The 57,206-nt window shown below is 29.0% G+C and carries 62 protein-coding genes (2 of these 62 running past the window's edge); 24 read left to right on the top strand and 38 right to left on the bottom strand.

Annotated features, from left to right (window positions below; genetic code table 11):
- Positions 1-1,141, bottom strand: the 5' portion of a protein-coding gene (locus L8X24_RS00890; protein ID WP_263663207.1) for an ABC transporter permease. Its footprint begins 791 nt before the window's first position; the window shows 1,141 of its 1,932 coding nt (coding positions 1-1,141); the start codon lies at positions 1,139-1,141; its stop codon lies off the left edge, out of view.
- The gene (locus tag L8X24_RS00885) at positions 1,138-2,271 is read right to left on the bottom strand and encodes an efflux RND transporter periplasmic adaptor subunit (RefSeq protein WP_263663206.1); all 1,134 of its coding nucleotides are present in this window, start codon (positions 2,269-2,271) and stop codon (positions 1,138-1,140) included. The genes L8X24_RS00890 and L8X24_RS00885 overlap by 4 nt, the downstream gene beginning before the upstream one ends.
- 127 nt (positions 2,272-2,398) lie before the next feature.
- On the opposite strand from L8X24_RS00885, the gene L8X24_RS00880 reads away from it, so the two are divergent.
- Positions 2,399-3,007: an NAD(P)H-dependent oxidoreductase gene (locus L8X24_RS00880; protein ID WP_263663205.1), complete on the top strand. Its 609-nt coding sequence runs from the start codon at positions 2,399-2,401 to the stop codon at positions 3,005-3,007.
- 69 nt (positions 3,008-3,076) lie between these two features.
- Positions 3,077-6,589 (top strand): acyl-[ACP]--phospholipid O-acyltransferase, encoded by a 3,513-nt coding sequence (locus tag L8X24_RS00875; RefSeq protein ID WP_263663204.1) that lies wholly within the window; start codon positions 3,077-3,079, stop codon positions 6,587-6,589.
- Positions 6,590-6,618: 29 nt separating this feature from the next.
- Here L8X24_RS00875 and L8X24_RS00870 read toward each other — a convergent pair whose 3' ends face one another.
- Together L8X24_RS00870 and L8X24_RS00865 are read right to left on the bottom strand one after the other, a co-directional pair.
- Positions 6,619-8,628, bottom strand: a complete 2,010-nt coding sequence (locus L8X24_RS00870; protein WP_263663203.1) for a CocE/NonD family hydrolase — start codon at positions 8,626-8,628, stop codon at positions 6,619-6,621.
- A complete protein-coding gene (locus L8X24_RS00865) occupies positions 8,625-9,875 on the bottom strand; it encodes an MFS transporter (protein ID WP_263663202.1) in 1,251 nt (416 codons plus the stop codon). Before L8X24_RS00865 ends, L8X24_RS00870 begins: the two co-directional genes overlap by 4 nt.
- Positions 9,876-10,126: 251 nt before the next feature.
- On the opposite strand from L8X24_RS00865, the gene L8X24_RS00860 reads away from it, so the two are divergent.
- From L8X24_RS00860 to mnmH, 7 genes are read left to right on the top strand one after another with little or no spacing between them, the layout of a single operon-like run.
- Positions 10,127-11,071, top strand: a complete 945-nt coding sequence (locus tag L8X24_RS00860) for an NAD(P)-binding domain-containing protein (RefSeq protein ID WP_263663201.1) — start codon at positions 10,127-10,129, stop codon at positions 11,069-11,071.
- Entirely contained in the window at positions 11,065-11,757 is a 693-nt protein-coding gene (locus L8X24_RS00855) for a tRNA1(Val) (adenine(37)-N6)-methyltransferase (RefSeq protein WP_263663200.1), read from the top strand. Before L8X24_RS00860 ends, L8X24_RS00855 begins: the two co-directional genes overlap by 7 nt.
- Positions 11,747-12,118: a YkgJ family cysteine cluster protein gene (locus L8X24_RS00850; protein WP_263663199.1), complete on the top strand. Its 372-nt coding sequence runs from the start codon at positions 11,747-11,749 to the stop codon at positions 12,116-12,118. Before L8X24_RS00855 ends, L8X24_RS00850 begins: the two co-directional genes overlap by 11 nt.
- Positions 12,094-13,329 (top strand): tetratricopeptide repeat protein, encoded by a 1,236-nt coding sequence (locus L8X24_RS00845; RefSeq protein WP_263663198.1) that lies wholly within the window; start codon positions 12,094-12,096, stop codon positions 13,327-13,329. The genes L8X24_RS00850 and L8X24_RS00845 overlap by 25 nt, the downstream gene beginning before the upstream one ends.
- Positions 13,314-13,916, top strand: coding sequence for an indole-3-glycerol-phosphate synthase TrpC (locus L8X24_RS00840; protein ID WP_257937775.1), 603 nt, complete (start codon positions 13,314-13,316; stop codon positions 13,914-13,916). The genes L8X24_RS00845 and L8X24_RS00840 overlap by 16 nt, the downstream gene beginning before the upstream one ends.
- The gene (locus L8X24_RS00835; protein ID WP_263663196.1) at positions 13,916-14,404 is read left to right on the top strand and encodes an HIT family protein; all 489 of its coding nucleotides are present in this window, start codon (positions 13,916-13,918) and stop codon (positions 14,402-14,404) included. The genes L8X24_RS00840 and L8X24_RS00835 overlap by 1 nt, the downstream gene beginning before the upstream one ends.
- Entirely contained in the window at positions 14,397-15,380 is a 984-nt protein-coding gene (mnmH, locus tag L8X24_RS00830) for a tRNA 2-selenouridine(34) synthase MnmH (RefSeq protein ID WP_263663195.1), read from the top strand. The genes L8X24_RS00835 and mnmH overlap by 8 nt, the downstream gene beginning before the upstream one ends.
- Here mnmH and L8X24_RS00825 read toward each other — a convergent pair.
- From L8X24_RS00825 to L8X24_RS00815, 3 genes are read right to left on the bottom strand one after another with little or no spacing between them, the layout of a single operon-like run.
- Positions 15,375-16,895 carry an inorganic phosphate transporter gene (locus tag L8X24_RS00825; RefSeq protein ID WP_263663194.1) on the bottom strand — a complete coding sequence of 507 codons (1,521 nt, stop codon included), beginning with the start codon at positions 16,893-16,895 and terminating at the stop codon, positions 15,375-15,377. The two genes, mnmH and L8X24_RS00825, sit on opposite strands and share 6 nt — an antisense overlap.
- A 46-nt stretch (positions 16,896-16,941) precedes the next feature.
- Positions 16,942-18,042, bottom strand: coding sequence for a 4-hydroxythreonine-4-phosphate dehydrogenase (gene pdxA / locus L8X24_RS00820; RefSeq protein WP_263663193.1), 1,101 nt, complete (start codon positions 18,040-18,042; stop codon positions 16,942-16,944).
- Positions 18,039-18,806 carry a pyridoxine 5'-phosphate synthase gene (locus L8X24_RS00815; RefSeq protein ID WP_263663192.1) on the bottom strand — a complete coding sequence of 256 codons (768 nt, stop codon included), beginning with the start codon at positions 18,804-18,806 and terminating at the stop codon, positions 18,039-18,041. Before L8X24_RS00815 ends, pdxA begins: the two co-directional genes overlap by 4 nt.
- 55 nt (positions 18,807-18,861) lie before the next feature.
- Here L8X24_RS00815 and L8X24_RS00810 point away from each other — a divergent pair, with 55 nt between their 5' ends.
- From L8X24_RS00810 to L8X24_RS00800, 3 genes are read left to right on the top strand one after another with little or no spacing between them, the layout of a single operon-like run.
- Positions 18,862-19,821, top strand: coding sequence for a Ppx/GppA family phosphatase (locus L8X24_RS00810; RefSeq protein ID WP_263663191.1), 960 nt, complete (start codon positions 18,862-18,864; stop codon positions 19,819-19,821).
- Between the two features lie 10 nt (positions 19,822-19,831).
- On the top strand, positions 19,832-20,275 hold the full coding sequence (locus tag L8X24_RS00805; protein ID WP_263663190.1) for a GatB/YqeY domain-containing protein: 444 nt from the start codon (positions 19,832-19,834) through the stop codon (positions 20,273-20,275).
- Entirely contained in the window at positions 20,272-20,925 is a 654-nt protein-coding gene (locus L8X24_RS00800; protein WP_047208365.1) for a DNA/RNA non-specific endonuclease, read from the top strand. Before L8X24_RS00805 ends, L8X24_RS00800 begins: the two co-directional genes overlap by 4 nt.
- Positions 20,926-20,955: 30 nt before the next feature.
- On the opposite strand, the gene dnaK is transcribed toward L8X24_RS00800, so the two are convergent.
- From dnaK to L8X24_RS00785, 3 genes are read right to left on the bottom strand one after another with little or no spacing between them, the layout of a single operon-like run.
- Complete coding sequence (dnaK, locus tag L8X24_RS00795) at positions 20,956-22,818, bottom strand: molecular chaperone DnaK (protein WP_087700645.1); 1,863 nt, start codon at positions 22,816-22,818, stop codon at positions 20,956-20,958.
- Positions 22,819-22,840: 22 nt separating this feature from the next.
- The gene (grpE, locus tag L8X24_RS00790) at positions 22,841-23,350 is read right to left on the bottom strand and encodes a nucleotide exchange factor GrpE (RefSeq protein WP_087685043.1); all 510 of its coding nucleotides are present in this window, start codon (positions 23,348-23,350) and stop codon (positions 22,841-22,843) included.
- Complete coding sequence (locus tag L8X24_RS00785; RefSeq protein WP_263663189.1) at positions 23,347-24,129, bottom strand: HrcA family transcriptional regulator; 783 nt, start codon at positions 24,127-24,129, stop codon at positions 23,347-23,349. The genes grpE and L8X24_RS00785 overlap by 4 nt, the downstream gene beginning before the upstream one ends.
- Before the next feature lie 239 nt (positions 24,130-24,368).
- Between L8X24_RS00785 and L8X24_RS00780 the strand changes: the two genes are divergently transcribed.
- Positions 24,369-24,500, top strand: a complete 132-nt coding sequence (locus tag L8X24_RS00780; RefSeq protein ID WP_256374638.1) for a hypothetical protein — start codon at positions 24,369-24,371, stop codon at positions 24,498-24,500.
- On the opposite strand, the gene L8X24_RS00775 is transcribed toward L8X24_RS00780, so the two are convergent.
- Genes L8X24_RS00775 through L8X24_RS00755 form a run of 5 tightly spaced genes read right to left on the bottom strand, consistent with a single transcriptional unit; the run spans position 24,489 to position 28,953 of the window.
- Positions 24,489-25,118 (bottom strand): hypothetical protein, encoded by a 630-nt coding sequence (locus tag L8X24_RS00775; protein ID WP_263663188.1) that lies wholly within the window; start codon positions 25,116-25,118, stop codon positions 24,489-24,491. The two genes, L8X24_RS00780 and L8X24_RS00775, sit on opposite strands and share 12 nt — an antisense overlap.
- The gene (locus tag L8X24_RS00770; RefSeq protein ID WP_263663187.1) at positions 25,115-25,351 is read right to left on the bottom strand and encodes a hypothetical protein; all 237 of its coding nucleotides are present in this window, start codon (positions 25,349-25,351) and stop codon (positions 25,115-25,117) included. Before L8X24_RS00770 ends, L8X24_RS00775 begins: the two co-directional genes overlap by 4 nt.
- Entirely contained in the window at positions 25,335-26,387 is a 1,053-nt protein-coding gene (locus L8X24_RS00765) for a DHH family phosphoesterase (protein WP_263663186.1), read from the bottom strand. Before L8X24_RS00765 ends, L8X24_RS00770 begins: the two co-directional genes overlap by 17 nt.
- A 9-nt stretch (positions 26,388-26,396) precedes the next feature.
- On the bottom strand, positions 26,397-28,556 hold the full coding sequence (gene flhA, locus L8X24_RS00760; protein WP_263663185.1) for a flagellar biosynthesis protein FlhA: 2,160 nt from the start codon (positions 28,554-28,556) through the stop codon (positions 26,397-26,399).
- Positions 28,549-28,953, bottom strand: a complete 405-nt coding sequence (locus L8X24_RS00755; protein ID WP_263663184.1) for an Rrf2 family transcriptional regulator — start codon at positions 28,951-28,953, stop codon at positions 28,549-28,551. The genes flhA and L8X24_RS00755 overlap by 8 nt, the downstream gene beginning before the upstream one ends.
- 176 nt (positions 28,954-29,129) lie before the next feature.
- On the opposite strand from L8X24_RS00755, the gene rpsO reads away from it, so the two are divergent.
- Positions 29,130-29,402 carry a 30S ribosomal protein S15 gene (gene rpsO / locus L8X24_RS00750; RefSeq protein WP_012661650.1) on the top strand — a complete coding sequence of 91 codons (273 nt, stop codon included), beginning with the start codon at positions 29,130-29,132 and terminating at the stop codon, positions 29,400-29,402.
- 188 nt (positions 29,403-29,590) lie between these two features.
- On the opposite strand, the gene L8X24_RS00745 is transcribed toward rpsO, so the two are convergent.
- From L8X24_RS00745 to ilvC, 5 genes are read right to left on the bottom strand one after another with little or no spacing between them, the layout of a single operon-like run.
- Positions 29,591-30,484: an RsmB/NOP family class I SAM-dependent RNA methyltransferase gene (locus L8X24_RS00745; RefSeq protein ID WP_263663183.1), complete on the bottom strand. Its 894-nt coding sequence runs from the start codon at positions 30,482-30,484 to the stop codon at positions 29,591-29,593.
- Positions 30,471-30,857, bottom strand: a complete 387-nt coding sequence (ruvX, locus tag L8X24_RS00740; protein WP_263663182.1) for a Holliday junction resolvase RuvX — start codon at positions 30,855-30,857, stop codon at positions 30,471-30,473. The genes L8X24_RS00745 and ruvX overlap by 14 nt, the downstream gene beginning before the upstream one ends.
- Complete coding sequence (locus L8X24_RS00735) at positions 30,854-31,621, bottom strand: DNA-protecting protein DprA (protein ID WP_263663181.1); 768 nt, start codon at positions 31,619-31,621, stop codon at positions 30,854-30,856. Before L8X24_RS00735 ends, ruvX begins: the two co-directional genes overlap by 4 nt.
- A complete protein-coding gene (locus L8X24_RS00730; protein ID WP_412175319.1) occupies positions 31,608-32,666 on the bottom strand; it encodes a divergent polysaccharide deacetylase family protein in 1,059 nt (352 codons plus the stop codon). Before L8X24_RS00730 ends, L8X24_RS00735 begins: the two co-directional genes overlap by 14 nt.
- 10 nt (positions 32,667-32,676) lie before the next feature.
- The gene (gene ilvC / locus L8X24_RS00725; protein WP_263663178.1) at positions 32,677-33,699 is read right to left on the bottom strand and encodes a ketol-acid reductoisomerase; all 1,023 of its coding nucleotides are present in this window, start codon (positions 33,697-33,699) and stop codon (positions 32,677-32,679) included.
- Between the two features lie 107 nt (positions 33,700-33,806).
- Here ilvC and L8X24_RS00720 point away from each other — a divergent pair, with 107 nt between their 5' ends.
- The 6 genes from L8X24_RS00720 to L8X24_RS00695 all read left to right on the top strand — a co-directional run bounded on the left by L8X24_RS00720 (position 33,807) and on the right by L8X24_RS00695 (position 38,666).
- Positions 33,807-35,747 carry a VacB/RNase II family 3'-5' exoribonuclease gene (locus L8X24_RS00720; RefSeq protein ID WP_263663177.1) on the top strand — a complete coding sequence of 647 codons (1,941 nt, stop codon included), beginning with the start codon at positions 33,807-33,809 and terminating at the stop codon, positions 35,745-35,747.
- Complete coding sequence (gene holA / locus L8X24_RS00715) at positions 35,740-36,705, top strand: DNA polymerase III subunit delta (protein WP_263663176.1); 966 nt, start codon at positions 35,740-35,742, stop codon at positions 36,703-36,705. The genes L8X24_RS00720 and holA overlap by 8 nt, the downstream gene beginning before the upstream one ends.
- A 91-nt stretch (positions 36,706-36,796) precedes the next feature.
- Positions 36,797-37,171: a 30S ribosomal protein S6 gene (gene rpsF / locus L8X24_RS00710; RefSeq protein ID WP_263663175.1), complete on the top strand. Its 375-nt coding sequence runs from the start codon at positions 36,797-36,799 to the stop codon at positions 37,169-37,171.
- 3 nt (positions 37,172-37,174) lie between these two features.
- Positions 37,175-37,702 carry a single-stranded DNA-binding protein gene (locus tag L8X24_RS00705; protein WP_263663174.1) on the top strand — a complete coding sequence of 176 codons (528 nt, stop codon included), beginning with the start codon at positions 37,175-37,177 and terminating at the stop codon, positions 37,700-37,702.
- A gap of 10 nt (positions 37,703-37,712) precedes the next feature.
- A complete protein-coding gene (rpsR, locus tag L8X24_RS00700) occupies positions 37,713-37,973 on the top strand; it encodes a 30S ribosomal protein S18 (protein ID WP_039618521.1) in 261 nt (86 codons plus the stop codon).
- Positions 37,974-38,024: 51 nt separating this feature from the next.
- Positions 38,025-38,666 carry a MarC family protein gene (locus L8X24_RS00695; protein ID WP_257396648.1) on the top strand — a complete coding sequence of 214 codons (642 nt, stop codon included), beginning with the start codon at positions 38,025-38,027 and terminating at the stop codon, positions 38,664-38,666.
- Here the strand turns inward: L8X24_RS00695 and L8X24_RS00690 are convergent.
- Genes L8X24_RS00690 through fliW form a run of 5 tightly spaced genes read right to left on the bottom strand, consistent with a single transcriptional unit; the run spans position 38,648 to position 41,195 of the window.
- A complete protein-coding gene (locus tag L8X24_RS00690; RefSeq protein ID WP_263663173.1) occupies positions 38,648-39,070 on the bottom strand; it encodes a hypothetical protein in 423 nt (140 codons plus the stop codon). The two genes, L8X24_RS00695 and L8X24_RS00690, sit on opposite strands and share 19 nt — an antisense overlap.
- Positions 39,067-39,795, bottom strand: a complete 729-nt coding sequence (locus L8X24_RS00685; RefSeq protein ID WP_263663171.1) for a prepilin-type N-terminal cleavage/methylation domain-containing protein — start codon at positions 39,793-39,795, stop codon at positions 39,067-39,069. The genes L8X24_RS00690 and L8X24_RS00685 overlap by 4 nt, the downstream gene beginning before the upstream one ends.
- Positions 39,779-40,075, bottom strand: coding sequence for a hypothetical protein (locus L8X24_RS00680; protein ID WP_039618527.1), 297 nt, complete (start codon positions 40,073-40,075; stop codon positions 39,779-39,781). The genes L8X24_RS00685 and L8X24_RS00680 overlap by 17 nt, the downstream gene beginning before the upstream one ends.
- Entirely contained in the window at positions 40,072-40,800 is a 729-nt protein-coding gene (locus L8X24_RS00675) for a pyrroline-5-carboxylate reductase (protein WP_263663169.1), read from the bottom strand. Before L8X24_RS00675 ends, L8X24_RS00680 begins: the two co-directional genes overlap by 4 nt.
- Entirely contained in the window at positions 40,800-41,195 is a 396-nt protein-coding gene (gene fliW / locus L8X24_RS00670; protein WP_263663168.1) for a flagellar assembly protein FliW, read from the bottom strand. The genes L8X24_RS00675 and fliW overlap by 1 nt, the downstream gene beginning before the upstream one ends.
- Positions 41,196-41,371: 176 nt before the next feature.
- On the opposite strand from fliW, the gene bamD reads away from it, so the two are divergent.
- Positions 41,372-42,028: an outer membrane protein assembly factor BamD gene (bamD, locus tag L8X24_RS00665; RefSeq protein WP_263663167.1), complete on the top strand. Its 657-nt coding sequence runs from the start codon at positions 41,372-41,374 to the stop codon at positions 42,026-42,028.
- Positions 42,028-44,406, top strand: a complete 2,379-nt coding sequence (lon, locus tag L8X24_RS00660) for an endopeptidase La (RefSeq protein ID WP_263663166.1) — start codon at positions 42,028-42,030, stop codon at positions 44,404-44,406. The genes bamD and lon overlap by 1 nt, the downstream gene beginning before the upstream one ends.
- A 14-nt stretch (positions 44,407-44,420) precedes the next feature.
- Here lon and L8X24_RS07965 read toward each other — a convergent pair whose 3' ends face one another.
- From L8X24_RS07965 to L8X24_RS00605, 11 genes are all read right to left on the bottom strand, one after another.
- Positions 44,421-45,155, bottom strand: a complete 735-nt coding sequence (locus L8X24_RS07965) for a methyl-accepting chemotaxis protein (RefSeq protein WP_412175318.1) — start codon at positions 45,153-45,155, stop codon at positions 44,421-44,423.
- A gap of 649 nt (positions 45,156-45,804) precedes the next feature.
- Complete coding sequence (locus L8X24_RS00650; protein WP_263663165.1) at positions 45,805-46,296, bottom strand: PAS domain-containing protein; 492 nt, start codon at positions 46,294-46,296, stop codon at positions 45,805-45,807.
- Between the two features lie 80 nt (positions 46,297-46,376).
- Complete coding sequence (locus L8X24_RS00645) at positions 46,377-46,868, bottom strand: PAS domain-containing protein (RefSeq protein ID WP_263663164.1); 492 nt, start codon at positions 46,866-46,868, stop codon at positions 46,377-46,379.
- Positions 46,869-46,914: 46 nt separating this feature from the next.
- On the bottom strand, positions 46,915-48,126 hold the full coding sequence (gene ilvA, locus L8X24_RS00640) for a threonine ammonia-lyase (RefSeq protein ID WP_263663163.1): 1,212 nt from the start codon (positions 48,124-48,126) through the stop codon (positions 46,915-46,917).
- 2 nt (positions 48,127-48,128) lie between these two features.
- Positions 48,129-48,488, bottom strand: a complete 360-nt coding sequence (locus tag L8X24_RS00635) for a CoA-binding protein (protein WP_263663248.1) — start codon at positions 48,486-48,488, stop codon at positions 48,129-48,131.
- A 68-nt stretch (positions 48,489-48,556) separates the two neighbouring features.
- Positions 48,557-49,729, bottom strand: coding sequence for an MFS transporter (locus L8X24_RS00630; RefSeq protein WP_263663161.1), 1,173 nt, complete (start codon positions 49,727-49,729; stop codon positions 48,557-48,559).
- Positions 49,730-49,740: 11 nt separating this feature from the next.
- A complete protein-coding gene (locus L8X24_RS00625; protein WP_257905847.1) occupies positions 49,741-50,082 on the bottom strand; it encodes a MarR family winged helix-turn-helix transcriptional regulator in 342 nt (113 codons plus the stop codon).
- A 135-nt stretch (positions 50,083-50,217) separates the two neighbouring features.
- Positions 50,218-51,258, bottom strand: a complete 1,041-nt coding sequence (gene trmA / locus L8X24_RS00620; protein ID WP_263663160.1) for a tRNA (uridine(54)-C5)-methyltransferase TrmA — start codon at positions 51,256-51,258, stop codon at positions 50,218-50,220.
- On the bottom strand, positions 51,259-52,971 hold the full coding sequence (locus L8X24_RS00615; RefSeq protein ID WP_263663159.1) for a Na+/H+ antiporter NhaC family protein: 1,713 nt from the start codon (positions 52,969-52,971) through the stop codon (positions 51,259-51,261).
- 16 nt (positions 52,972-52,987) lie between these two features.
- Positions 52,988-53,734: an SDR family NAD(P)-dependent oxidoreductase gene (locus tag L8X24_RS00610; protein ID WP_263663158.1), complete on the bottom strand. Its 747-nt coding sequence runs from the start codon at positions 53,732-53,734 to the stop codon at positions 52,988-52,990.
- Complete coding sequence (locus L8X24_RS00605) at positions 53,731-54,978, bottom strand: ankyrin repeat domain-containing protein (RefSeq protein ID WP_263663157.1); 1,248 nt, start codon at positions 54,976-54,978, stop codon at positions 53,731-53,733. Before L8X24_RS00605 ends, L8X24_RS00610 begins: the two co-directional genes overlap by 4 nt.
- A 109-nt stretch (positions 54,979-55,087) precedes the next feature.
- On the opposite strand from L8X24_RS00605, the gene L8X24_RS00600 reads away from it, so the two are divergent.
- Together L8X24_RS00600 and L8X24_RS00595 are read left to right on the top strand one after the other, a co-directional pair.
- Positions 55,088-55,540: a methylated-DNA--[protein]-cysteine S-methyltransferase gene (locus tag L8X24_RS00600; RefSeq protein WP_263663155.1), complete on the top strand. Its 453-nt coding sequence runs from the start codon at positions 55,088-55,090 to the stop codon at positions 55,538-55,540.
- Between the two features lies 1 nt (position 55,541).
- Positions 55,542-56,420: an EamA family transporter gene (locus L8X24_RS00595; RefSeq protein ID WP_263663154.1), complete on the top strand. Its 879-nt coding sequence runs from the start codon at positions 55,542-55,544 to the stop codon at positions 56,418-56,420.
- On the opposite strand, the gene truA is transcribed toward L8X24_RS00595, so the two are convergent.
- Together truA and L8X24_RS00585 are read right to left on the bottom strand one after the other, a co-directional pair.
- Positions 56,374-57,108 carry a tRNA pseudouridine(38-40) synthase TruA gene (truA, locus tag L8X24_RS00590; RefSeq protein WP_263663153.1) on the bottom strand — a complete coding sequence of 245 codons (735 nt, stop codon included), beginning with the start codon at positions 57,106-57,108 and terminating at the stop codon, positions 56,374-56,376. The genes L8X24_RS00595 and truA overlap by 47 nt on opposite strands.
- Positions 57,108-57,206 carry the final stretch of an LptF/LptG family permease gene (locus L8X24_RS00585; RefSeq protein ID WP_115645724.1) on the bottom strand. It continues 927 nt past the right edge of the window, so 99 of the gene's 1,026 nt are visible here — the last part of the coding sequence; its start codon lies off the right edge, out of view — the gene reads right to left on this strand; the stop codon is at positions 57,108-57,110. The genes truA and L8X24_RS00585 overlap by 1 nt, the downstream gene beginning before the upstream one ends.

Genomic DNA, 57,206 nt, shown 5'->3' with positions numbered 1-57,206 from the left:
TAATAAACCTACCATCTACCATCACAAAACCTCTAAGCCTTAGATGATTTGGCCCTACTCCATAAATTCTAGCTTGCAAAGAATTATTCTTATAAGTTACAACCCCTACTTTACCCACATCTGCTTCTACTGCTTCTAAATAAGGCAAAGAACTTAAGGTTTTTAAATCACTTAAATTTAGCCTTGTTTTACCTGATCGAATATCTCCCAAGCCTCGTCCTGAAACAACTTCTATGGTATTAGTCCCGATAGAACTAATAGAAGCAAGTATATTTTGTTGAGCTCCAAGCCCTAAAGCAACCACGCAAACTACTGAAGCTATGCCTATGATAATACCAAGCATAGTAAGCAAAGAACGTAGCTTGTGTGCTACAATGGAAGCTATGGACATTTTCAAACTTTCAAAAAGCTGATTTTTAAGCAAATTAAAGCTTTTTTTCTCTTTTGGCATTAACTTAGCTTTTATTTCGTCTGCTTTTTTTGCACCATTATCACTTATAATCTTACCATCTTTAATTTCTATAACTCTTTTTGCTCTAGCAGCTATTTCTCTATCATGAGTGACTAAAACTACGGTGTGTCCTTGCTCATTTAGTTTATTTAAAATTTCTAAAACTATCTTACCGCTTTTAGAATCAAGCGCACCCGTTGGCTCATCTGCTAAAATAAGCTCACCGCCATTCATCAAAGCTCTTGCTATGGAAACTCTTTGCTGTTGTCCCCCGCTTAACTCATTTGGCTTTGATAATTCTTTATGATCAAGCTCTAAAAAAGAAAGTAATTCTCTAGCCTTTTGTGATCTTTCATTTTTGTTTTTACCTGCATAAACAGCAGGTAAGGCTACATTATCTTTAGCATTTAAAAGACTAAGCAAATTATATCTTTGGAAAATAAAACCTATTTTTTCACGTCTAATCCTTGCTTTTTCATCCTTGCTTAAATTTGTAACTTCATATGCATCTAAAAAGTATTTTCCACTACTTGGCTCATCAAGTGTGCCTATAATATTTAAAAGAGAGGTTTTTCCACTGCCTGATTGCCCTATAATAGCTACAAATTCCCCTTTTTGAATATAAAGATTAATATTTTCTAAAATAGTTGTATTATTAATCTTTTTTTGTATATTTTCTAAGCGTATCATTTTTTATTTTTACCTATGATAACTAAATCACCCTCATTAATACCATCTAAAATTTGAGTATTTAAACTATCTTTGATACCTAATTTAACAGGTGTTTTTACACTTATATTATTTGCTTTTAAAATTTCTACATAATAACCACTTGTATCGCTTTTTATAGCTAAAGTTGGTATAACTAAAGTATTATTTTCTGTTTTAATAGCAATTTCATTTTCTGTACTCATACCTATGCGTAAAAAATTATTATCATTTTTTACAAAAACCCTTGCATAATAATACACAGCACTAGCGCTAGTACTTGAGTTTGAGTTTAAATTTGTATTACTTGTTGCATCGCTTATAGTAGTATTTGCTGGATCTATACTTGAAATAATTGCTTCGTATTTTTTATCAGGCTCATTTAAAATGCTAAATTTAACCTTTTTTCCCACACTAATTTTATTAATATCAGCTTCAGCTATTTGCATACGAATTTCCATTTCACTTAAATCAGCCAAACGCACTATACTTGGTGTATTTTGGTTTGCATTTACAGTTTGTCCTTCTTCAACTGCTACATTGATAATCTCACCCTTACTAGGTGCGGTTATAGTAGTATAAGCTAAATCTTTTTGAGCATTTTTTAAAGAAATTTCAAGTTGAGTAGTTTGAGCTTTTAAATCAGTCACATTTGCCCTTAGGGCATAAAAAGTATTTTTAAGATTTTCAAGATTTTCTAAAGAGGTAGCCTTTTTAGTATAAAGCTTTTGTTCTCTTTGGTATTGTTTAGTAGCTATATCAAGAGCGATTTTTTTACTTTCTAAATTTGCCTTTGCACTTTCAAGCTGAGCTTTGGTAATATCTAAATCATTTTGTTGCTTATCTTTATCAATTTGTGCGATTAAATCACCCTCATTAACATGATCACCTAATTTTACATAAAGTTTAGTAATTTGCCCACTAACTTGCGCACCAACATCAACTTGGGTTTTCGCATAAACTTCGCCTATTGCTTCTATGCTTTGAGTGATGTCTTGTTTTTTAACTTCATAAGTTAGATAATTATATTCTTCCTTATTTGCAAAAAAGAAAAAATACACCCCTATAATGAGTATAATCAAAAATATGCTTAAATAAATTATTTTTTTCATTTTAATCCTTTAAAAATCATATAATAAAACATTTGTATGAAGTAAAAATAAAATTGTAACAATAAAATATAATTTTAACAATTTTAAAGCTTATAAGATATAAGATAAATCAAAAAAAGGAAAAATAATGCAAGATTATTTAAATTTAATGCAAAATCGCTCTTCTATTAGAGCTTACACCCAAGAAAAAATTTCTAAAGAGAATTTAGAATATATCTTAGAATGTGCTAGATTATCTCCTAGCTCCTTAGGACTTGAACCTTGGAAATTCTTAGTTTTTCAAAAAGATGAACATAAAAAAGAAATTGCTAAAATAGCTAATAACCAAAGCCATGTAGCAAATTGTGCTGCTATTATAGTTGTAATTTCAAGGGCTGATTTTAAAGATTATTTTGAAGAAAAACTAAAAAAGAGAGGTTTAAGCCAAGAAGAATTAAACAAACGCTTGCAAACTTATAAGCCATTTTTAGACGCAATGGATTTAGAACAAAGTTTTATTTATGCTAAAGAACAAAGCTATCTTGCTATTGCAAATATTATCAATGCTGCTTATAGTTTAAATTTGGGCTCATGTATCATCGGTGGCTTTGATAAAGATAAAATCAATCAATATTTAAATTTAGACACTACCAAGCAAAGAGTATCCATGCTCATTACTCTAGGACATACCCAAGAAAATATTAGCACAGAAAAAGTTCGTTTTGCATTTAATGAAGTGGTAGAATTTAAAGATTAATCAAATATCAAAACTCCATTTAAATTTTATATAATAGAATAATATTTTTAAAATAAAATGGAGTTTTTAATGCAAAGAAATTTCTTAAAGATTTTTGGCGTATCGCCATTTTTAGCAGTGGCTTTTATTAATGCTTTTGTGGATTTAGGACACAAAATCATTATACAAAACACTATCTATAAATTTTATGAAGATAGCACCCAACTTTTTCTAACTGCTATTGTCAATGCTTTAATGCTTTTGCCTTTTATTCTTATGCTTTCGCCTTCTGGATTTTTAGCAGATAAATTTCCTAAAAATAAAATCATGAAAATATCTGCATTATTTTCGGTAATATTAACTTGTATTATTTGTTTGTGTTATTATCTTGGAGCATTTTGGCTTGCTTTTGTAATGACTTTTATCATGGGAGTGCAATCTGCTTTATACTCTCCTGCAAAATATGGTTTTATAAAAGAATTAGTAGGAAAAGAGCTTTTAGCTATGGGAAATGGAGCTGTCAATGCAGTAAGTATTGTGGCTATTTTAGCGGGTATGGCGGTATTTTCTCTAAGCTTTGAAATGCTTTTTGAGCCAAATTTTAACACCCCTTCAGACATTTTAACACAAATTGCACCTTTGGGTTTTGTATTAATAGCTTTTGCTGTATTAGAACTTTTTTTAGCTTATAAACTTCCTAGCTTAAAAGAAGAAGATAAAAGTTTAAGTTTTGATAAAAAACAATATTTCCAAGGAAAGCTTTTAGCCTCTAATTTAAAAACAATATTTTCTCATAAAATCATTTGGCTTTGTATTGTAGGAATTTCACTTTTTTGGGCCATATCACAACTTTATTTAGTGAGTTTTCCTGTATATGCAAAAAACGATCTTTTCATAGAAAATACCTTTTATGTACAATGCTCTTTAGCTTTTTCTGGTATAGGAGTGATTATAGGATCGCTTATTAGTGGTAAGTTTTCTAAAAATTACATCGAATTAGGTCTTATACCACTAGGTGCTTCAGGGGTTTTTCTAATGAGCATTTTAATGCCATTTTTAGAAAACCTACTAAGCTATAGTGTGGTGTTTTTTATTTTTGGTTTAAGCGGAGCATTTTTTATCATACCTTTAAACTCTCTAATACAATTTCATGCAAAAGAAAATGAACTAGGAAAAGTCTTAGCAGGAAATAATTTTATACAAAATATTTTTATGTTAGGCTTTTTGGCACTAGCTACTTTTGCTGCATATGCTAAAATTGAAGTGATAAATTTGTTTTATTTTATCATCGCTGTGGCATTTTTTGGAAGCATTTATGTGTTAAGTAAATTGCCTTTTTCTTTAGTGCGTTTATTAATGAGTATAGCGTTTTTTCAACGCTATCGTTTATTAGTAGAAGGTTTTGAAAATATTCCTGAAAAAGGTGGAGCATTATTACTTGGTAATCATATATCTTTTATAGATTGGGCTATTGTGCAAATGGCTATACCAAGAAAAATTTATTTTGTTATGGAAAAAAGCATTTATTCTAAGTGGTATATTAGAATTTTTCTTGATAAATTTGGAGTTATTCCTGTTTCAAGTGCTTCTAGTAAATCAAGCTTAGAGCTTATTGCTATGCATATTAAAAACGGAAATTTAGTTTGCCTTTTCCCAGAAGGAGTGCTTTCACGCCATGGACAGCTTAATGAATTTAAAGGTGGGTTTGAGTTAGTTTGCTCAAAATTAGAAGAGCAAGATGGAGTGATTTTACCTTTTTATATTAGAGGACTTTGGGGAAGTGCTTTTTCAAGAAGTGATGAAGAATTTTCAGCAAGAAACCGCAAAATAAGCAAAAGAAAAATCGCTATTGCTTTTGGAAAAAGCTTGCCAATACACACTAAAAAAGAAGTGGTTAAAGCAAAGGTTTTTGAACTTTCATTTATTGCTTGGAAATCTCAATGTGAAAGTATGCATACTATAGCTAGAGCTTGGATAGATAGCGCTAAAAGAAATTTAAGTCAAATAGCTATTGTTGATCCTTTAATAGGTGGTATTACCTATAGAAAAATGCTTGCTTTAAGTTTGGTTTTCAGCTCTTTCATAAAAAATAGATCGCATGAGCTAAATATACAACCTACCCAAGGAAGCTATGCTCCAAAAGAAGAATGTGTGGGAATTTTACTCCCTGCTTCTATGGCTAGTTCTCTTTGCAATCTAGCTGTATTGCTTGCAAATAAAATCGTAGTAAATTTAAACTTCACAGCAGGTATAAAAGCAATTAATCAAGCCATTCAAAGTTCTCAAATTCAACAAATTTATACCTCTAGAAAATTTATGGAAAAATTAGAAAATAAAGGTATAAAACTAGAATTTGAAGAGCATGTTAGAATCATTTTTATGGAAGATATTATCGCAAGCTTTAAAAAACAAAAACTCAAAATCTTTTCTATGCTTGCTTTAGTAAGTATCTTACCTACTTGTTTAATAAAAGCATTATTTGCGCCTAATAAACAAAACCTTGCCATAGCTGCTATATTATTTAGTAGTGGTAGCGAGGGAACACCTAAAGGAGTAATGCTAAATAATCGTAATATTTTAAGCAATATAGCTCAAATTTCAGATGTATTATGTGCAAAAAATGAAGATGTTGTCTTATCTTCTTTACCGCCTTTTCATGCTTTTGGATTAACTGTAACTACTTTTATGCCTTTATTAGAAGGGATTAAAAGCATAACACATGCTGATCCAACAGATGCGCTAGGTGTAGCAAAAGCTATAGTAAAAAATAATGTTAGTATTATGTGTGCTACTTCAACTTTTCTAGGTATTTATGCAAGAAATAAAAAACTTGATGCGATTATGTTTGAAAGCTTAAGGATTATCGTTTCAGGTGCTGAAAAACTCAAAAGCGAAGTAAGAACTGCCTTTGAAATGAAATTTAAAAAACCTATTTTTGAAGGCTATGGAGCCACTGAAACCACTCCAGTTGCAAGTGTAAATTTACCGAATAAATTTGATCCTGACTATTGGATTTTACACCGTGCAAATAAAGAAGGTAGTGTAGGTATGCCTTTACCAGGAAGCGCTATACGCATAGTAGATCCATCTACTTATGAAAGTTTAAATCATGGAGAAGATGGATTAATACTCATTGGTGGCCATCAGGTTATGGTGGGTTATTTAAACAATAAAGAAAAAACCGATGAAGTTATCAAAGAAATCGATGGTATACGTTGGTACAATACCGGCGATAAAGGCCATGTAGATGAGGATGGCTTTTTATATATAGTAGATCGTTATTCTCGTTTTGCAAAAATTGGTGGCGAGATGATATCTTTAGGGGCTTTAGAAGAGGAAATTGCTAAATTTATCAATACAGATATAGTAAAATTTTGCGCAGTTGCGCTAGATGATGATAAAAAAGGTGAAATGGTATGCTTATTAGTAGAATGTCAAGAGCAAGACTTTGATGGAATTTGCGAAGCGATTAAAAACTCTACTATGCCTGCTATTTTTAAACCAAGTAGATATTTTAAAGTAGAACAAATTCCACTTTTAGGTTCTGGCAAAGTGGATTTAAAAGGTGCTAAAGATTTAGCTAAAATCTTGCAAGAAAATTAATTCCCAAAGTAATTTTACTTTGGGAAATTTTACAAACTATTTCTTTTAGTTTTATAATCATATTTTTTATCAAAAACAAGTTTATCGTTTTCTTTGACTGCTATTTTTCCCTTAATATAAAAATACTCCAAATCACTAGTTTGTGTTAAGATTATATCAGCCTCCATCATACAACCCTCACGTCCTATTTGCATTGTTTGAGTAATGGTATATTGCGCGCTTAATGGGTTTTCATTTTGAAGTTTTAATTCTCTTTTTAAATTATGCTTTACTAAAACATCAACCTCATCAAATCTATAAACACCTTCTCCAAAAACTCCGCCAACACCATCTGTAATACAAGTCCAAGTATCATTTAAAATATCATAAGAAATGCTTCTATCTACCCTACCTTCTTCTAAAAGTGTTATTGGAGTTAAAGGAGCACTTTGTGCTTGCATATTGATTTTATTACTATTTTGTCCATTAAAACATGGCAAATTAAATTCACACTCATTTAAATCCAAAGTCAAGGTTGAAATTTTTGGCATAGGCCAAAACATAGGCCAAAAAGAATTTGCTAATGATAATCTTATCTTAGAACCCTTGGTAAATCTATATCCACAAGCATCAAGTTTGATTTGCTTTTGGATAAATTCATCTTTTTTTAAAGGTATAAATTGCTCTTTATCATCACTTAATGCAAGATTGATCACTCCATAACTTACTCTTTTTACAAAACCATCAGCTCTAACTTCACTAAGCTGAGCAAAGAGCATAGCTTTTCCTTGATCACTTGCAATTTTTACATTTAAAACCGGAAAACCCAAAATATCTAAATCTTGTTCTAAAAAATCACTTTCAAAAACAACTGCCATCCCATCATCCAACCTTTGATCACTAGGACTTTCTCCTAAAACACCAGCCCCCATCCACTCTCCGGATAAAAGCCCATGATTTAATGGAGTGTTAATTTTGATAAATTCACTTGATTTTTTGCATGTTAGTTTATACGGATTTAAATAGTATTTTTTATAGCTAATATCATTTTTAAAATCATTTAAAGCAACAAAACGACCTTCTACTTTCTCTGTTTTTGAATTTGGCTTAGAGCTATTTTCAATATATGCTTGTATCATAGGAGCTTCAAGCACATCGTTTTCTTCATTTTTAAGCCATTTATCCCACCATTTAAGTGCTTCTTGTAAAAAACCCATTGCAGGCAAAGGAGATCCATTATGAGGATAAACATGAGCCCAAGGACCAACGATAGCTTTTTTTGGAACTTTCAAAGCATTCATTAGAGTAAAAACAGGATTAGTATAAGAATCAGCCCACCCATCTAATGCAAAAACAGGAACTTGTATATCATCATAATTTTCTCCAACAGATCCATGCTTCCAATAGTCATCTTTTAAAGTATGCTCAAGCCACAATGCGGGCCATAAAGGCATATTCTCAAGCCTATTGAGCCATTTATTTCTACCATTTGAATCAATTTTTGGATCAACAAAACGTGATTGATATGCAAGCATAATATTACCCCACCAAAAATTATCATTAAGTAAACATCCACCTTTATAATGAATATCTTCATTAAATCTATCATCGGTAAAACCTACCACTATAATAGCTTTTAAATTTTTGGGTCTTCTTGCTGCAACTTGTAAAGAATTAAATCCACCCCAAGATTTACCCATCATACCAATATTTCCATCACACCATTCTTGCTTTGCTATCCATTCAATGACTTCTAAGGCATCATCTTGCTCTTGCTTTAAATATTCATCTTCTAATAAACCATCAGATTCCCCACTTCCTCTAATATCAACTCTAACAACCGCATAACCATTACCACTAAAATATCCATGCATAGGCTCATCTCTGCCCCTTGTTCCATCATTTTTTCTATAAGGAATGTATTCTAATATAGCAGGAACTTTTTCTTTTACTTGAGGAAGCCAAATTCGTGATGAAAGCTTAGTGCCATCTTTTAAAACTATCCATTCATTTTCTATTACTCTAACCTTGTTTTTAAAGTTAAAAACAATTTCCTTCATTTCATCTCCTTTTTATTGTATTTTTTAATCCAAATCAAACAAAACATTACACCCAAAATAGCCATAGCTATCATAATAGTAAAATATATATGAAAACCTTTTACACCTGGATATCTATCCAATAAATCTCCAGCAAGCAAAGGTGCAAAAACCTCAGGTAAATATCCAAAAGTAGATACAATACCTATGGCCATACCTGCCAAATGAATAGGAATTTTTCCCTCACTAAGTAAAGAATAATAAATTCCAAAATTAGAATACATAGCTACATAAATTACCACACAAGCAGAAGTTAAAACGCTCATTTGCAAAAATCCATTTAATTTTGAACTAAGCATTAAAAAAATAACACCAATTCCCATTAAAATAAAGCCTATCATCATTATTTTAGCCTTTCCATATCCATCTGCTATAAACCCACCTACCACAGAAGAAACAGGACGAATGTATTGAGCTAATACTGTTAAAATAGCTGCAAAAACAGCAGAAGCTCCTATCACATTACTTGCATAAGGAGTAAAATAATAAAAGCTCATATTAAAAAAATAGGTACAAAAAGTAATAGCAACCACAAGCCAAAGAGCAGAATTTTTCAAAAGAAAAACTAAATCTTTGATTTTAATCTTCTCGCTTTGTTCATTAACCTCATCTTTTAAAAGAAAAAATAATAAAACAGCGCTTGCAATAGGAGCTATAGAATAAAAAATAATAACCATTTCTATACCTTGTGCGGCTAAAGCTTTTGTTTGAAAATATCCAAAAATACTTGTAGCTATAGCCAAATGTGCAGCACCAACAACACCTCTACCACCTTCAAAAATTCCATAAGCTTTTGCTTGCTCTTTAGAATTTGCCAAACTTCTTACTATTTTCATCAAAGAAGGCCAAAAAGTTAATAATGAAGTAATCCCCCAAATTCCATAAATAATCAAAAGTGCATTTAAAGAAGTAAAATATAAATGCAACAAACCACCAAGTCCTGTAGCAATTAAAGAAAAAATCAATAATTTTTTTGGCGCAAAACGATCTGCTAAATATCCTCCTAAGGCATAAGAAAACAAACCAAGTAAGCCATAAGCACTACCCAAAAGGCCCATTTCAAAATTATTTAAATGATAAAGACTCATATAATCATCATAATAATATTTTCTAAAATAAGGCAAACCATAAATAATAGATCCACAAAAAGATAATAACAATAATGTAAAAAAATTATTTTTTAAACTTTGTTCTTTATTTTCATACATTAAAAACCTCCTTTTTTATACTATATATGATTTTTTTATTTTTTAATCTAAATATAGATAATTTTGCATAAAAATTTTAAATTGATATATTTTTTTACACACTTAAGATAATTTTTAAAAAATTTTTTTAATTAAATGAGTTGCAATAAAAACAAAAACTCTACAAAAAATTAAAATTATCTATAAATTTTTATATTTCATTATCATTTTTTTGATACATTTACACATTAAAATACTAAAAAAGGGAAATAATGAAAATTTTTGATATGGTAGTTATTGGTGCTGGCCCTGCAGGTATTGCAGCGGGAGTAGAAGCTAAAATAAAAAATAAAGAAGTTATTGTTTTAGAAAAAGCTGATGCGATTTGTCAAACCTTAGTAAAATTTTACAAAGAAGGCAAAAGAGTAGATAAAGCTTATAAAGGTTGTGATAGCACAAATCACGGGCATATAAATTTTGAAGATGGAACTAGAGAAAGTACGATAGAAACTTTCCAAAATGCCATCAAAGAGTATAATCTTGAAGTAAAGCTTTCTAGTGAAGTTGAAAGTGTTAAAAAAGATGGAGAAAATTTCATCGTTAGCACTGCAAATGAAAATTATATTTGCAAAAATGCAGTTATTGCCATAGGTAGAATGGGTAAACCAAATAAACCAAGCTATACTTTACCTATAACTTTAACAAAAATCATCAATTTTAATGCAAATTCAGCAAGCCAAGGTGAAAAAATCTTAGTTGTAGGTGGTGGAAATTCAGCAGCAGAATACGCTATAGATTTAGCTAAAAAAAACGATGTTACACTTTGCTATAGAAGAGAAACTTTCTCAAGATTAAACGATATTAATCTAGAAGATATTCAAAAAGCTTTTAAACAAGGCAGTGTAAAAGCAAAACTTGGCATAGATATAACTAGTATTGAAGATGAAAGTGGTAAAGCTAAAGTAAATTTCACTAATGACACAAATGAAATTTATGATCGTATTATTTATGCTATTGGCGGTTCAACTCCACTTGATTTCTTACAAAAATGCTCTATAGAAGTTGATGAAAAAGGCGTGCCAAGCTTTGATGAAAATAAAGAAAGTAATGTAAAAGGATTATTCGTAGCAGGTGATATAGCGAGTAAAAACGGAGCTTCTATTGTAGTGGGTTTAAATGATTCATTTAAAATCTGCGATCATCTTTATAAATGCTAAAACTCTTTCAATATTCAAAAGGCTATCGCTATAATAACGATAGTCTTTTACTTTTTGACTTTTTATCTAAAAATAATTTTAAAGGTAATATCCTTGATATAGGATGTGGTTGTGGAATTTTAGGACTTTTGATAAAGCAAAAATTTCCAAATTCAAAAGTTTATCTACTAGATATCCAAGAGCAAAATATCAAACTAAGTTATAAAAATGCTAAAGAAAATAAACTTGAAATTCAAGGCATTTGTGAAGACTTTTTAAACTATAAAAGTGATATAAAATTTGATTTTTTGATCTCTAATCCTCCATTTTATAAAAAAAATACACAAAAAAGCCAAGATTTACATTTATGTATATCAAGATATCAAGAATTTATGCCACTTGAGAAGATGTTTGCTAAAATAAATACTTTAATCAAACCAAATGGTAGTTTTTTTATGTGTTATGAGGCAAGTTTTATAGATGAAATTTGCGCTTATTTAAAACAATTTAAATTAAAACTAGTTTCACTTCAATGTGTTCATAGTAATGCACAAACTAACGCAAGACTTGTTTTAATGCATATTAAAAAAAATAGCAAAAGTCCTTGCGCGATAATGCCTACACTTTTTATGTATGAAAATGATGTTTTAAATCCAAAAATTAGTGAAATTTATAAAAATACAGGAACTATAAGCTATGATGCGTGAAAAAGGTTTTGATTATTCTTTTGATGAAAGTGCTTGTGAAAAATGTGGTGGGAAGTGTTGCACTGGAGAAAGTGGGTATATCTATGCTAGCAAAGAAGAACTAGAAGCTATTGCTAGTTTTTTAAATTTAAACTTTGAAGCCTTTAAAGAACAATACCTCATCAAAGTTGGATTTAAATATAGCTTTAAAGAAGCAAAGTATGAAAATGGCTACCGTTGTATTTTTTTTGATACAATGTATAAAAAATGTTTAATTTATAAGCATAGACCAAAACAATGTAGAACTTTTCCATTTTGGGAGTATTTTAAAACACACAAAGAGGAGTTAAAAAAAGAATGTATAGGGGTTTGCTTTCACTAATTATAGTTTTTATCCTAACAAGCCTTGCTTTAGCTAAAGGTGAAGATAAAATCCTACAAGCACTTATTTATGAAGAGCATGGGCAATTTCAAAAAGCATGTGATATTTATACAAATTTATTTCATGAAAATAATGAAAGTATATATTTGCAAAAGGCTTTACTTTTAGCTTTAAGTGCTAATTTAAAACAAAAAGATGAGCTTTTAAAAGCTTCTAAAGACTTTTTAGAACACACAGCTATTGCAAGATTAAATGCTTTATATTTTTTTGAAATAGGAGATTATAAACAAGCTGAAGCTATACTTTATAAACTCATTAAAGAGGAACAAGATTATAGAAATTATGAAATATTAGGCGATATTTTTGCCAAAAAAGCTTTATATACTAAAGCTTTAGAACAATACAATCTTGCTTATAAGCTTTTTGAGCATGAAAATTTATTACTTAAAATAGTTGAAATTAATATCAAAAATAAAAATATCAACCAAGCTAAAAAGGCCTTAGAAGAATTTGTAAAAAGTTCACAATGCACCCTTAAAACATGCACCCTACTTTTAAAAATTTATCAAGAGCAAAAAGATCACAAAGCAAGTATCCAAACCCTTGAAAAGCTATATAAACTCAACAATGATATTAAATACATCTACGCTATGATAGAATTACTAGTACAAGAAAAAAATTATACTCAGGCTCTAAATTTAACCCAAAAATATAACATAGATCCTGATACCAAAATTTTCTTATACACACAAACAAAAGATTATAAAAAGGCCTATGAAATAGCTTTAAAACATTATGAACTTAGTAAAGATAAAAAATATCTTTCTATGGCAGGTGTTTTAGAATTTGAAATTCATATGGATCCTAAAAGTAAAAAAGTCACGGATCCAAAAATTCTAGCCTCTATCATGAAAAAATTTGAACAAAGCGTAGATGTGCGCAGTGATGCTTTATATCAAAACTACTATGGCTATGCTTTAATTGAATATGATATTGATATAGCCAAAGGTATAGAGCTAGTAGGCTGGGCACTTGAACAAGAACCACAAAATCTTTACTATCTAGACTCTTTAGCTTGGGGATATTATAAACTTAAAAATTGCAAAAAGGCTTATGAAATTTTGCAAAAAACACTGCATGATAAAGAATTTTCAAGCTCAGATGAAAGCAAAGAGCATTTAAAGGCTATCGAAAAATGTTTAAAACAATAGATTTAAAAAATCATTTTTCGAAAACACAAAAAATTCTTGAAAGCAAAAAAGAAATTTTTCCTTATGATATGTTAGGTAGAAGTCTAGCTTCTAATGCCTTTTATCCTAAAGATATTTATACACTTTTACTTGAAGGAAAACTTTCGCATTTTTTATATTCTAAAGATTTAAATTTTAATCATGAAAATTTCGATGCCATCATCTTACCAACAAGCCCTTTGCTTAATCAAGACATACAAAATTTAAGTCTTTTTAGACGCTATCATGAAAAACCTATTGTGCAATTTGATTTTATTTTTGATGAATATCAAATTTTAGAAAGCTTAGTATATGGGGCTGATGCATTTATTGTATTTCCTAAAATGCTAAAAACCATGCAACTAAAAAAACTCTATAATTTTGCAATACATCTTGGTTTAGAGGCTATTTTTTACCTTGAAAGCAAAAGCGATCTTAATAATGCTATTTTAGCTGGAGCTAGAATTTTTTTGCTAGAAGATGAAAAGCTATTACCTTTGATACCAAAAAATAAAGCTCTTATAAGTAAAAATATTAAAAATCTACATGCTTGCATAAAGGAGAGTTGATGGAGTATTTATACGCACCTTGGAGGGATGTTTATTTTAGCAATAAAGATAAAAATTTTTGCCCTTTTTGTCATTGTAAGCATGAACTTAATGAAGATGAAAAACTTGGGGTGATTTTTAGAGCTAAAGAATGTTTTGGCATTATGAATAAATACCCTTATAGTCCGGGTCATTTTATGATTATCCCTTATGAGCATTTAGAAAATATAGAAGATTTAAGTGATGATACATGGCTAGAAATTAGCCATTTTGTACGTATTGGAGTTAAAATTTTAAAAGAAAACTTTCACGCTAAGGGTGTTAATATAGGTATGAATTTAGGCAGTGCAGCAGGAGCTGGCATAGCACCACATTGTCATTATCATTTAATCCCAAGATGGCAAGGCGATACAAATTTTATCACTACCATAGGACAAACTAGAGTTTGCGGGAGCGATTTGGAAAAAGTTTATACCACCTTATGTAAAGCTTTTAAAGACTATGTATAAAGAAGTTGATTTTGAAAATTTTTTAAAATTTAATTTTGATCTTTTAATTGATGCAAGAAGCCCTAAAGAATACAAACTTGCTCATATAAAATCTGCGCAAAATTACTACGCACTCAATGATAATGAATTTGAAGAAATAGGCACGCTTTATAAGAAAAACAAAGGCTTAGCTAAAGCAAAAGGTGCAAGTTATATTTGTAAAAATATGAGCGAGCATATTAATAAAATTTATCAAAATTATAAAATAGGCTCTTTGGTGGGAATTTATTGCGCAAGAGGTGGTAAAAGATCAAAAGCCATTGCTTTAATCTTAGCCGAACTTGGTTATAGGGTTGCAAGATTAGAAGGTGGATATAAAGCTTATAGAAGTTATGTGAGTGAGTTTTTTAGAAAAGATTTAAATATTGAGTTTTTATGTCTTTGCGGTAATACAGCAAGTGGCAAAAGTGATTTAATCCAAACTTTAGACAATGCTTTAAATTTAGAAAAATTAGCCAACCATCAAGGATCAAGTTTTGGTAAAATTTATGGAGAACAACCAAGCCAAAAAGCTTTTGAAGATGAATTGTTTTATTTTTTAAAAGATTATACTTATAAAACTTGTTTTATAGAAGCTGAAAGCAGACAAATTGGAAATTTAACTATCCCGCTAAATTTATACAATAGCATGCAAAAAGCTAAGAAAATTTGGTGTGAGTGTGACACGAATTTACGTGTTCAAAGAGTTTTAAAAAACTATACTCCAATGGATAAAAAAGTATTTTATCAATGTGTTGAAAAAATATCACCTTATATCAGCAAGGATTTTAAATTAAGACTTTGTCAAAATTATGAAGAAAACAATTTAGAACTTTGTGTAAAAATGCTTTTTGAATATTATGATAAAGTATATAAAAAACCTTCAAAAATTGATTATTTTATCAATAGTTCTAATTTAGATGAAGCTAAAAAACATCTTATGAGTTTAAACTCATAAGATTGTATTTACAAAGATAACAAAAATAATACTTGAAAGAATTCCAGCAACTGGTAAGGTAATCACCCATGCTAAACCAATAGGTTTCATCATAGCCCATTTAGCATCTTTATTAAATACCCCTATACCTAAAATAGCACCGATTAAAATATGGGTTGAGCTAACTGGAATTCCAAGTTGGGTAGCTAAAAGTATAACAATACTTGCGCCAAGTTCAGCACTAAAGCCTGTTGTTGGTTTAATTTCAGCAAGTTTTGAACCCACAGTTTGAATAACTTCTTTACCCAAAAACCAAAGTCCAATAACCAAAGCTATACCAAACATAAGCATTACAGCAAAAGGTACTGGTGAGCTAGGATTAATGGTGTTATTTTTAAGTACATCTAAAATAGCAGCAAATGGTCCAAGAGCGTTAGCTATATCATTAGCTCCATGTGAAAAAGCAAAACTTGAAGCAGTAAAAATTTGAAACCATGAAAAAATCTTTTCTATGGTCTTATTAACCTGAGTTTTTTTCATCAATCTCACGACTGCTAAAGTAACAATATAAGCAAAAATAGAAATAATTGAAACTATCCATAAATTTTGCATTACATCTAAAGTAGAAACATTATTTAAACCCTTAAATAAAAACATAGAAGCAATAGTCAATGCACCTACACCTGCTATTAAAGGAACGTGAAATTTCATTCTTGAGAAAACATCTATGTTTTTTTCTTTTTCTTTTAATTCTTTGATTTTTAACTTATATTCACTTCTTTTTTCATCATCATCTAAAACAATAGCACTAAGTTCTTTGATTTGCTCTTCTTGGCTTTTGTTTTTTAAATTTTTAAAATATTCTTCTTTAAAAGCCTTTTTTTCTTTTTTGATTTCTTTTACTACAAGAGTTATTTCTTCTGATGGCTTTAGGATTTTTTTATAAATATAAGCATAAATTAAATACGCCACAAGCCCACCAAACAAAGGTGAAATAACCCAACTCATAGCTATTTTATAAATACCATTCCAATTTACCATAGATAATGCTTGATCTTGATCAAAAAATACAAAGCCCATAGCAATACTTGAACCTACAATACCTCCTATAATACTATGAGTAGTAGAAACTGGAAGTCCTTTTTTAGTCGCCACAAAAAGCCAAATTCCTGAACTTAACAAAGCTGAGAGCATTACACATACAAACACCATAGGATTAATTCCATCAGGTAAAACTACTATACCACTTCTTATAGTATTTGTTACTTCTCCTCCTGCAAATACAGCCCCGCTTAATTCAAATACCGCTGCAATAATCAAAGCTTGTTTTATAGTAACTGTTTTAGCACCAACGCTAGTGCCAAATGAATTTGCAACATCATTACCACCGACATTAAAGGCCATGAAAATACCAAATACACTAGCAAGGATAAATAATATCATGGAATTATTAGGAATATAATTATATCCCCAAACAAAAAAGCATAAAACACTCACAATAAAAATAAAAAATGCAATAGCATTATCTTTACTCAAGTATTCTCCTTAAGAATTTATTTTAATGAATTAATTTTAGTAACTTTTACTTAGTTTTTTCTTTGATCTTTAAAAATTGCAAAGCAGATTTCACTGCTTGCATATAACTTTGTAAATTAATTTTTTCATTTTTATAAGCCCTATCATAAGCTGTGCCATGATCAACGCTAGTACGAATTATAGGTAAATTTAAACTCACATTAATACTTTTTTCAAAATACAAAGCCTTTAAAGGTGCTAAGCCTACATCATGATACATACTCACTAAATACTTGCATTTACTTAGTGCAAAAGGAGTAAAAGCACTATCAGCCACCAAAGGCTCACTTAAATAAATATTTTCCTTATAAGAAAGTTCTTTTTCTTTTTGACTTAAAAAATCTTCATTTTCTAAATTTTGCAAATTTAACGCACAATCTTTTAAAAATACATTTGCCATTCTTATAGCTTTTTTTATTTCCTGCTCTTCTTCTCCACCTATTACGCCATTATCACTTGCATGAGGATTAAAACTTAAAACTCCAATTTTTTCAAATAAAGTGCATTGATAAAAATTAATTAAAAATTGCGCAAGTTTGAAAGCCTTAATCTCTTTAAAAACATCTCTTAAAGCCATATGCTCAGTATATAAAGCCACAAAAAGCTCATCACACCCTAACATCATAATAGCATCTTGTTTGAAAAAATCTCTTAGTGCCTCAGTATGACCTTTATAACTCACTCCCCCCATTTGCCAAGTCTTTTTATTAATCGGTAAAGTAACCAAAGCATCTAAAAACAAATGCGTGCAATAACTAGCTCCTTCAAAACTTAAAAAAGAATAAACCCCACTTTTAGCGTCTAAATTCGCAGGATTTAACTCAAAATCAAAATCAATAATTTTGCTAGCTTGATATGAAAACTCATAAATTAAAAAATTTTCTTTTTCTTCTTTAAAGATAAAATGTGGTTTTGAAGCATTAGAAATTTCAACTAAATTGATTTTAGATTTAGGATTTATTTTCAAAAGTTTATTTGCTTTTTGAAATAATTCATAATGCACAAAATAATAAGGCTCGCAAATTTTTACTAGCTCATCATGACAAGCTAATAAAATTTGCATACCTATGCCATTTAAATCCCCTATGCTAATAGCAATTTTTTTCATCTTTTAATCAAAGCTTTCATTTGCAATATAGCTTTTTCTAAGCCTACAAAAACCGATCTTGCTACTATACTTTGTCCTATATTTAACTCTTCTATTTCTAAAATATCTACAATATTTTTTACATTTTTATAATTAAGCCCATGACCAGCTGCCACTCTTAAATTTAAACCCTTAGCCAAACTTGCACTTTGTCTTAATCTTTGGAGTTCATTTTCTAAAAGCTTTTTGAGTTCATTTTTACTTAAAATTAATTCAGGCAATGCATAAGAAGTTTGATTGATATTAGTATATAGCGCATTATAAATATTAGCATACAAGCCTGTATGAAGCTCTATAAAATCAGCTTTTAAAGAAGATGATTTTTTGATATCTTCTAAATTAGGATCAATAAATAAAGAAACTTCGATTTGCTCTTGCTTTAAAACATTAATAGCTTCTTGTAGTTTTTCATTATCTAAATTTAAACCACCTTCTGTTGTAAGTTCTTGTCTTTTTTCAGGCACTAAAGTAACGCGTGAGGGTTTGTATTTTAAAGCATATTCTATCATATCAATAGAGCATTCTAAATTCACTACACATTTGCAATATTTTAAGATATTTTCTAAATCAAACTCATTAGCATGGCGACGATCTTCTCTCACATGGATAGTGATTTGATCAGCTAAATTTGCACTCAAAAACGCAGCCTCAAGCAAATCAGGATCATTTACTTTTCTAGCTTCTCTTAAAACTGCTATATGATCGATATTAACCCCTAAAAGCATAAGTTTTCCTTATAAGTTTTTTGCTATTATACTTTAAATTTTTTAAGGAGAGCTAGTGCTAGGTATTGATATGGGTTCAAATACATTAAGAGCTGTTTTAATGGATGAGAATTTTAATAAATTAAAAAGCGAAGAATTTATCATAGGGACAGCTAAAAATATGCAAAATGACACCATTAGTGATGAAGCTATAGAAAGAATTTTTAGCGCTTTGAAAATCTTAAAAGAAAAAAATTATAACTTAAGTCAAGCTAAAGCAGTCGCCACAGCTGCTTTTAGAAAAGCAAAAAATACTGAGTTTATTTTTGAAAAAATTCAAAAAGAATTTAAACTTGATATAAAATTAATCGATGCAAAAACCGAAGCAAAACTAAGCATTTTAGGTATGCAAGAGCGTCTTAAAGCTCTTAAGCTTTTTAGAAAAGACCTAAACTATTGTGATTTAGGCGGTGCTTCTTGTGAAATTTCAAATGAAAAGTTTAGTAAAAGTTATGATTTTGGAATTATTAGTTTTTATGAAAGAATGCATTTTAAAGCTATAAAATCAAGTGCTTATGTAAGATTTTTTAAAAAATATCCACAAAATCTTGCACATATTAAAGATGAAAAATTAAAAATTCATCTAAGCCCCTACCCTGCACATTTAAAACAACTTGCCCTAAAAGCTTTTAATCTTAGTAAAGATATAAAATTAAAAGGAAATTTTTTCATACTAAATTCAGGAGTACCCACCACACTTTGTGCTTATAAACAAAACATAAAATACAAAGATTACTTAGAAGAAAGTGTAAATGGTAAAATACTCAAACGCAAAGATTTTTTTGATTTTGCTTTAAAAATTTGGAATTTAGAACAAGAAAAAGCTAAAATTTATCTTGGAGAAAATAGAAAAAAATACCTCATAGCAGGCTCAATGATACTTTTTGCTTTATTTAATAAGCAAAAGCTCATTGTGATTGATGATGGTGTTAGAGAAGGTGTGTGTATAGCGCATTTTAAAAATATCAAATTTTAAAGGAGAAAAAATGAGTTTAAAAGATCAAATTTTAGAAGATATTAAAGAAGCTATGCGTAATAAAGATAATTTTAAAAGAAACACTTTAAGAACGCTTAATGCTAGCTTTAAACAAATAGAAGTTGATGAGAGAATTACGCTTAATGATGAAAGAATATATAAAATCATTGCAAGCGAGATTAAAAAACGAAATGAAGCAGCTTTGGCTTTTTCTAAAGGCTCTAGAGAAGATTTAGCACAAAAGGAACTCCAAGAAGTAGCTATTTTAAGTGCTTATTTACCAAAACAACTTAGCGATGAGGAATTAGAAAGTGAGCTAAAAAAACTTATAGAAAAATTACAAATTAACTCTTTAAAAGAACAAGGTATTTTGATGAAAGAAGCTAAAGCAGCTTTTGGCGCAAGCGTTGATGGTAAAAGACTTAATGAAATGGTAAGAAAGCTTTTAGCATGAAAAAAGTTTTAACACTTTGCGCCTTAGCTTTAAGCTCTTTTGCTTATACTCAATATGAATTGCATCCTAGCTTTAAAGCTTATTTTAAAGACTGCTCTTTATTGATGGATAAATATTATTATATTAATTGTTATGATTATAATTATAAAGGCACTAAGGCTATTGCCTATAAACTAGAAGCTAAAATTTTAAATCAAGGACACATCAAAAAACGCCCAAGATTTCAAGAAGATACAAATATACCTAAAAAATATAGAACTTATTGGGAGGATTATCTAAGAAGTGGTTATACAAGAGGACATGTCGTGCCAAATCAATCCATGAATGCAACCCCACAAGCTCAACTTAGTACTTTTTTAATGAGCAACATAACTCCGCAAAAAAAAGATATTAATGCAGAAATTTGGAATGAAATCGAACAAAGAGAAAGATATTTAGCAAAGAAAAACAAAGAATTAGAAGTCTTAAATTTAGTACTTTATGATGATAAGCCAAAACGCATTAAAAACAACATAGCCATTCCTAGTTTTTATGTCAAAATTCTTAAGGCTAAAAATTTCAGTGAATGTTATAAAGTGCCAAATAATGATAATTTTGCAAGATTTGATAGAAATTATTTTAAGGAAGATTGCAAAAAATATATTGATTAAACTAGAAGCACAAGGCTTCTAGTTTAGTTTTTACTCAACTTCAGCATCGATTACATCATCGTCTTTTTTCTTTTGAGCGTTTGGTTCTTCTTTTTTATACATATTTTCTGCTAATTTATGAGAAACTTCACTTAAGGCTTTCATTTTGCCTTCGATTTCTTCTTTAGAAGCATTAGCATTTTTCAATGTCTCTTTTAACTCATCTAAAGCTTTTTGAATATTTGCTTTATCATCATCACCTACTTTATCTCCAAGTTCACTTAAAGATTTTTCTACTTGATGCACTAAGCTATCAGCAGCATTTCTAGCTTCTACTGCTTCTTTGCGTTTTCTATCTTCTTCTTTGTGAAGCTCTGCATCTTTTACCATATTATTGATCTCTTCTTCACTTAGTCCACTTGAACCTGTGATTTTAATCTCTTGAGCTTTACCTGTAGCTTTATCTTTTGCACTAACTGTTAAAATACCATTTGCATCAATATCAAAAGTTACTTCAATTTGTGGCATACCGCGAGGTGCTGGTGGAATTCCTTCAAGATTGAAATTTCCCAAAGATTTATTATCACGGCTAAATTCTCTCTCACCTTGTAAAACATTGATAGTAACTGCGCTTTGATTATCTTCAGCAGTTGAGAAAACTTGCTCTTTTTTAGTTGGTATAGTTGTACCTTTTTCGATGATTTTAGTCATCACACCACCTAAAGTTTCAATGCCTAAAGAAAGCGGAGTAACATCAAGCAATAATACATCTTTAACATCACCTTTAATAACCGCACCTTGAATCGCCGCACCTATTGCAACAACTTCATCAGGATTTACTGATTTATTAAGCTCTTTTCCAAAAGCTTTTTTAACTTCTTCTTGTACCAGTGGAACACGGGTAGAACCACCCACCATAACGATTTCTTTTACTTCATTTTTGTCAAGCCCTGCATCTTTTACTACTTCGTTAATCTTACTAATAGTTTCAGCAACTAAGCCATCAATCATACTTTCAAATTTAGCTCTTGTTAGAGTTTTAGTTAAGTGTTTTGGACCACTTGCATCAGCTGTGATAAATGGTAAATTAATATTAGTTTCATTAGCTGAACTTAATTCTTTTTTAGCATTTTCAGCTGCTTCTTTTAATCTTTGTAAAGCCATTACATCGTTTTTAAGATCAATACCTGTTTCATCTTTAAACTCATTTGCTAAAAAGTCGATTAATTTATTATCAAAATCATCACCGCCTAAAAATGCATTACCACCGGTTGCTAAAACTTCTACAACATTATCACCTGTTTCAAGCACAGTAACATCAAATGTACCACCACCTAAATCATAAACTACAATTTTTTCACTTTCTTTTTTATCAAGTCCGTAAGCCAAAGCTGCTGCAGTTGGTTCATTAATAATTCTTAATACATTCAATCCTGCAATTTGTCCTGCTTCTTTTGTAGCTTTTCTTTGTGCATCATTAAAATACGCTGGAACAGTAATAACCGCATCTTCTACTTTTTCACCCAAGAAAGCCTCTGCATCTTCTTTTAATTTCATTAAAACTTTTGCTGAAATTTCTTGTGGAGTATAAATTTTACCTGCTATTTCAATCGCACAAGCTCCATTTCTTTCTGTGATATGATAAGGTAAGCGATTTTTAGCTTCTTTTGCCGCTTCTTCATTAATCATCAAACCCATGATTCTTTTTATAGAATAAATAGTTTTTTCAGGATTAGTAACCGCTTGACGCTTAGCGCTATCTCCAACTAAAACTTCACCTTTATCTGTAAAAGCAACTACTGAAGGAGTAGTATTTTTACCTTCTTTATTTGGGATAACTTTACTCTCACCTCTTTCATACACACTCACACAAGAATTTGTTGTACCTAAATCTATACCTATAACTTTTGCCATTTTTTATCCTTTTTATTAAATTTTATTTTGCAACACTAACTTTTGCTGATCTAATCACTCTATCATTCATCATATAGCCCTTTTGTAAAAGCTGAACGATATGATTGCTTTCATGATCAGCACTTTCAACATGAAACATCGCCTCATGTAAATTTGGATCAAACTCACCATTTGCTTCTATTACCTTAACCATATGTTTTTCAAGTTTTTTCAAAAGCAAATCTAAAGTGTTTTGAACCCCTTCTTTGATTTTTAAACTTAATTCATCATTGGCTTCTACATTAATAGCCGCCTCTAATGCATCAACTACATCAAGCAAATCTTTAGCAAAACTTTCATTTGCATAAATTGTTGCTGAAATTTTTTCTTTTTCCATTCTTTTTTTGATATTTTCAAATTCAGCATTTGCTCTTAAATAAGTATCTTTTAACTCATTATACTCTGCTTGAAGTTTTTCTAATTCATTGTTTTGATTTTCTGAATTTTCCACTGCTTCTTCTTGCATTTGCTCATTTTGCTTTTCTTCGCTCACGCAGCCTCCTTTATAATATTTAACATTGTTTTAAAATCAGAATACACACTACCGGCAAAAACCATATTAGATTCTTTGCCTAAAAATGTACTCTTAAGCTTTAATCCCATAAAACCCTCTTCAAATAAAGGATCAAATTGCAATTTATCGTTAAAATAAAATCCAATTTGAGGAGATAAAAGCTTAGCAAATTCATCATTTTGATAAATTTGATAAGCTTTACTCTCATTATATCTATAATAAACCATAGCATCTTTTAACATAGCAATTTTTTCTAACAACTCTTTAAACTCAACTCTAAAAGCTAAATTTTCAATACTTTTTAGATCAAGTCCTATAAGTCTTTGTAAGAAAATTAAACTATCTTGACTAAATCTTAAAACCAACTCATTTTGTCCAAAATCAAGTATGATAAATTTATCATTAACCTTAGTAATATCTTGCAAAATAAGCTCATCACCACCATAAACTAAGGTATAAATTTCAAACTTATCAAGCAAAAACTCTAGCAAAGCAAGATCGTTAATCACAATCTCATCTTCGCAAAGTTGCTCATACCAATAAGCCTTCATAGCAGTAAAAGTTGGTATGCGACCACTGCTAATATGAAGTTGTGTTAATACACCCTCATCGCTTAATTTTTTAAAATAAACTCTTATAGTAGAAGCAGGTATGCTAACTTTATGATTTAACTCATTAGAACCCACAGGATTATTACCATCTAAATAGGTCTCAATGATGGTTTTTAAAATTAAATCTTTTTTACTATAAGACTTCACTATAAAACCTTAGTTTTTTATTTTAGCACTCAATGTTTTTAAGTGACAAGATAATTATACAACTTTAGTATAATAATGTCAAGTTATTTTTAAATAAAAATATTTAAAATTATTTAGTCTATATAACTAAAGTTTATTTAGCCATTTATATATAATATATAAAAACTTATTTTTCAGTTTTTTTAAAAGAAAAGATAATATAATTGCATCTAGCAATATTTTTTAAAAGGTTTACAATAATGAAAAATCTTACTTTAAGAGAAAAGCAAGATCTTGAAGCTTATGTGTTTTCTAATATAGAAAGAAAAAAAATGGCTTTAAGTAGAATTTTAAAATTATATTATTTAAGATTTTTTAGATTAGTTTTTTAATTTATATTTTTTCATACCCTCTTTTGTGAAAGATAAGTCTTTAAAATCAGGAGATGAGATTAACTCCATACAAGTTTTATCTAAATTTTCCATTCCGCTTATTTGCATACTAGATTGCAAATTTTCATCTAAATATAAATCAAAAACTACACAAGCTTGATTATTAACCTTGTAAAGAATTTTTCCACCTTTTTTCTCATCTAGTTTATACGCTTGTAATTTATCATTTTTACTCATTTTTTTAATTTCATTTGCAAAAGATTGATGTAAGGTATAATAAATCATAAAATCACGCATTATGTTTTTAATATCAGTAATTTCTTTTCTTAGTTTTGATAAATCTTTAGCGTATAAACTTATAAATTGCGTATTTAAGTACTCATTTAGACTTTTTTCGTTTAAATTTTCACATAATGGATAAATTTTAACCACAAAAACCTTATCTTTAGCAAGTACTATATCCACACAAGCTTGTTTGTTTTGTTTGTATTCTAAAAATAAAGCTTGACTTGAGCTTAAATTTAGCGTGTTTTGTTTATTGTAAGCAAAATCACTTAAATCTTCATAGATATTTGCATAAGAAAAAATTCCCGCAAAAAACAATAATAAAATTTTCATTCAAATAAATCTTTATGATGATTTTTTAAGTACTCTACTACTTCTAAGATCTCATCAACTCCTTCTTTTTGAGTATTTTGACAAACCTCATCAATACAATCAATATAAGCCTCAATTGCTTTTTCTAATTTTGCTCTTTTTACCCCAGCAAACAAGAGCATTGCCTCTAAAACTATGCTTAATTCATATTGTAAATTTTCTATTTCTTCTTTAAAATCATGATTTGTTTTCATTATTTTCCTTTAATTCTTTGCTTTTAATCAAATCCGCAAATTGTGCTTTTATAAAATCATAGTTAGAGCTATCTTTATACGCAGCGAACAATCCACCGCTAGCATTTTTATGCCCTCCTCCATTGACCAAACTCTTAGCCATCAAACTCACATCGATTTTATTATTTGCTCTAAAACTTAAGGTTTTTCTTGAACTAAGATCAACGAAAAAATCAAAATCAGGATTTTGCATTAAAAAATCATTTCCAATTACGGAAGTATTGCCTATATTTGAAGTTAATAAACCTTTACTTCCTTTATAAAATACACTAAATTTTTCTTTATTTGCACTTAGTTTTTCTACTACGAATTTAGAAATTAAATTACTTAAAGTATCATCATTTTCTTTTTTGAAAAAAGATTTTTTTAAGCCATGCAAATCATCATCTAAATTAATATGAGCATTTTTTTGATGAATGTATTTTCTACAAACATCAAAAAGATAAAAAAGATATTTGATATTTTCTTGTGCAAACATTACTCTATTGATTTCTTTTGCTCCAGAAACCATACCAAGCAGTACTTTTCCAAGTTCAAAATTCTCATCTTCACTCAACCAAATATCCACCGCATTTACCACATCTACAAATTCTGACAAAGCCTTATTTTCGCCATAACATTTACTAAAAAAATCATAAACAATCTTAGTAGCACATCTTTTATCATCTAAAAAATACCAAGGATATTTTTGCATACATTCTAAGCCACTTTGATGATGATCTAAAAGTAACAGTTTGATTTTTTTGCCTTCTATAGCTTTTTGAAAATCTTCACATTGACTTAAAGTCAAATTTAAATCCGTGATTAAAATCACAAATTCTTCATTAGGATTTTGCTTTAAATCTTCCTCTATATTTTTAAAAATCACATTAAAATTTTCATTAATCTCTTTACCATAATTAGAATTATAAAAATAACAATTCTTAAAATAAAAATCTAGCACATACTGACAAGCATAGCCATCTAAATCTGTATGTGAAAGATGATAAATTTTCATATTTTTCCTTTATAAATTATCAACTTTTATGATACCTTCTGTTTCAAATTTGGTATTTTCTGCAATCTCAGCAAAACTCAAAACCGTAATATTAATACCAAAATTAGAACAAATATCAGCAATAAATTTTCTAAGTTGTGGCTCAACACAAAGCAAGAAAGGTTTAATTCTTGTATTTGCTACACTTGAAAGTTCAGCTTTTAAAGCTTCTACTAAAGCGCCAGTTTGAGCTACATTTATCATTAAATGATACGAACCATCTTTAAACTGCACATGCTCCATTAATTTTGCAGCCGCAGCTGCATCAAAAATATAAAAGCTAATTTGCCCTTTTTCATCCACATATAAATTTGTAATTGCTCTTGCTAAAGAAGCTCTTACATGCTCAATAATCATATCCAAACTCTTACTTACTTCAGCTATATCACTAATTGATTCTAAAATTGTAAGCATATCTTTAATAGGAATATGCTCTTTAAGTAAAGCTTTTAAAACTTTTTGGATTAAACCTATACTAGCAACTCTTAAACAATCATCTACTACGATAGGATAATCATTTTTGATTTTATCTAATAAATTTTGAACCTCTTGTTTAGTTAAAAGTTCTGAAGCATTGGCTTTTATAAGCTCGCTCATATGGGTTGAAATCACACTTGCTGGATCAATTACAATATAACCATTTAGCGTTGCCTCATCTTTTAAAGATGATTCTATCCATAAAGCATCAGAATTAAAAGCAGGTTCTTTAGTAGCTATACCTTCGATAGGTTCAGTTATAAAACCACTATCCATAGCTAGATATTTATCAGGATAAATTTCAGCACTAGCTATGCCCACACCTTTGAGTTTAAAAGTATATTCATTAGGCTTTAATTGTAAATTATCTCTAATTCTAATTTTTGGCATCAAAAAGCCTAAACTTTGAGCTATATTGCGTCTTGTTGATCTAATACGCTCTGTTAATTCACTTTCTGCTAATTTAATAAGTCCATAGCCTAATTCTAATTCTAAAATTTCTAATTTTAAAATATCTGTGATTTTGTTTTCTTCTTCTTTTAAAATTTCTTCCTCACTGCGTTTTTGAGGTTTAGCTTGCTCTTGCTCATCAGCTTCTTGGGATTTTTTAGCCGAAATTGTATTGATTTGAATTTTACCTTCTTGTACTTGTTTTATCATATAACCAAGACCCAAAAACACCAAAGCCATAAAACCCAAAGAAAAATGTGGTAAACCAGGCACTAAAGCAAAAATAAATAAAACAAAACCTACAATTAATAGTGTTTTGTATTCTCCTAAAAGCTGATTAATAGAACCTTCAGCAAAATTATCCTCATCTTTACTAGCACGCGTGATGATAATTGCAGTTGCTGTTGAAGTGATAAGCCCAGGAATTTGAGAAACAAGTCCATCACCTATTGTTAATATAGTATAAGTTGAAGCACATTCTCCAAGCTCCATATCATGCTGAAAATAACCTATCATAAACCCGCCAATTAAATTTACAATGGTGATAATAATCCCAGCAACAGCGTCCCCTTTTATAAATTTAGAAGAACCATCCATTGCTCCATAAAAATTTGCTTCGGCTATAATTTCTTGGCGTCTTGCGCGTGCAGTTTTTTCATCAATCAAACCTGCATTTAAATCCGCATCAATAGCCATCTGCTTACCTGGCATTGCATCAAGGGTAAATCTTGCTTGAACCTCAGAAACCCTTGTACTACCTTTGGTTACAACCATAAAATTAATCAAAACCAAAATACAAAAAACAACCATACCTATAACATAATTGCCACCAACAACAAATTCACCAAAACTTGCCACTATATCACTAACAGCTGCTGGACCTTGATGACCCTCACTCAAAATCATACGCGTTGTAGCAATATTAAGTGAAAGTCTAAAAAGTGTGATGATCAAAATCAACGTTGGAAAAGTTGTTAAATCCGTAGGCTTTGGTATATACAAAGAAATTAAAATAATTAAAACCGAAATGGCAATACTTAAAGCAAGAAAAAAGTCTAAAACTATACTTGGTAAAGGCACTATAATAATTGCTAAAATTGCAATAATTACGGCTACTATAGTTAAACTTTTTGCCTTTAAAATAGGTGCAACAAGCGGAGCAACCCAAGGCAATACTAAGCTAAAAATATCTCTTTTAGCCATTATTTTGAATAATATCCTCTAAGGTAATAGAAACTAAAAAATCATCGATTTTATTTTGAAGTTTCACTAAAACTGGCATAATTTTGCAATTATCCTCTTTTTGAGAAGGACAAATTCCATTACTACATTCAAAAACATTAATAGATTTTTTCTCTACGCTATTAATAATTTCTTTTAAAGTGTATTCACTTGGCTGCTTAATAAGCGCAAAACCACCCTTAGCTCCCTTGTAAGACTTCAAAAGTGCATCTTTAGCAAGAGCTTGTAAAATTTTTGCTAAAAAACTTTTAGGTATATCTAAGACATTTGACATAGTATCTACATCTTGTGGTTCTTGGGATTTTGCTATATGAATTAAAGATAATAAAGCATATTCGCTAGCTTTGGTAAATAACATTTGTTCCTTTCAAGTTATAAATAAAATATATTAATTGGTTATTAATAAAAATTTTTATTATATCAAAAATAAGTATCGATAAATATTAAATTTCATATTTTTTAAATTTCAGCATTCTTTTTGGTTTTTTAGTTATAATTACACTTTTTATTTTAATACCGCTCAGGAGGTCTATTATGGCTTTAGATTCGGCTAAAAAAGCAGAAATAGTTGCAAAATTTGCTAGAAAAGAAGGAGATACAGGTTCTCCAGAAGTTCAAATCGCACTTTTAAGTGCAAGAATTTCGGATTTAACAGAACATTTAAAAATCTACAAAAAAGATTTTTCTTCTCGTTTAGGTCTTTTAAAGCTTGTTGGTCAAAGAAAAAGACTTTTATCTTATCTAAAAAGAAAAGATTATCAAGCTTATTCTAAATTAATTAGCGAATTAAACTTAAGAGATAAATAAGCTTCGTGCTTATTTATCTTTATATATTTTTTATTACATTTATTTACTACTACTTTAATTTAAGTTTTCAAAATTTCATCGTTTTATTCACAAGAGTTTCACAGTGTGATTTTAGCTTCTAAGCACCTAAAAATAGCACTTTAAGTTTTAAACTAAAAAACATTTTTCACATTTAATTTTATTGATTTTTAATATTTTTTCACTTTTGCTATAAAAAACCCATCTGCATAGTCATCTGGTAAAACTCTTTTAGCAAATGATAAATCAAATTCATCACTCTTTGCACATATAAAATCAACATTAACCAAATTAAAATCAAGCAATTCTAATTTAAAATTTTCATTTCTTAATGCATTTTCTAAAACTGCTTCATTTTCTTCTCTTAAAAATGTACAAGTGCTATATACTAATTCTCCGCCATGTTTTAAAGCTAATAATGCTGAATGCAAAAGCTTTTTTTGCAAATTTGCAATTTGCTTAATTTCTTTTGTGTTTTTTTGGATTTCAAAACCCATTTTTGCAAAAGTTGAGCAAGGTGCATCAAGTAAAATTTTATCAAATTTCAAAGGACAAGCCTTGCCTATAGTACGTGCGTCTTTTAAGAAACATTTTGCAATTTTAACTTGATAATTTTCCATAGTTTTTTTTAAGGTAAAAAAACGTGTTTTAGATAATTCACAACTTGCTAAATAACCCTCATTTTGCATAAAATTAGCTAAATTTAGACTTTTTCCACCAGGAGCTGCACACATGTCTAATACACTCTCACCAGCTTTAACACCCAAAGCTTTAGCGCATAAATACGAAGAATAATTTTGTATATAAAACTTGCCCTCATTAAAAGCTTTCATTGAGCTTAGTTTGCTTTTGAAGATACTTGGAATTTTATAACAATTCAGATCAATTTTTTCAAATTCTATATTTTCATTATTTAAAATTTCTTCTAATTCATCATTATCAACAAGCAAGGAATTTCTAAAAATATTAATATATTTTTCTTGATTAAAACTTTGAAGGATTTGTTCTTTTTGCTCTTTTGTATAAATTTCATCTAAAGCTGTATTTAAATCAAGTAAGGCCATAAAAATCCTTTAAAAACAAATACGCAGCTAAAGAATCAAGTTTGCCATCTTTTTTCTTTAAATTCACCATGCCAAATTCTTGTGCATTTTTAGAACTAAAACTCTCATCGACAAAAAAAACTTCTTTATCGAAATCAAGTAAAGATATGAAATGTTCCACCCTTTTTCGCATTTCATCTTCACTAGATCCACCTAAAGGAATTCCTACTACTAAAGTATTTACATCATACTCTTTGATGTACTTTTTTACCTCGTTTGCTGCTTGGTTACGGTTTTTTCTAATAATAGCTTCAAGTGGCATAGCTATACTTTTATTAACACACAAAGCAACACCAATACGCTTTAAGCCTATATCTAATGCTAAAGTTTTCATAAGCAAGATCTTATTTTCACTCCAGATATTTCTACTAAACCCTCAAGTTCATACTCATAAACTCTATCGCCAAATTTTTTCAAAACTTTTTCTAAATCGTCTTCATGTTTTAAAAAACTTAACAAATCATCTTCACTTTGCTCATAATGAAGCTCTCCAAACATTTTTGCAAATTCATCAAAATCATGAATTAAATTTGCCTTTTTTGTAGCTAAAAGTAGATTTGTTCCTTCGCTTTCATTTTTCCTATGAGGTAATACATATATAGGTTTATTCATACCTAAAGCAAGTCTTGCACTTTGCATAGAACCACTTTTTAAATCAGCTTGAGCTATTATAACAACCTCACTTAAAGCAATAATAAGTCTATTTCTTAATAAAAAATCATAGGGCTTTGCCTTGTAATTTCCTTCATTTTCACTTAAGGCTAATGCATTTTCATAAATATTTAAAATTTCATTTGTGTTTGCTTTTGGATAAATCTCATCAAGCCCATTAGCAAATATAGCTATGGTTTGAGGATAAGCTATTTTAGCTGCTTGGATATCCACCCCCAAAGCCCCGCCACTTACTACACAAACCTTAGCTTTTTTTAACAAAGTCACCAATTCAACAAGACAATTTTTAGTATAAACACTCATTTTTCTAGAACCTATAATAGCCACTTTTCTAGCATTTAAAAGCTCTAAATTACCTTTATAATAAATCTTTGAAGGTGGATTTAAAAGATTTTTAAAATCTTCAATATTCTCAATAAATTTCATTTAAATACACAAGCTCAACTAAATTTAACAAATCTTTACTTTGCACCAAGGCCTTAAAAGTCTTTTCTCTTGGATGACCAATAGCGATGGCAAAACCTTTCTTTTTTGCCTCTTCTACTGCTTGTCTGAGTTGGTTTTTAATATATGTTATATCATCTTCATTATCCAAAAAAACATCTCTAGCTATATAAGGCTGATTAAACTGACTTGCTAAGTTTTTGGCTTTAGAATTTCCTATGGTTCTTGAATCAACAAAAATAAAATCATTTTGTTTAAAGGCACTAAATAATTTTTCCATAGCCTGCTTATTTGCAGTAAATAAACTTCCTGTGTGGTTGTTAATAAATTTTACTTTTGGAAATTGCTCTTTTACAAAAGCTACGCGTTTACTTATTTTTTGTATATCATCACTAGGGTGTAAAGTATTTAATTCTGCCTTGTCATATTTTATAGCAGCAAGGGGCAAATGCACCATAAAAAAGTCAAAATCCTTTGCGAACTCAGCTGTATAGGGATGATGTTTATCAGGCGGAAAAAAAGATGGGATTAATTTTAAATTTGTTTTTTTAAGCATATCTACATGAGTGTGACTTGCCATATCATCTATAATAATTGCTAGACGAGGTTTGGTATTTTTTTGCACTAGGATTTGAGTTTTATTATCCTCATTTTTATCTGATATATTTTGCTCTTTATTGATTAATTCTTTGCTTGCATTTTGATCTATTATTTCTAAAATTAAAGTTTGATTATCCTCTTTAGTTTGATTTAACTCTGTATTTGCAGGGTTTAAATTTAAAATTTCACTAATATTTTTATCTAAAAATTCTAATTTTTCATTTTCTAAAGTCAAATTTATATCATTAAAACTAAAATTATTTTCTTGCTCTTTTGTGGGTAGTAATGGTTCTTTTTGAATTATGGTTTGATTGAAATCTAAAACTTTATTTTCTTCTTTTTTTAAAAACAAAGCTCCAAATGCAAAAAGAAAAATTCCAAACACAACCAAACAAAGTGCTAAAAGCACTTTGTATTTTTTATTTATAGTTTTCAAATTAGTTTTTATCTTTATCAACTAATTTTTTAGCACTAATCCAAGGCATCATAGCGCGAAGTTCGCGTCCTGTTTTTTCTATCAAAGAATCATTCATTAATTTACGCTCTGCATGCATTCTTGCAAAATTTGCTCTTCTTTCTAAGATAAAATCTTTAGCAAAACTTCCATTTTGTATGTCTTTTAAAACACCTTTCATAGCCACTTTAGTTTCTTTGGTAATAATCTTAGGTCCTGTGATATAATCTCCATATTCAGCAGTATTAGAAACAGAATATCTCATATCAGCAATACCACCTTGATAAATCAAATCCACAATTAATTTCATTTCATGCAAACACTCAAAATACGCCATTTCAGGCTCATATCCTGCTTCAACTAAGGTTTCAAAACCAGCTTGAATTAAAGCACTAAGTCCTCCACAAAGTACTGCTTGCTCACCAAATAAATCTGTTTCAGTTTCAGCTTTAAAAGTTGTTTCTATAATACCTGTTCTGCCACCGCCTATAGCACTAGCATAACTTAAAGCTAAATTTTTAGCATTTTTACTCTCATCTTGATGGATAGCAATTAAACAAGGAGTACCCCCACCTATACTAAATTCATGCCTTACAGTATGACCTGGAGCTTTAGGAGCTATCATAATCACATCTATACCTTTTGGAGCAACAATTTGTCCATAATGGATATTAAATCCATGTGCAAATGCTAAAGTTTTACCTGCTTTTAACTCAGGTTTAATTTCCTCATTAAAAATTTCACTTTGAATTTCATCAGGAGCTAAAATCATAATCAAATCTGCTTCTTTAGTAGCTTCTTTTACACTTTTTACTATAAAATTTGCTTTTTGAGCTTTTGCCCAACTTTGCCCACCCTCTTTTAAGCCTATGATAACATCTACACCACTATCTCTTAAATTCATAGCATGAGCATGACCTTGAGAGCCAAAACCTATAATAGCTACTTTTTTTGATTTTATTAAATTAATATCACAATCTTTATCATAATAAATTGATACAGCCATTATGCACTCCTAAAATTAAAATTAAAGCAAAGATTATAACTAAAAAATATAAATTTAATCCTTTTATGATAAAATTTAAGTTTTGAAAAATTACTATAAAGAGTCTTATGAAAGAATTATTTAATCAACTAAGTTATGGTCTAAATGCTAATGAAATTACCAATAAAAATAAGCAAATCATTAGAGAATTATTAACTTGTGATATCATTAAATTTTATAAAAACAAATACTATTTAAAAGATGGCTTTACTTTTGGTAAAATTGATATTTCTGTTAATGGAACGGGATTTTTAGAAAGTTTTGATCCTGCTTTTAAGCGTGATTTGCTCATAGAAAATAAAAATTTAAAAGGAGCAAATTATGCTGATATAGTTGTGGCAAAATTACTCCCTCTTAAAAAAAAGCGTCCAAGTGCTAAAGTTATTTTAATACTTAAAAGAGCCCACGAAACTTCTTTGGTTATGACTAAAAAATACGGCGAAGCAGTCCTTGGAGTAAATATTCAAACAGGACTTACATGCGCCTTAAAAGCCTCTCAAAAATCTTTAAAAGCTCTGCCTTTAGGAACTATTTTAAAAATAGAAAATCATGATAATAATATCACTGAAGTGATAGGGCATATTGATGATGATTTTGTGGATGAAAAAATTTCCTTAGCACTTTTTAATAAAAATGCAATTTTTGATAATTTATGTGAAAATGAAGCAAAAGCTTATGGAGATAAAGTTGATGCAAGTATGTATCCATCAAGAAAAGATCTTAGAAATTTAAATTTTTGCACCATTGATCCAATTGATGCAAAAGATTTTGATGATGCAATTTATTATGATAAAAATGAACATGCCATTTATGTAGCCATAGCTGATGTAAGCGCTTATGTGCATGCTTATAGCGCCATTGATAAAGAAGCAAGATCAAGGGGTTTTTCGATTTATTTTCCTCATATTGCTATACCTATGTTGCCAAGAGCTTTGAGTGAAAATATTTGCTCACTAAAACCTAATGAAGATAGGTTAGCATTTTGTTTTAAAATAAGCTTAGATCAAAACAATAAAGTGATTAAAGAAGAGCTTTTCGAGGCTATTATTAACTCAAAGCGCCGTTTTAATTATGATGAAGTTGATGAGTATTTACAAACGCAAGAAGATTTAGGTGTGACTAATTGGCTTTATGAAGTTTTTAAAATCACTCAAAATTTACGCAAAAAACGATTAAAAAATGCTTGTGAGTTTAAAACCCAAGAGCTAAGAATGACTTTAGATGAAAATAATAAACTCATAAAAACACGCCTTGAAAATGACACGGCCTCGCATAATTTAATCGAAGATTGTATGCTTTTAGCTAATAAAGCTGCAGCAAAACTCATTGATATAGGAGTTTTTAGAAATCACTTAAGTCCTGATTATAAAAAAATAGATCAATTACTAGTTGATCTTTCAACGCTTAGTATAGATATTAATCCTAAAAATAATGTCATAGAATTATTTAAAGACATTCAAGTCTTAGCAAATGAGCTAAATATAAGAGAAGAAGTAGATAAGCTCATCATCAAAGCACAAAAAAAGGCAGAATATTCTAGTGAAAATGCGGGACATTTTGGCTTAGGTTTTGATAAATATACCCATTTTACAAGTCCTATTAGAAGGTATTCTGATCTTATTTTACATAGACTTTTAAAAGCCAAAATCAACAATGATGAAAAAATGTTTAATTATTTACTTTTAAATATACAAAGTACTTGTGAGGAATTAAGCTTACTAGAAAGAGAGGCGGATAAAGTTGCTTGGCATTTCATGGATAGAAAATTTGCAAGATGGGCAAAAGAAAATATAGGAAAAAGATTTAAGGCTTTGGTGGTAGAAAATCAAAGTTCATTACAAGTAAAATTAAATGATGAAATTAAAGGAGCTTTGATTACCATCATAGGTTCAAGGGCAAATTTATTAGAAAATGTAGAAGTAGAAATCACTGAAGTAGATATTGTTAGTGCTAAAATTTTTGGCAAAATTACCAAGCATTTTAATTTAGAAAGAAACCAAAATGTATAAAAATCAACTCCAAAGCTTACTTAATAGCAATAGTTTTCCTAATTATTTCTTACTTTATGGAGCGGATAATTTCCAAATAGAGCTTTATGCTAAATTTATTAAAGACAAATACTCTTTTGATGAGAGTTTAAGATTTTATTTTGAAGAATATGATTTTAAGCAAGCCCATGATTATTTATCTAGTGTTTCTTTATTTAGCGAGAGAAAACTGCTAGAAATCAAAACTCAAAAGAAAATCCCAAGCAAAGAACTCAAACAACTTTTACAGCTTTGTCAAATTTCGCAAGATAATTATTTTTTACTTGAAATTTATGATGAAAGCTCCAAACAAAGCGAAGCGGAAAAAATTTTTGCTAATAATTTTTGTAGATTTTATAAAGTAAATTCAGCCAAAGAAGGTATGGAATTACTAGCTTTAAAAGCCAAAGAATTAAATATTAACATCACTCAAAATGCCCTCTATGCTCTTTTTTATAATTTTAATGAGAATTTGTATTTAGCAGCTAATGAGTTAAATAAATTTAGCGGTTTAAATATCGATGAAAAAATTATTCAAGAGCATTGTTATAGCTTAAGTACTATTAGCTTTGAAAGTTTTTTTGATAAATTAATGCAAAAACAAGATTTAAGAAATGAACTTGAAAATATTTTAGAAAATTATAATGAAATAGCACTGATTAACGCCTTATATGCAAATTTTTCTAGACTTTTTAAAATTGCATTACATGTTAAAATTTATGGAAATTTAGACTTAAAAGAAATTTTAGGCTATGCCCCGCCTATTTCTGTGGCACAAAATCTTCAAAAACAAGCTCTTGTGATCAAAATATCACAATATAAACATATCTTTTTAACACTTTGTAATTGCGAATATGAATTAAAAAAGAATTCTAAAATAGAAAAAAAAGAGTTTTTAATCGCAACACTTTTACAACTTAGCTCCATATTAAAAAGTTAAATTAAGAAAACTTATGGTAAAATAAAATTTGCATTTTATGCAAAATCCTTGCCTAAAAATTTTAGGCTTTATATCCATAAGGAGAAATTAAATGAGACATTATGAAGTTTTATTCATATTAAAACCGACACTTACAGAAGAAGAAGTAAGTGCTAAGTTGGAATTCGTAAAAGAAGTCCTTACAAAAAATGGCGCAGAAATTGAAAGCGTAGTTCCAATGGGAACAAGAAAACTTGCGTATAAAATTAAAAAATACGAAAGAGGAACTTATTTTGTGATTTATTTCAAAGCTCCTACAAATTTAATAGCAGAGCTTGAAAGGGTATTAAGAATCACTGAAGAAGTAATTAGATTTTTAATCGTAAAATATGAAAATAAAAAAGAAATTGCAGCTTGGGAAAAACTAAGCAAAGGTATCAAACAAAATAAAAAAGAAATCAAAGCTAGTGAAAATACAGAAGGCTAATTAATGTTTAATAAAGTCGTTTTAGTAGGTAATCTTACAAGGGATATAGAGATGCGCTATGCTCCATCAGGTAGCGCGATAGGCTCTTCTGCTATAGCTGTAACAAGAAGATTTAGTACAAATACAGGAGAAAAAAGAGAAGAAACCTGCTTTATCGACATTAGCTTTTTTGGTAGAACAGCAGAGATTGCTAATCAATACCTTAACAAAGGTAGTAAAGTTTTAATTGAAGGTCGTTTGAGATTTGAGCAGTGGAGCGATCAAAATGGACAAAATAGATCAAAACACAGCATTCAAGTTGAGAATTTAGAAATGCTAGGTTCAACTGTACAAAATAACCAACAAAACAATTTTGACAATCAAAATTATGGCTATAATCAAAATTTTAACCAACAACAAAGTTTTGATCCTTATGCTCAAGTACAAACTAGAACAAACCCATCTAATACTTATCAAAATCCTCAAAAGGAAGCTCCTATGAAGGAAATTGATATTGATAAATATGATGATGATACAGAATTACCATTTTAAAGGAAAAAACATGGCAGAAAAAAGAAAATATTCACGTAAATATTGCAAATATACAGAAGCTAAAGTTGATTTTATAGACTATAAAGATACAGCATTGCTAAAACATGCTTTATCAGAAAGATTTAAAATTATGCCACGCCGTTTAACAGGTACTAGCAAAAAACACCAAGAAATGGTTGAAGTTGCTATTAAACGTGCAAGACATGTAGCACTTATCCCTTATATCGTAGATAGAAAAGAAGTTGTTACTAATCCTTTTGAGGGACTATAATTATTAAATCAATCCCAAGCTTAAAAGCTTGGGAAAATAAAAGGTTGTCTTATGTTTTCAGATATAGAATCTGAAATTTATGCTATTTTACTTGCTTCTGTTGCTATTATAGCAGTCTTAAATCCTTTTGGAAATCTTCCACAATTTATCGCAATGACCGAAGGTCTGGATGCTGATACGAGAAAAAAACTTTTTAGAAATATCATTTATACTGCATTTTGTATTGTTTTAGTTTTTTTACTTTCTGGACCATTTATCATGAAATATTTATTTAAAATAGATATTAATGATTTACGAGTTGCGGGTGGTTTGATTTTAATCATTATGAGTACTAAAAACTTACTTTTTACTCCATCAAGTTCTCAATTTCAACATTATCAAGGATTAAGTCATAAAGAATTATTGAAAAAAAGTATAGTCCCAATGGCATTTCCTATGCTAGTAGGTCCTGGAACACTTTCTACTATAGTGGTTATTTCAGAAGATCAAAATTTAGCTATAGCTATAGCTTCTGTACTACTTACCTTTGCTTTTATTTTTGCTTTATTTCACTTTTCAGCTACCATTGAAAAAGTCATAGGAAAGCTTGTACTTTATGTTTTTTCACGTATTGCTTTAGTTTTTATTATGGCTATGGGGGTAAAAATGATAGCTATTGGAGTTCAAACTTACATTCAATCTAATTTAGGATAAACAAAAAAACTTTTTTGTAAAAACACTTCTTCATTTACCGCTTTATTGCCATTTAGCAACACACTAATATTTACAGCTATAATGCTTTTTGCATTAGCATCATTTACTATCAATTTATATTCTTTACACTCACCCAAAGGATAAGCATAATCAATTCGTATTTTTATATTATTATATTCAAAATTATATTCATTTAAACATTCTTTACCCTCTAAATAGGCTTGATATAAAAAATATTTAGAAAGCTCTTTTGTATCATAAAGCAAAATCTTTCCTTGAGTATAAAGAGTTAAATCTTTCATAATTCTTGGAGAATATGAAGAAATTTTTATTACAAATACCATAACAAAAGAGATAAATAAAATAAAAGATATTGTATAAACCATAGCAAACGATTTTTTCATAAAAACATCCACTTAGATAAACATTCATTTTTACTTTTATCGCATATTAAAACTTTTAGCGCCTTATCATCTTGCTTGAAAATAAGCTTTGAAATATTTTGAGCTAGTAAAAAAGATCGTTTGTTATGATTTAAATCATCTATTTGCATATAAATATTTTCATTTTCTAAATATACTCTAACATAAGCATATAAAATAGTATAAAATCCACTAAATTTCTCATTATTAAAATGGATTTTCTCTCTATCATTCACTAATGCTTTATAAATTTTTGAATTTTTTATATCATAAAAATACATATAATCATTAGCATATATTTTTAACTTTTTTTCGCTATGGATATCTTTATAATTACTTAAAATTCCTTTAGAAATTCCATTTTCTATAAAATGTAAATTACTTTTTGGACTAAAAAAACTTTCATTGTTTTCTAAAATAATGCCACTAAAGTTTAATTTTTTCAATGATACATCATAAAAAATATCATCATTTGCACTCATATAGCACTCAAAAGAACTACTTGTCAATGTCGCATTTAAACAAGAATGATAAATTTTTTCCATACTAAGCAAAGTTTGATTTAAATTTAAAAATACTGTGTTGGAATTTTTAATTTTGTAACTATGATTATAAAGATGTATAGCCGGATTGCTTAAGATAACAATCAATACACCCAAGATAACAAGGCTTAGCACAAGCTCTAATAAACTAAAAGCTTTTTTCATCTATAAAGGCTTCTTTATAGGATAAATCTTTTATTTTTAAAGATTTGAGTTTAAACTCATCACTAGTGTATTCTAAAAAGTTATAAGTATTTATATTTACTTCTTTTGCTTTATATGAAGGATTTTGCATAAATAATTCTTTTTCTTCATTAAAAAGGATTTGATTTTGCCATATAATATTTAAAGATTTATTTGCAAATATAAGATAATAAGATCCAAAAACAAAAGATAAAATTACAATACAAAAAGCAAGCTCTAGGAGACTAAAAGCTTGCTTCATTTGTTTAAACTTACATTAAAAGCTTCAAAAAAAGCACCGCGCAAAGCTCTTTTTTCTAAAGCCTCAACTCCTCTTATAGTCACTCCTGCTGGAGAACAAATTTTTTCTTTAATAATAGCAGGATGTGTATGATTAAATAAAGCACTAAAGCTTTCAAAACAAGCACGAGTAAGCTCATAACTAAGCTCATTTTTTAGACCATTTTTCACACCTGCATTTGCTAAACTTTCTGCTACCAAAGCCAAAAACGCAGGAGCACAGCCACTTAAAACCATAGCCACATCAAATTCTTTTTCATTTTGCAAACCTATGGCTTTACCAAAAGTATTTAACAAAGATAAAATTTCATCTTTATATAAATCATTTTCCATCAAATACGCAGTCGCTGAGGCTTTAAATTCAGCTGCTGTATTTGGCATGATTTTTATATAATTTTGCGCATTAACACAATGAAGTTGCTCAAAAGTAGTATTTGCTAAAACTGAAATAAGCCATCTTGCCTTGCCTTTTAATTTAATAGCTACTTCTTCTAAAGCATAAGGTTTAAATGCTAAAATAACATTTTTATCTTCTAAATCAAATTCTTCATAAGATAAAACTTCTAAATTTAAGCTACTAGCTTTTTTTAAATCCCTAGCAACAATAACTACTTTATAAGTATCTTTTAAACCTTTAGCTATAGCACTTGCCATAGCGCCATTTCCTAAAATATAAATTTCAGACATTATTTTGCTTGTTTAATAAAAGCTGAAATCTTTTCAGATTGAAAATAATTAGGATATTTGCTTGTATCTAAAATCACTTGTACTAAAGAATTATTATCATAATTCATCACAACAGGTGCTAAAAAATTAACTGTAGATTCTTCTAATGGCTCATTAATAGCGACAATAACAAATACACCAAAATTAGTTTGTTCATTTAAAGCTAATAATTCTTGATAATAATCAGGTACTTCAAAATCATAATCAGGACGGATCATATAAGGATCAATCATCACAAAAGAAAAATCTTTACCATCAAGGCTTTTAAGTCTATAAAAAACCTCATCTATTTTATAAAAGTTCATATTTTTGGTATCTTCAAACCCCAAAATAGGACATTTAACCTCTAAGTTCATTTTGCCTCCTAAAATCTATTGACTAAGAAATTACAACTCATAAAGCAATTTTAGTTCCAACTTTTTAAATTATGCTAATTAAAACTTTTTGATTATAATTTTAATTCAAAAATTAACATTTTCATAAACATAAAAACACTATAATTATAAACTATATAAATTTACAAGGTAACATCATGAAAAAACTTTTTATTTTTTCGCTTATTATTGCAGGTTTATTTTTAGGGGCATGCAGCTCAAAAAAAGCCGAAGATTTGTATAATCTAAGTTCGATGGAATGGTATCAACAAATTATAAAAGATTTACAAGAAAAAAATCTTGAAGCAGCTGATAAACATTATACTTCAATGGCAGCTGAACATATAGCTGATCCATTATTAGAACAGACTTTGCTTATATTGGCTCAAGCTCACATTAGTGAAGAAGAGTATGAAATGGCAAATTTTTATCTTGATGAATACTTAAATAAATTTGGTGATTCACAAAATGTAGCTTATATAAGATATTTAAAAATCAAAGCCAAATTTGACTCTTTTGCTGTTCCAAATCGTAATCAAGCACTAATGTTAAAAACAATAGAAGAAATCAAAGAATACAATCAAAGCTATCCTAATGTGCAATATAATGATTTAATTGACACCATGCTTACTAAATTTAATCTTGCAGTTTTTTATCTTGATACCAGCATAGCAGAGTTATATCATAAAAAAAATAGAGAGCAAAGCTATGAGATTTATAAGCAAAAAATAGAAAATTCCGATTTTAATAAAATCGATATGATTAAACCAGAACTTCCATGGTATAGAAAAATATTTGAAGAAGGTATAATGTAATGAAATTAGAAAACACTCAAAACTATCCAACAAAACTTCCTGTTCTTGTGGAAGATGAGCTTTTTTTATACCCTTTTATGATAACACCAATTTTTTTAAATGATATGCAAAATATCAAAGCCTTAGATACTGCTTTACAAAATGAAAGCATGATTTTTGTAGCACCATCTAAGATTGAAGGTGGACGTGGTTTTGATGAAATTTATGATTGTGGGGTTATTGGAACCATTATGAGAAAAGTTCCATTGCCTGATGGTAGAATTAAAATTTTATTTCAAGGTTATGCCAAAGCTAAGATAGTTGAAAAAATTTCAGATGACCCCTTACTTGCTCTAGTTGATTTAATCCACCAAGAACCATTATGCAGCACAAAAAAAGAAGCAATCATCGAAGTAGTAAGAGAAAAAGCTAAAGCTTTATCTACTGTGAGTCATTATTTTCCACCCGATCTTTTAAGAACCATAGAAGAAGATGTCGAGCCTGGTAGAATTTGTGATTTAATACTAAATTCCATTAAAATCAAAAAACAACAAGCGTATGAATTTTTCATCGAAACTAATTTAGAAACCAAGCTTTTAAATTTAATTGATTATTTAGCTAAAGAAATTGAAGCAAATAAAATTCAAAAAGAAATCAAAAACAAAGTTCATTCTAAAATAGATAAAGTCAATAAAGAATATTTTCTAAAAGAACAGCTCAAGCAAATTCAAAGAGAGCTTGGAAGTGACATACAAAAAGAAAGCGAAGTAGAAGAATATAATAAAAAATTAGAAAAGAAAAAAGCTTTTATGTATGAAGAAGCTTATAAAGAAATCAAAAAACAAATTCAAAAATACGAAAGAATTCATCAAGATAACTCAGAAGCCTCTATGGTGCAAACTTACATAGAAACGGTTTTAGATATACCTTTTGAGCACTCCTCAAAGAAAAAGCTTAATCTAAAAGATGTGTCTTTACAGCTTAACAGTGATCATTATGCATTAGAAAAACCAAAAGAACGTATTGAAGAATATTTTGCAGTAAAAGAGCTTTTAGAAAAACGCAAAATTAAAGATAGAGATGGTGCAAAAGTTATCTTGTGTTTAGTTGGACCTCCAGGTGTTGGTAAGACTTCTTTGGCAAATTCAGTCGCAAAAGCATTAAAAAGAGAATTAGTACGCATAGCTTTAGGCGGTTTAGAAGATGTAAATGAATTAAGAGGGCATAGAAGAACCTATATAGGAGCTATGCCAGGACGCATTATACAAGGACTTATAGAAGCTAAACAAAGTAATCCTGTAGTAGTGCTTGATGAGATTGATAAACTAAGTCGCAACCATAGAGGAGATCCAAGTGCAGTTTTGCTTGAAATCTTAGATCCTGAACAAAATACTAAATTTAGAGATTATTACCTAAATTTCAACATTGATTTAAGTAAAATTATTTTCATAGCTACTGCAAATGATGCAAGTTTAATCCCACCTGCTTTAAAAGATAGGATGGAATTTATAGAGCTTAGCTCTTACACTCCTCAAGAAAAATTCCAAATAGCTAAAAACTATCTCATACCTGATGAAATAAAAAAACATGGACTAAAAGAAAAAGAAATTAGTTTTGATGATGAAGCTATAGAATTAATAGTCAGTGAATATACCAGAGAATCAGGTGTAAGAAATTTAAGAAGAAAGATTGCTGAAGTTTGTAGAAAATGTGTTAAAAAACTTCTTTTGGAAGAAAATATTAAAAACATTCATATTAATACTAAAAATTTAAAAGATTTTTTAAACAAAAAAGTCTTTGAAATAGAAAAACATGAAAAAGAAAATAAAATCGGTCAAGTAAATGGACTTGCATGGACTGCAGTGGGTGGTGATGTTTTAAAAATAGAAGCTATTAAAATCAAAGGCAAAGGCGAGTTAACTCTTACAGGAAGTTTGGGTGATGTGATGAAAGAATCAGCAAAAATTGCTCAAAGTCTTATTAAAAATTTAATTGATGAAGAACAAATCAAAACACCAAAAAATCTTTTTTATAAAAAAGATGAAAGCATTTACAATCAATACAATCTTCATATTCATGTTCCAGATGGTGCAACACCAAAAGATGGGCCAAGTGCAGGTATAACAATCACTACAGCTATTGCCTCTATTTTTAGTGACAAAAAAGTAAGATCTGATGTTGCAATGACAGGAGAGATTGACCTAATGGGTAATGTTTTACCAATAGGTGGTTTAAAAGAAAAATTAATTGCTGCTTATAAAGCTGATATTAAAACGGCTATTATTCCACATAAAAACTACGAAAGAGATTTAAAAGATATCCCAGAGGAAGTAATAAAAAATATGAAAATAATTGGGGTAAAAACTTTAAATGAAGTATTAAAAATAGCTCTTGTGTAAAAACTAGAAGCTTATTAAGCTTCTAGTTTATCCATAATTAATTTACTATCTTTTTCCAACTCTCTTATGTCACTAATAATTGAATCATAATCTTCTTTTGAAATATTTTCTTTTTTAGCTATTTCTATAGCTTTATTTGCAGAGTATTGTATTTTTTCACTCTTGGAATCCATTTCATTTTGAGAGATTAAAGGACAGAAAATACTTTTTGCATCTTCATCTTTACATAGACTAGAGATTGGATCAAGATTTTGTAGATTTTGCTGAGAACCATTAAGAGTTAGATAAACATCTGATTTATATAAAATATGATCTATTTTCATAGCCGATAAAGTCAAATCAGAAGCAAAATTAACAAATTCTTTTCCTAAATGAGAACTTTTATCCTCTAATTCTCTAAATGCTTCACTAAAATCAGCGATTTTGCTATTAGAAGAATTTGCGATATCAAATACCTTTTCACTATTTTCTTGTATTGAGCCAATTTCTTGATTCATTACTTGAATTGCCAAGGTAATCTCGCCAGTTGCTTTTTGTGTTTTTTCAGCAAGTTGTCTTACCTCATCTGCAACCACAGCAAAACCCCTTCCATGTTCACCCGCACGAGCAGCTTCAATAGCCGCATTTAGCGCAAGAAGATTAGTTTGATCTGCTATATCTCTAATAACTTCTACAATTGCATTAATACTCTGAGCATTTGAGGCAAAAGTATCAACAGCATTTTTACTCTCATCGGCCACTTGCATCATAGAAGAAATCGAATCTTGCAAATTGCCCACTTCTAAACCATTCTTTTGAGCAGTATCTGATATTATTTTAATATCACCAAAAACTTCCCTCATCAACTTAATAATACCATTTAAAGCAGAAGATAAGTCATTTAAATTTTTATTTTGACTATTTAAACTCAAATCCATCAATTCTCTTGATAAAGCATTTTTAAAAACAGATTTTCCTGTTTTTTCTATATCATCTAAAGCTTTATTGATAAAGTTAATATTATGAACAAAAATTCCTTTTAAACCTTCAGGAATAGCTCTTCTAAAATACTCACCCTTTTGAGAACAAGCAATAGAGGTATTAATTTCTCTCAAATAAGCTTCTAAGCCATCTATAGTATTATTAAGATTATCCGCAATTTCTTTAAGTTTTTTATTGCTACATTTAATGTATACAATTCTTGAATCAAAATTACCATTTTTTAATTCTCTACTAAGATCTAAGATTTTATCACTAAATTGATCTTCTTTTTTTAAAACAACAAAAGCAAAAGCAAACAATAATAACAAAGCCAAAGAAAACCCAAAAGAAATAAAATCCATAAAATATATAGAATTTGCACAAGATAAAATACCTAGACCAATACCAACTAATACTATATTTTTCATCAACATCCTTTTATTTTTGAATTTGCATTATTAATTCATTGTAGCTCATCCCATAAGATTTTACTACAGCATTTAGTTCTTCAAGTCCTGCTTTTATACCACCTTCCTTTTCTTTTCTTATAAGAACTTTATAAATTTCCTCTATTGTTTTAACAGCTTCTGCTTTAGGCTTTCTTCTTACTGAATAATAATTTAAAATATTTTCATTAGAATCACAAGAAGCAGTTATGTTTGCAAAAACCCAATAATAATCATTAAATTTTGTTTTGTTTTTTACAAAAGCAAAAACCTCTCTTTTCATTTGAATATTATCCCATAAATATTTAAAAACAGTTCTTGGCATATCAGGATGACGCATAATACTATGAGGTTTATATAAAATTTCATCAATTTTATAATCAGAGTATTTTAAAAAATCCTCATTGGCATAAATAATTTCACCTTTTAAATTAGTTTTTGATGTTATTAAAACATCTGGAGTTAGAACTTTTTCCAAAGACATAGATAAATTCCTTAAATTTAAATTAATCAGACTGATTATACCTTTTTTTATAAAAACATTTTTTAAATATTTTTATAAAATTATTTTTGAAGCTCTAAAATTAACTGGTTATAACTCATACCATAAGAATTAACTATCTTCATAAGTTCATTCACTCCGGCTTTTATACCTCCAGTTTTTTCAGCTTCTAGTAAAACCTTGTAAACTTGCTCTATAACCGGTATGGCCTCTCTTTTAGGTTTTCTTCTTACTGAATAATAATTTATAATATTTCCTTGATTATCAAATGAGGCTGTAACATTAGTAAAAACCCAATAATAATCATTTTGTTTGGTTTTATTTTTTACAAAGGCAAAAATTTCTTTTCCATCTTGTATATAATCCCACAAACATTTAAAAACCGTTTTTGGCATATCAGGATGACGCACAATATTGTGTGGTTTATACAAAATTTCATTCATTTTATAACCAGCATATTTTAAAAAATCATCATTAGCATAAATGATATCTCCTTTTAAATCTGTTTTAGAAGTTATTAGTGTATCTGGTTCTAAAATTTTCTCTTGTGACATTTTTACCCTTTTTTGGTTTTATTTAAAAAATATTATATTTAATATATCATAAAATTTCATTAAAATTAAAACCTTTATCATAAAGTATCTTTCTAACTAATTCTTGATGTTCTTTTCCCTTAGTTTCTAAGGTAATTGAAATCATTGCATCACCATATTCAAGCTTAGTTGAAAATCTATCATAATCAATTTTAACTATATTAGCCTGAGCTTCCTTAATCGCATCACTTAAAGCACTTAAAGCCCCTGGTTTATCAACTAAAGTAACATTAATAAGCATTTTTCTAAAAGCTTTAAATAAGCCTTTTTCTATAATAATATTTAACATTTGTACATCAATATTTCCACCACTTAAAACCACACCGATTTTCTTATGATTTTTTAAATCTATTTTTTTATGCAAAAGCGCAGCTACTGCTGATGCTCCTGCTCCTTCAACTGTTATTTTGTGTTTTTCAAGTAAATACAATACCGCATTAGCTATTTCTTCATCATCAACTTGAATAAAATCATCAACACATTCAAGAATAATATCAAAATTAATTTTATTCACATCACGCACTGCTATACCATCAGCTATGGTTCTAACAGCTTTTGAATTAATCATTTTTTTACTTTTAAAACTCTCATACATCGCAGGAGCTCCCTTAGCACTCACTCCGATAACTTTTATAGCAGGATTAATTTGCTTAGCAGCACTTGCTACACCACTAATCAAACCTCCCCCACCAACTGGAGCCAAAATCATATCTAAATCACTTATTTCATCAAGCATTTCAAGCATTAAAGTACCCTGCCCTGCTATAATACTTTCATTCTCAAAAGGATGAATGAAATTTAAATGATGTTCTTTGGCATAATTTAGTGCATAAGCATAAGCCTCATCAAAATTATCTCCTTTTAAAATCACTTTTGCGCCTAAATTTTTAGTCGCACTTACTTTTAATAAAGGCGTAGCTTCAGGCATAACAATCACAGCTTCTATGCCAAATTTTTTAGCACTAATTGCTACTCCTTGTGCGTGATTTCCTGCACTTGCAGCTATTACACCTGCTTGTTTTTGTTCTTTAGTTAAATTAGCTATTGTATTATAAGCTCCTCTGATTTTATAAGCACCTGTTTTTTGCAAATTTTCACATTTTAAAAAAACATCAGTTTCTAAAAACTCACTCAAAAAAGAAGAGTGCACAAAAGGGGTTTTTAATACAAAATCTGCGATTTTTTGTTTTGCTTGATAAATTTTATTTAATTCAACCATGATTATCCTTTTTGTAGTTCTATTTTAATGCAACGATCTTGAACGCAATTTATACCATATTTTTTACATTTTTGCATTATTTCTTCATTGGCAATGCCAAGTTGCATCCAAAAATTTTTAATCTTTTTACTCAAAAGATCTTCAAAAATTTCATTTGCAAAACTTGCTTTTCTAAACATTACAACCGTATCAATTTCAAAAGGGATTTCTTTTAAGTTTCTATAAACTCTTTCATTTAAAATAAAATCTTCTTTAGGGTAGATGGGATAAATTTTATAACCTAAATCTTGTAAATATTTGCTTACAAAATGAGAAGGTTTATCTTGATTAGGGCTAAGTCCTATGATGGCTATATTTTTCATAGTACTTAGTATTTTATAACTATCACACAATGCTTTTTCCTTTTTAAAGCATTGTATCTAAAATCAAATTAACAAGAAGCTTTTTTTACAACCAACAAACAATACAAAATCAAAGCCATTGCAACCAATAAAGCACAAAAAGCATAAACATTAGCAAAACCTATACTTGGCTCTATAATGCCTAGCAAATAAGGACTTACTCCTATACCAAAATCTAAGGCTATAAAAAATGTAGAATTAGCCAAACCCATTTTTTCTTTAGGTGCAAGTTTTATAGCTAAAGCTTGAGCACTTGAAGTAGCATTAGCATAACCTAACGCACAAAAAACTCCAGCTAAAATAATCATATAAAAATTTAATGCAAAAGCAAGTAAAAGCAAACATACTATAAAACTCAAAAAGGAAAAAATCATCACAATATTAGCACCATATTTATCAAATACTTTACCAGCAAGTGGTCTAAAAACCATAGAAAATCCAGCATATACCACAAAAAACATAGATCCAGCAAAAGCTAAATTTAAACTTTGGGTATAAGCACTCATATAAGCTATAATAGCACCAAAAGGACATGCAAGCAAAAAGGTTACCAAGGCTAAATTTAAAACTGATTTTTCAAAATAATTATAAATACTGAATTTTCTTTTTATATGATGATGTTTTTTAAATCTTCTTACTTTTAAAAAAATAGACAAAACCAATGCAAAGACAATACTCAAACAAGCTATTAAAAAACTAAGCCAAAATTGATTGATAGAGTCAAGTTTTATAGCCAAAAAAGGACCTAAAGCTGAAGTTAAAACAACGCTTGTAGCATAATATCCTATACCAACTCCTCTTTTATTGCTAGGTATTATCCTAGCAATAGCTGCCCCACAAGCACAAGAACAAATTCCATAACAAATCCCTGCTAAAAAGCGTATTAAAATTAAAAAATATACATTATAAAATTTCAAATATAGCAAATTAATAAAAAGATAAAACAAAAGCGAAAACACTATAACCTTTTTTATATTAACATCATCAATTATAGAACCAAAATAAAGTCTAGATAGCAAAGCGCCTATAACAAAAGCTCCCATAATAAGACCTGCAGTGCTAGTTTGAAGGTTTAAAACACCTAAAACATAATCTGTACTAGAAATAGTACTCATATAAAAAACAAGACAAATAGCAAAATTTATCCCAAAAATACAGAAAAAATTTATATTAAATAAATTATATTTTTTACTTAATCCCATGAAAAAACCTTTTAAATTTTCTCATTGATATAATCAAGTAATTTTAAAAGTCTTTCTTGATCTTTTACATCTAAGATATCTAAAATCTTTCTTTCATATTTTCTTATATAGGCATTTGCATCTAAAAAAATTTCTTTACCTTTAGCGCTTAAAGTAATGATTTTTTCTCTTTTATCATCTGCTTTTAAAAACTCTATATATTCAAGTTTTGCTAATTTAGAAACAACTCTAGAAAGTATAGCTTTATCCATCTGATAAAACTCACATATTGGAGCTAAAGTGCTACAACCATGCTGATTTAAATATACAAAAACCCTCCAATCACTTGATTTTAGTCCAAAGGGTTTTAAAATTTCATTGACTTGATAGAGTATTTTTCTATTTGTATAAGTAATTTTTTGAAATAAAATAAGAAATCCTTTATAAAAATTAATTGATTAAATCAACTATTTTTATAATAACAAAGTTTGTATAAATTCTAACTTATACTAAGCTTTTATTCTTAAATGCACCCCACATTCAAGATGAGGAGTATTAGCAAATTGATCAAAAAAGGCTAAATTTAAAATTTCATGACTTTGACATAAGATTTCAAGATTTTCTTTTAAAGTGATAGGATTGCACGAAATATAAATGATATTTTCATAATTTTTAATAAGTTCAATCACGCTTAAATCAAGCCCTGCTCTTGGAGGATCAACCAAGACATGAGATATTTTAAAGCTATCTAAGTCTATGTTTTTTAAGCGGTTAAATTCTCTTTCTTTTTTCAAAGCTTGACTTAACTCTTCACTAGAAAGTCTTGTAAAAGTTATATTTTCAATAGAATTTAAAACACAATTTTTTAAAGCAAATTCGATATTTTTTTTAGAAATTTCAGTTGCTAAAACTTTGTTAAAATTTCTTGCTAAAGCTATGGTAAAATTTCCATAACCACAATAAAGCTCTAATAAATCTTGTTTAAAATCACTTCCAATGCAAGATACAACCCATTCGATCATCTTTTCATTGATAAAAGTATTAGGCTGGATAAAACAATCATTATTAAACTCATATAAAAATTCATTTGTATTGATTTTTAAAGCTTGTCTTAAATTCTCCCCATTAAATATAAGTTTTTTACCCCTGCTTCTTGCTATGAGTTTGAGATTTAATTTTTCTGCTAATTCTTGTAAATCTTGTACAATTAGCTCTATATTTTTATGGAAAAGTAAAGTTATACTTAAATCTAATTTTGTAGCTAAAAATTCTACTCCAAAAAGCTTATGTTTTAAATTTTCATTTAGATTATTTAATAAAATAGGCATACAGTCTTGAATTTTTTCATCTGCTATATCAAATTTCTCAATAGGAATTTTTTTCTTGTTTTCAAACATTGCATAAGAAATTTCCCCATTTTCATGATGATATATAGAAAATTCCGCCCTTGCTCTATAAGCTTTTAAAGGTGATTTAAAGCACTGAATTTCTTTATCATATAAAGAAGAAAACAATGCTTTATTTAAAGCAATTTTTTCTTCAAAATGCATCTATGCATCTACCTTTTTGCCAACTACAAAAAGTAAAGCTATCATAGCTAAGATTCCAAAAACAAGCCCTAGCCATACATTAAGTCCTAGTGCTACTGGTAAATAACCACAAAGTATACTAATAGCACAAACACTCAAAGCATAAGGCATTTGCGTGCTAACATGAGCTAAAAGATCACACTTACTTCCCATAGATGAAAGTATAGTTGTATCAGAAATTGGCGAGCAATGATCTCCAAAAATAGCTCCTGTTAAAACCCCTGAAATATTAATAATCATATATTGGTGCAACTCTGCCCCACTTAATTCATTATGAACACCAACAGCCATAGCTAAAGGAATAGCTAAAGGCATTAAAATACCCATAGTTCCATAACTAGTTCCTGTTGAAAAAGAAATAATAGAAGCAAAAATAAAAATTGCCGTAGGAAGCAAGTAAATAGGTGTTTTATCTGAAAATAAATCAATTAAATATTTAGAAGTTCCTAAATCCTTAATCACAGAAGCTAATGACCATGCGCAAAGTAAAATAATCACAGTCATAATCATAGTTCTCCAACCATGAGTCCAAACCGCAATAGCTTCTTTTAAAGTAAATATTTTTCTATACATTCCCAAAATAATAGCTACTATGGTAGCTAAAAGTGCTGCTTGAAATAATACAACCGAAGCATCAGCTGCGCCAAAAGTTTCTCTAAAAGCAAATAAACTAAGCGGTGCTGCATCAATTTGTGCTTTAATACTCGCATCATCTAGAGCATTATAACCACTAAAATAAAAACCTATAAATGAAAATACAATCAAAACAGCTAAAGGTATAATAGCATTAGAAGCTTGTAATTTCACATGCTCTTTTGGCTCTAAAACCTTATCTTCTATATTATCAATTTGCTCATGACCATGAGAAAATTTACCCGCTCTAGCTCTAAGCTCAGCTTTTAACATAGGTCCAAATTCTCTACCTGTATAAATAGTTAAAACAACAAAAATCAGCATAAAAAGATTATAAAATCTATAAGGTAAGGTTTGTACAAAGATTTCAAAAGCATTGATTTCTTCTTTTACAATACCTAAATGCGCAAAAGTTGCATTATCGATTAAATCATATCCGCTACGAATTAAAGAAATTTCAAGTCCTATCCAAGTAGAAATGATAGCAAGACCAGTAATTGGCGCTGCGGTTGCATCCATAATAAAAGCAAGTTTTTCACGACTTACTCTAAATTTATCTGTTACCGGGCGCATGATAGGACCTACGATTAATGAATTAGCATAATCATCAAAGAAAATAAAAATCCCCATACACCAAGTAGCAAATTGTGAGCTTTTTGCCTGCTTAGCTTTAGTAGAAAGCCAAACAGCCACAGCTTTAGTACCACCTGTTTTAGTAATAAGAGCTACAACCCCACCTATAGTTAAAACTTGTAATAAAATTCCTGCATTACCCGGACTTGCCATAGCATTTACCACTTTAGAAATAAAGCCCGTAAAAGAAGCAATAATAGCATGATAAATACTATTTTCAATAAGTCCTAGCATAAAAGTACCACTTAATGCACCAATAAACAACGAAAGCACTACATCTTTAGTGATAAAAGCTAAAATAATAGCTATCACTGGTGGTAAAAGCGTCCAAACTCCGAAAAGTTCTGCATTTGCTTGTGCATCAGCAAATAACAATAAAGGAGCTAATAATAAATAAAAAATTTTCATATTTTTCCTTAAGTTTTTATATTTTCTCGCTAAAAGTTCCTGCCCATGTTTGAGTCACAGGCATAAGTTCAATTTCGTTAATATTAATATGCTCAGGCAAGCTAATAATAAAAGTAATAATTTTTGCTATATCTTCAGCTTTAATATATTTAGTATTTTCATAAACCTCATCAGCCTTTTTAATATCACCTTTAAATCTCACTTCACTAAATTCAGTTTTACAAAGCCCTGGAGCTATATTTGTTACCTTTATATTACTTCCGCGCAAATCCGTTCTTAAAGCTTTGGAAAATTGTGCCACAAAAGCTTTCGTACCACAATAAACATTACCTCCATAATAAGGCACATTTGCCGCAATTGAACCAAGATTAACCACATGAGCATTTTTTGCCTTTCTAAGTAAAGGTAAAGTAGCTCTTGCTATATATAAAAAGCCTTTGATATTAGTGTCTACCATGGCTTCAATATCTTCAATATCCAAAGAATCAAACTCATTTAAACCCAAAGCAAGACCTGCATTATTAACAAGTAAAGAAATATTTTGTAAATCTTGAGGTAAATTTTCAATTGCTGTAAAAACTGCTTGTTTATTTCTAACATCAAGCACGATAGGATAAATTTTATCCCCATAAAGCTCTTGTAGTTTTTCTAACCTTTCTTTACGTCTTGCTATGGCTATAACCTTATAATCAAGTTCTATTAAAGCTTTTAAACTCTCTAGTCCAAAACCTGAACTTACCCCTGTTATTAAAGCAATTTTCATGGTTGAGCCTCTTCATACAACATCAAATTTTCATTTTCTTTTAAACCAAGTTTTTTTAAAAATTTAATATTTTCTTCTTTTTTTGCAATGGTAGCAAAATCAAGAGCATTAAATCCCAAATCATCTATTTCTTTATAGTTAGCTTTATAATCTATAAGCAACTTAAGCATTTTTACATCAGCATAATTTGCCCCATGCATAAAGATATTTTTAGAAGTATGCTCAAGTGCACATAAGGTAATAAAATATGGCGTATTGCTTCCCATACTGGCAATAGAAAGTTTTTCATTATCATTAATGTATTTTTGATTTACATTTGCACCATTTTCAAGCAAAAGCTTGGCAATCTTATAGTTGTTATATTCAACAGCATAAAACAAAGGTGTTTTTCCAAAAGAATTTTTATAATCAACCACCGCTTCATTTTCAAGCAAAAGCTTAACATTTTCTGCATTATCTAGTGCAAAAAATAAAGCAGACTCATAACCTTCATTTATTTTTACACCCAATTTAATAAATTCTCTTATAATCTCACTTTCTCTATTATTTAACAAGGCTGATTTAAAACCATTGTTTAATTCTAAATTACTAATTTTTTTAGTATAAATATACTCTTTAATCTGCTCCAAAGAATTATTTTTATTAGCTACAAATTTTTCAAAATCTGAAATATCTTTAAAGATTTTAGTCTCGCCAACTGCCCAGTTTAAAAATTCATTCAAAGCATTACTAGCAAAATAAATTGCACTTGCTTTATCTAAATTAAATTCCTTTTGAAAATATCTTGTTAGAGGGTTAATCGCATTATTATATTCTTTCCAAAATTCCTTAAAAAGTTTAAAATTTCCAATGCTTTGATAAGCCCAATATCTAAAATACGCTTTTAATTTTGCAAATTTTTCTTCAAGTATTATAGGATCTTGTAAAGTCTTTTGATAGCCTTGTGGATCAAGTGCAATTTCTAATAATTTAAAATCAAATTTTCTCAAATCACTAAAGTATTCTCCACCCATACAAGCACTATTGCTTCCTCTAATTTCATTAGCAAGTTCATATAATCTTTTTGTGATTTGATGATTTTTTAAAGAAAAAGCGCAATTTAAATCCACTTGAGAAAAATCTTGTGTATTTTTTGGCTCAAACTCTTTAAAAAAATCAGCCTTATTTTCCTTAACATACTCACAAGTATAATCCAAAGCTAAAGCATTTAAACTTATAATCAAACTAAATAATAAAATCTTCAAATATTTTCCTTGAATATAAATTAAATCACTATTTTAACTAAATTTTTGCTTTAATAACAATTAATTAATTTAAAATTCATACAATGCTTGCTTTTAAATAAGGAAAAATATGTATCAAAGTTTTTATAAAGCTAGTTTTGCTTATATTCTTTTACAAAGTGATAAAGATAAGCTTATTAATGTTGATTTTGCTATATATAAGCCTGATTTTACCAAAGATAAACACCCTGTTTTAAAACAAGCCTTAGAAGAACTAGACCTTTATTTTAACAAAAAGCTTTTTACTTTTAGCACTCCCCTAGCTCTTCAGGGAAGCGAATTTGAACAAAAGGTATATAAAGCTTTGATAAAAATTCCTTATGGACAAACTAAAACTTATCAAGAAATTGCTTCTTTTATCAATCATCCAAAAGCTTTTAGAGCAGTAGGCAATGCAAATTCTAAAAATAAACTTGCAATTTTTATACCTTGCCATAGAGTAGTAGCTAAAAATCACTTAGGTGGATACAATGGTGGTTTATTTATCAAAGAAACTTTACTTAAATTAGAAGGCGTACTTTAAAATGCCAAGCTTATTGCTAGCAAGTTTTATTTGGGCTTTTTCTTTTCCATTAATTGGGCATTTTATTACCTTAGAAATGGATAGTTTTTTTGCAGCATTTGCAAAAGTTTTTTTATCTTTATTGGTATTTTTACCTTTTTTAAATTTTAAGCTAAATTTGCATTTAAAACTAAAACTCATAGGCATTGGAGCTTTGCAACTTGGCGTGATGAATTTATTTTATTATCATTCTTTTTTATATTTAAGTGTAAGTGAAGTAGCGCTTTTTACGATTTTTACACCTTTTTACGTTGTGCTTTTTTATGGGCTTTTTTCAAAAAATCTTAGATATTTATATTTCATAAGTATTTTTATATGCATTATGGGTGCTTTTGTAGTTAAATTTGATAATATTAACTCTAATTTTTTATATGGCTTTTTACTTATTCAGGGGGCTAATTTAGTATTTGGAGCTGGACAAAGTTTTTATAAAATTTTATTAGAAAAAAATACAAACTTAAGTCAAAAAGAAGCCTTTGCTTATTTTTATTTAGGCGCAACCAGTATAACCTTACCTGCTTTTTTATTTTTTGGAGATTATAATAATTTACCATCCAATTTAAGCTCTTGGATAGCTTTGATTTATCTTGGGACTATTGCTTCAGGACTTGGATATTTTTTATGGAATAAAGGCTCTACTGAAGTAGATAGTGGAGTTTTAGCCTTGATGAATAATGCCATTATACCTATAAGTATTTTTATCAACATGAGTATTTTTGGAGTAGATGTAGAGCTGCTACCTTTTTGCATGGGGACTTTAATCATTCTTTTTTCATTTTTTATACATAAAAAAATCATGCATTATTATAATAAGAAATCTTACTCAAATACAAACCACTAGCAGGAACTAAAAATCTACAATGAGCTTTTTTAGCGTTGATTTGTTCTAAAAGCTCATTTTGGCTCATTTTTCCTTCTAATACCTTTAAAATACTTGCCATCATCATTCTAATTTGCGATCTTAAAAAACCATTTGCTTCAAAATAAAACACAGTGTAATTTTTATAAGCATAGACTCTAGTTTTATACATTTTTCTTATGCTTGTTTTATTATCAGAGCCTTCTTTTTGAAAGAGTTTAAAATCATGCTCTCCTTCAAATAAAAAAGCAATTTTCTTGGCTAATTTAATATTTATTTTTGGATAAAAATGCACATAAGAGGCTAAAAAAGGATTATATTTTTCATGGCTTATAATATAGCGATATGCTCTTTTTTGCACATCAAAACGCACTTGAAAATTTTCTTGCACTCTTTGGATATGCTTTATATGTATAAATGGGTGTGCAAAATGATTGATTTTATTTTTTAAATATACAAAATCTTTAAAATGTTCTCCCGCTTTTACACAAGCGACTGCATTAAATGCATGCACACCTTTATCAGTTCTTGAAGCAAATAAAGGCTTTTCATAAATACCCAAATGCGACAAGGCCTGTGCTAAGGTATCTTGGACACTAAACTTATGTGGCTGGGTAGCTGAACCTTGAAATTTAGAACCATCATAAGAAAAAGTTAATTTTAAAAGCATTAATACTTACTTGCAATTTTTGCTTTAAAATAAAACAAAGAAGTAATTAAAAAGCTTGAAAAAATCACAGCAATAGCTACAAAAGGAGGATTATAAAA

The organism is Campylobacter sp. CNRCH_2015_0814 (assembly GCF_025772765.1).
Taxonomy (GTDB): Bacteria; Campylobacterota; Campylobacteria; order Campylobacterales; family Campylobacteraceae; genus Campylobacter_D.
The sequence above is the reverse complement of the archived record's forward strand: the minus strand, read 5'-3'. Positions and strand labels throughout refer to the sequence as shown.

Excerpts from the sequence above, each read along its gene's own strand:
- L8X24_RS00885 (WP_263663206.1), bottom strand. The coding sequence starts at position 2,271 with ATGAAAAAAATAATTTATTTAAGCATATTTTTGATTATACTCATTATA.
- L8X24_RS00880 (WP_263663205.1), top strand. The coding sequence starts at position 2,399 with ATGCAAGATTATTTAAATTTAATGCAAAATCGCTCTTCTATTAGAGCT.
- L8X24_RS00875 (WP_263663204.1), top strand. The coding sequence starts at position 3,077 with ATGCAAAGAAATTTCTTAAAGATTTTTGGCGTATCGCCATTTTTAGCA.
- L8X24_RS00870 (WP_263663203.1), bottom strand. The coding sequence starts at position 8,628 with ATGAAGGAAATTGTTTTTAACTTTAAAAACAAGGTTAGAGTAATAGAA.
- L8X24_RS00865 (WP_263663202.1), bottom strand. The coding sequence starts at position 9,875 with ATGTATGAAAATAAAGAACAAAGTTTAAAAAATAATTTTTTTACATTA.
- L8X24_RS00860 (WP_263663201.1), top strand. The coding sequence starts at position 10,127 with ATGAAAATTTTTGATATGGTAGTTATTGGTGCTGGCCCTGCAGGTATT.
- L8X24_RS00855 (WP_263663200.1), top strand. The coding sequence starts at position 11,065 with ATGCTAAAACTCTTTCAATATTCAAAAGGCTATCGCTATAATAACGAT.
- L8X24_RS00850 (WP_263663199.1), top strand. The coding sequence starts at position 11,747 with ATGATGCGTGAAAAAGGTTTTGATTATTCTTTTGATGAAAGTGCTTGT.
- L8X24_RS00845 (WP_263663198.1), top strand. The coding sequence starts at position 12,094 with ATGTATAGGGGTTTGCTTTCACTAATTATAGTTTTTATCCTAACAAGC.
- L8X24_RS00840 (WP_257937775.1), top strand. The coding sequence starts at position 13,314 with ATGTTTAAAACAATAGATTTAAAAAATCATTTTTCGAAAACACAAAAA.
- L8X24_RS00835 (WP_263663196.1), top strand. The coding sequence starts at position 13,916 with ATGGAGTATTTATACGCACCTTGGAGGGATGTTTATTTTAGCAATAAA.
- mnmH (WP_263663195.1), top strand. The coding sequence starts at position 14,397 with ATGTATAAAGAAGTTGATTTTGAAAATTTTTTAAAATTTAATTTTGAT.
- pdxA (WP_263663193.1), bottom strand. The coding sequence starts at position 18,042 with ATGAAAAAAATTGCTATTAGCATAGGGGATTTAAATGGCATAGGTATG.
- L8X24_RS00815 (WP_263663192.1), bottom strand. The coding sequence starts at position 18,806 with ATGCTTTTAGGGGTTAATATCGATCATATAGCAGTTTTAAGAGAAGCT.
- L8X24_RS00805 (WP_263663190.1), top strand. The coding sequence starts at position 19,832 with ATGAGTTTAAAAGATCAAATTTTAGAAGATATTAAAGAAGCTATGCGT.
- L8X24_RS00800 (WP_047208365.1), top strand. The coding sequence starts at position 20,272 with ATGAAAAAAGTTTTAACACTTTGCGCCTTAGCTTTAAGCTCTTTTGCT.
- dnaK (WP_087700645.1), bottom strand. The coding sequence starts at position 22,818 with ATGGCAAAAGTTATAGGTATAGATTTAGGTACAACAAATTCTTGTGTG.
- L8X24_RS00780 (WP_256374638.1), top strand. The coding sequence starts at position 24,369 with ATGAAAAATCTTACTTTAAGAGAAAAGCAAGATCTTGAAGCTTATGTG.
- L8X24_RS00775 (WP_263663188.1), bottom strand. The coding sequence starts at position 25,118 with ATGAAAATTTTATTATTGTTTTTTGCGGGAATTTTTTCTTATGCAAAT.
- L8X24_RS00770 (WP_263663187.1), bottom strand. The coding sequence starts at position 25,351 with ATGAAAACAAATCATGATTTTAAAGAAGAAATAGAAAATTTACAATAT.
- L8X24_RS00765 (WP_263663186.1), bottom strand. The coding sequence starts at position 26,387 with ATGAAAATTTATCATCTTTCACATACAGATTTAGATGGCTATGCTTGT.
- flhA (WP_263663185.1), bottom strand. The coding sequence starts at position 28,556 with ATGGCTAAAAGAGATATTTTTAGCTTAGTATTGCCTTGGGTTGCTCCG.
- L8X24_RS00755 (WP_263663184.1), bottom strand. The coding sequence starts at position 28,953 with ATGTTATTTACCAAAGCTAGCGAATATGCTTTATTATCTTTAATTCAT.
- rpsO (WP_012661650.1), top strand. The coding sequence starts at position 29,130 with ATGGCTTTAGATTCGGCTAAAAAAGCAGAAATAGTTGCAAAATTTGCT.
- L8X24_RS00745 (WP_263663183.1), bottom strand. The coding sequence starts at position 30,484 with ATGGCCTTACTTGATTTAAATACAGCTTTAGATGAAATTTATACAAAA.
- ruvX (WP_263663182.1), bottom strand. The coding sequence starts at position 30,857 with ATGAAAACTTTAGCATTAGATATAGGCTTAAAGCGTATTGGTGTTGCT.
- L8X24_RS00735 (WP_263663181.1), bottom strand. The coding sequence starts at position 31,621 with ATGAAATTTATTGAGAATATTGAAGATTTTAAAAATCTTTTAAATCCA.
- ilvC (WP_263663178.1), bottom strand. The coding sequence starts at position 33,699 with ATGGCTGTATCAATTTATTATGATAAAGATTGTGATATTAATTTAATA.
- L8X24_RS00720 (WP_263663177.1), top strand. The coding sequence starts at position 33,807 with ATGAAAGAATTATTTAATCAACTAAGTTATGGTCTAAATGCTAATGAA.
- holA (WP_263663176.1), top strand. The coding sequence starts at position 35,740 with ATGTATAAAAATCAACTCCAAAGCTTACTTAATAGCAATAGTTTTCCT.
- rpsF (WP_263663175.1), top strand. The coding sequence starts at position 36,797 with ATGAGACATTATGAAGTTTTATTCATATTAAAACCGACACTTACAGAA.
- L8X24_RS00705 (WP_263663174.1), top strand. The coding sequence starts at position 37,175 with ATGTTTAATAAAGTCGTTTTAGTAGGTAATCTTACAAGGGATATAGAG.
- rpsR (WP_039618521.1), top strand. The coding sequence starts at position 37,713 with ATGGCAGAAAAAAGAAAATATTCACGTAAATATTGCAAATATACAGAA.
- L8X24_RS00695 (WP_257396648.1), top strand. The coding sequence starts at position 38,025 with ATGTTTTCAGATATAGAATCTGAAATTTATGCTATTTTACTTGCTTCT.
- L8X24_RS00690 (WP_263663173.1), bottom strand. The coding sequence starts at position 39,070 with ATGAAAAAATCGTTTGCTATGGTTTATACAATATCTTTTATTTTATTT.
- L8X24_RS00685 (WP_263663171.1), bottom strand. The coding sequence starts at position 39,795 with ATGAAAAAAGCTTTTAGTTTATTAGAGCTTGTGCTAAGCCTTGTTATC.
- L8X24_RS00680 (WP_039618527.1), bottom strand. The coding sequence starts at position 40,075 with ATGAAGCAAGCTTTTAGTCTCCTAGAGCTTGCTTTTTGTATTGTAATT.
- L8X24_RS00675 (WP_263663169.1), bottom strand. The coding sequence starts at position 40,800 with ATGTCTGAAATTTATATTTTAGGAAATGGCGCTATGGCAAGTGCTATA.
- fliW (WP_263663168.1), bottom strand. The coding sequence starts at position 41,195 with ATGAACTTAGAGGTTAAATGTCCTATTTTGGGGTTTGAAGATACCAAA.
- bamD (WP_263663167.1), top strand. The coding sequence starts at position 41,372 with ATGAAAAAACTTTTTATTTTTTCGCTTATTATTGCAGGTTTATTTTTA.
- lon (WP_263663166.1), top strand. The coding sequence starts at position 42,028 with ATGAAATTAGAAAACACTCAAAACTATCCAACAAAACTTCCTGTTCTT.
- L8X24_RS07965 (WP_412175318.1), bottom strand. The coding sequence starts at position 45,155 with ATGATGCAAGTGGCCGATGAGAGTAAAAATGCTGTTGATACTTTTGCC.
- L8X24_RS00650 (WP_263663165.1), bottom strand. The coding sequence starts at position 46,296 with ATGTCTTTGGAAAAAGTTCTAACTCCAGATGTTTTAATAACATCAAAA.
- L8X24_RS00645 (WP_263663164.1), bottom strand. The coding sequence starts at position 46,868 with ATGTCACAAGAGAAAATTTTAGAACCAGATACACTAATAACTTCTAAA.
- ilvA (WP_263663163.1), bottom strand. The coding sequence starts at position 48,126 with ATGGTTGAATTAAATAAAATTTATCAAGCAAAACAAAAAATCGCAGAT.
- L8X24_RS00635 (WP_263663248.1), bottom strand. The coding sequence starts at position 48,488 with ATGAAAAATATAGCCATCATAGGACTTAGCCCTAATCAAGATAAACCT.
- L8X24_RS00630 (WP_263663161.1), bottom strand. The coding sequence starts at position 49,729 with ATGGGATTAAGTAAAAAATATAATTTATTTAATATAAATTTTTTCTGT.
- trmA (WP_263663160.1), bottom strand. The coding sequence starts at position 51,258 with ATGCATTTTGAAGAAAAAATTGCTTTAAATAAAGCATTGTTTTCTTCT.
- L8X24_RS00615 (WP_263663159.1), bottom strand. The coding sequence starts at position 52,971 with ATGAAAATTTTTTATTTATTATTAGCTCCTTTATTGTTATTTGCTGAT.
- L8X24_RS00610 (WP_263663158.1), bottom strand. The coding sequence starts at position 53,734 with ATGAAAATTGCTTTAATAACAGGGGTAAGTTCAGGTTTTGGACTAGAG.
- L8X24_RS00600 (WP_263663155.1), top strand. The coding sequence starts at position 55,088 with ATGTATCAAAGTTTTTATAAAGCTAGTTTTGCTTATATTCTTTTACAA.
- L8X24_RS00595 (WP_263663154.1), top strand. The coding sequence starts at position 55,542 with ATGCCAAGCTTATTGCTAGCAAGTTTTATTTGGGCTTTTTCTTTTCCA.
- truA (WP_263663153.1), bottom strand. The coding sequence starts at position 57,108 with ATGCTTTTAAAATTAACTTTTTCTTATGATGGTTCTAAATTTCAAGGT.